The sequence below is a fragment of the Actinoplanes sp. NPDC048791 genome, assembly GCF_040650095.1.
Lineage (GTDB): Bacteria > Actinomycetota > Actinomycetes > Mycobacteriales > Micromonosporaceae > Actinoplanes.
This window is the reverse complement of the sequence record NZ_JBEZGQ010000002.1, coordinates 1-56,014: the sequence shown is the minus strand read 5'-3', so window position 1 is coordinate 56,014 and position 56,014 is coordinate 1. Positions and strand designations below refer to the sequence as shown.

Below are 56,014 nucleotides of genomic sequence, written 5' to 3'. Positions count from 1 at the left end.
CGATGGCCAGGGTGATCGCAGGTAGCTGGTATTTGATGCCCATCCGTTCCTCCATCCCGGGTGAAGGACAGTTGATGCTCGAGCGTTGGTCTGCCGCCGTCGGATGAACACCATGAACCTCAATCTTCGTGGCTCTGACTTCGGCGTCAGGCTCACAGCGCAGTTCCTCTCGCGCCTCCGCCGGCCGCTCCGCGTATGTTGCTTCTGGGCATCATCGTCGTCGCGAGTCTGTCGACGAAGCAGGTGGGCGAGGCACCAATCTGAACCCCCTTGGTTGCCGACGACGAGCAATCCCGCGCCATGCGGGTGTCGCCGGCGAGACAGATTCGAAGCCGCGTCCGATCGCTGCCGTCTTGCTTCGCCGCCGTGGCGTTGCTCGTGACCGGCAATTCAGGGCCGCCAACTTGTCCGCCGCGGACCCCTGTCAGCACACCGCATGAGAACCCAAAGTTGAGGAAGGCGGCTGCGCGGTGGACCGACCTCAGGCAACACCTCGGGCCGTCCTCGATCGCGAAAATGGTTCAACAGCGGAGTCCGGCGTTGGTGAACGAACCGCTTGGTGACCGTGCCGGACTGTCTCCGATGGGCCGGTGACAAGTGCTACGGCACTCACAGGGTCCTCGTTGATCGAGCAGGGTCGCGGTGCCACCGTGAACGCCATCTTGGCGAGGCTTGCGGGGACATCGCGCCGGTGCGGCGAATGGACAAGAAGCCAGACGGCTTCGAATCTACCAAGAAGGGATCATCATGCGTTCCTCCTCACAACGACCGGCACCGCTGCGGTCGACTGCGGCCGGCCATCCGCCTGTCGTCCCACTGACCGCGGCGAGAGGCCAGACCGGCCTGACGTTCACGTACACGGCCGATAGATCGGGCGGACGTTCGCTCGGCACCGATGTGGTTGTGAAGGTTTCGCGATGAGTGCGCCCCTGGTTGTCGCGCCTGTGGTTGTCGGATTCGACGGTTCGACGACAGCGCTGTCCGCCGTTCACTACGGTGCTCGGGAGGCGCAACGGCGCGGCAGCAGTCTCCGAATCGTGCACGCATTCGGCTGGCCGGTGATCCTGCCGCCGTTCCATGCTCCGTACGATCAACATGATCAAGGGCCTCGGGCGGCAATGCTTGAACTCCTGGCGCAGACCGCACACGAGGTTGGAGCCGATCACCCTCACGTGCCGGTGACCACCCGCCTGATCGACGGATCACCCGGCGCCGTACTGGTCGACGCCTCACGCGATGCTCAGCTGCTCGTCCTCGGCCATCGCGGCCTCGGCGGGTTCGCCGGCCTCCTGGTCGGTTCGGTGGCGGCCCAGCTCACAGGACATGCCCGCTGCCCGGTCGTGGTCGTACGCGGCGACCATCCGTCGGATGGCGCGCCGGTCGTGCTCGGCACCGACGGATCCCCCGGGGCCAACCGGGCGGCAGAAGTCGCGTTCGAGCAAGCGCAACTGCGCGACGTCGAGCTGATCCTGGCCCATCATCATCCAGCAGGAAAGGGTTCCGCGGGTGCGGCCGTTGCGGGCAACCCCGGGTTCTGGGCCACAGTAGGCGATCCTGCCGCGGGTGGGCTCGGTGCCGGCACACGGTATCCGGATGTCAAGTACCGCACAGAGGTCGTGCCGGGCGATTCAGTCGCGTCCGCATTGAGCGCCTTCGCTCGCCGCACCTCGGCCGGCGTGCTGGTCGTCGGCTCGCGGGGCCTGGGAGGATTCCGTGGGCTGGTGCTGGGCTCGACATCACGAAACCTGATCGAGCACGCCTCATGCCCGGTGATGGTGGTTCCCGCGGTACACGACGTGGATTGATGTCGTGTCCCGATACCGATGCGGCGGAATCCAGATCGGCCGTCCACCAGCAGACTGTTTGCTGAACTTCGGGCATGGAACGGTCTTCGTAGTTTACTGCTGCCGGCCCTATCAATGGAATCTAGTCAGTCGGATACTGCAATTGACAACGGCGATTCGACGGGCGGCGGAGCTTGCTGGCCGTCGCGCCGGTGCATCAAAGACCAACAGAACGGCTCCACAGTAGCGCGATGCGGACGGTCATCAGCCGGGAAAGGAGACAGGCGTGCTCAGCGACGCAGAACAGCGCAGATTGACGGAGATCGAAAACGAACTGCGGTCGGAGGATCCCGAGTTCGCCGAGCGGTTCGGTCATGTCATGCTGCGCTGCCCACAAGAGTGGCGTGGCATGACCGCACGCGGTTGGTTGCTGGCGGCCGCGCTGGTGATGGGTTTTGCGGTGCTGATGGGCAGCGTAGGAATGGCACTCATCGCGCTGAGCGTGGCGGGCGTGAGCGCCAGCATGTGGCTCACCCGCCACATTCGCTCCTCCGATAGTCGGCAACCGCCACGGCCATAGCCCTGCGGTCATACAGCAGACCGGCCCTGGCGGTGTCCACGTCCTCGGACGGTGCAACAGATTGCGGGCGTCAGCGCCGGCCGCACGATGAATGCCAGGCGGCACCTTACCTGCGCGCCCACCGGAGCAAGCCGGGCCGAGGGAACGTCGCGCGCATCGACTGAGTCCACCGCGACCGACATTGGGCAGCGGCGCCAACAAATACCCACCGTGCTCCAGGCTGATCAACAGGTTCGGCTTCGGCGGTCACCCGCAGCGAATCGTCTGGTCCGATTCCTGAAGTTGCCGGGCGTAGGAAGGTCAGCCGAGACAGTTCCACCCGTGACGGCTCCTGTCAGTACCCGAAGAGTCACGCATGCTCGGTATACAACGATCCTAGAGATGAGGGGCCGATGATGACGACAGGAACAGCGACTTCCAATGCCGCCACGGATTCCGCGTCTAGGTATCCGGGCCACGCGACCACGCCGCCGAGCCTCGGACGGTCGGACACACCGCCACGCAACTTCAACGATGCTGTCGCCCTCACGTGGGACCTGACGGTCCACCAGTTGCATCAGGCCTTCTCGCGGTGCATGGCAGCGCCGTCGACCGGCCTGCCCGATGTCGGCGCGTCGCAGGAGTTGGCCCGGACTCGGCTGGCCGCGGCTCGACATGCCGTTGACGACATCCAAGCCGCACTGAACCGCATGGCCTGCGGCACCTACGGCAGGTGTCAACGATGCGGCCGCATGATCGCCGCCGACCGTTTGCAGGCTTCACCGACAGCTCGCTGGTGCGCCCCCTGCCAGGTGTAGCAGGCCCACGGCCTTGCGCCCGCCGCCGGGCGGTCGGCGGGACAGGCGAATCCGACATTCGTAGAAATGAGTTCGGTATGTTCGTATCCACCACGGTGGTCCCCGACCGGCTGCCATTCAGCGGCCCGGCGGCCGAGCCGCCCATCGATACCCAGCCGAGCGCGACGACCCGGCCTACCGCGATAGCCGTCAACCTCGGCAGCGGCCAGACCCACGTGTGGGTGGCGGGCCGCGGGGCCCTCAGCTGCCCGAGCGGCGACACCGCCGGCACGTCACTCGCTCCAGTGCGCCGTGGGCGCGTCGCGGATAGATCCGGCTGTGTCGATGTGCTGGCAAAGTTGATCGGCCAGTACCACGACCCCGTCCCGGCCGGCCCGGTCGTAGTGGTCTGCCGGCCGGTGCTGGCGACCATGGCGGAGCAGTACGCGATGCGCCAGGTCGTCGCTGCCGTGTTCGGCTCCTCGCGGGTGCTGTTCATCGACACGGTACGAGCGGTGGCGATCGGATCCGGAGCCGCTGTGGGAAGCCTGCTCATCGCCGACATCGGTGCCGAACTCACTGAGGTGGCGGTCCTGGAGCACGGCAGGGTGAAGGCGGCCCGTCGCATGGACGTCGGTACCCGCGACCTCAAGCGAGGCGCCCCCGCCGAACTCCTCGCCCACACCACCACACGGATGATCAACGAGCTACGCCATGACCCCACTGCCCAGGCGCTGGTTTCCGCGGCGTCGATCCGGGGCCTCATGGTGGTGGGCGACGGTGCCACGGCGCCCAACCTGAGGTTGCGGATCGCCGCGAATCTGCGCATCCCGGTGCGGTCGGCGGTCGCGCCATGGACGGCCGCAATCAACGGCGCCGGCCTCGCCGCCATGTCCGCAGGACGCCATCCGGCCATCCCGTGACCACCAGTGGAACGTCGCCGGCAGCCACAAGCGACAGGTGATCGAGGTCGTGGCCGGGCTCCTCGTGACGCTGCTCGGCTCGGCCCGCTTGCTGGCGTTCTCGCACTGTGCCGGCTGGCCGACCGACCGGCAGACAGGCAGACCGCACAGATAGGTCCGTCCAACCGAAAAGGGTAGAACGATGAGCAAGATGGAACGTCTCTACACCGAGTACGGCCAGAGCCCGTGGCTCGACAACCTCACCCGCAGCCACCTACGTGACGGCACCCTGGTCCGCCTGGTCGCCGACGGCATCCGCGGGGTGACCGCCAACCCCACCATCTTCACCCACGCCATCGTCGGCTCCGTCGACTACGACGAGCAGTTCGCGGCGCTCACCGCGGCCGGATGGTCCCTCGACGACGCCTACTGGCAACTGGTCGTGGACGACATCGCCGCCGCGCTGGCCGTGCTGCGCCCCGTCTTCGACGCCGGCGATGGCGACGGGTTCGTGTCCGTCGAGGTCGACGCCGAACTGGCCCACGACACTCAGGCCACCATGACGGCCGCCCGCGCACTGCACAAGCGGCTTGCGGCACCCAACTTGTTCGTGAAGATCCCGGCGACTACCGAGGGAGTTCCTGCGATCCAGGCAATGACCGCTGAGGGCCGCAGCATCAACATCACCCTCATCTTCTCCCTCGCCCGGTACGAGCAAGTCATCGAAGCCTATATTTCCGGGCTCGAAGCGCTCGTCGAGCGCGGCGGCGACCCGTCGCGCGTGCACAGCGTCGCCTCGTTCTTCGTCAGCCGGGTCGACACCGAGGTCGACCGCCGCCTGGAGAGCAACGGCACACCGCAGGCGCTGGAGCTGCGCGGCCGAGCGGCGATCGCCCAGGCCAAGCTCGCCTACCGGCTGTTCCGCGAGAGCTTCGCCGGGCCGCGGTGGGAACGCCTGGCGGCGCTCGGTGCACACCCGCAACGGCCGCTCTGGGCCTCCACCTCCACCAAGAACCCTGCCTATCCGGACACCCGATACGTCGACGAGCTCATCGGCCCGGAGACGGTCAACACTCTGTCCGAGACCACCATCGCCGCGTTCGCCGACCACGGCACTCTGGCCCGCACCATCGACACCAGGGTCGACGAGGCCGCCGCGGTGGTGCGCCGGCTCGCCGCGGCGGGCGTCGACTTGGACCATGCCGGACTGGCCCTCGAAGAACAAGGCCTCGCCGGATTCCGCGCCTCCTACCAACAGGTACACGCCGCGCTCGCGGCGAAAGCCGACCAACTCAGTCGCCGCTGACATGGACTGGCCGGGTTGAGCGCTGTTCGGGCTGATCGGCACCGCGATGCTGACCGCGGCGATGATCGCTTTCCAAGTGGGCTGACCGGCCTCGACCCGCCCTGATACCCGACAGCCTCGAACCCGTCGGACCGGGCGCGGTCCCGGACACCCATGCAACGCGGCGTCCAATGCCGCCCGTGCCCGCATTCCGCTGCGCTTCGCCAGGAACCGGGCGATACACCTGGCAGTCGCACCATACGAGTTGAGTTGGCTGCAGGTCGCAAGGGAAAGTGGCCAATGTCCAGTTCGCGTCTCTGAGCGTCACCGTGGTGGGCTTGCCGGCTCACGTACGCGGATTTGTCGTTGTCTCACCCGTCGACTCGTCTCGGTCCCACAGCACCACCCCGTTGCCATCCAATCGTGCGCCCGCGGCGACGTGATGGTCGGATAGGCGTCCGTCCGGCATCATGTGCCGGACCGCGCAGGAGCGGGTCATCACTACGACGTCGGCGATCAGCCGCCGGTGGCAGCGCCACCACAGGGTTTCCGCGCACATGATCGCCACACGAGTCGAAGTTGTCTTCGTCACGACGTCGGTCAGGGCCGCCGTGAACTCGAGCGTGCGGGTGTGGGCCGCGTAGGCGCGAAAGGCGCGCACGGTCCACCACGGATCCAGACTCGTCTCACCGGCAGGCAGGTTGCGCCGGCCGCCAAGCCGCTGTTCCCACCGGTAGTCGATGCCGAGCTCCGGTAGCCAGCGGGACAACTCGTCGTGACGCGCATCCGGATTGGTCCGGCTTCCGGGGAATCGCCGTACGTCCACCAGCACGCGAACCCCCGCGCCGGTCAGTAGCTGGCCCAGGCTTTGGCGACTCAGGCTGCCGTGACCGACCGTGAGCAGCATGCCAGGCTTCTCCTTCCCACCATCCCCCGTAGTGACCATGCTTCGTCAGCCCACGCCTTACCGACGGGTAGGCACGTCGCCGCACCAGTGCGGGCCGCGTCGACCCAAGATTCGGGTTCCGCCTCGTTGTCCGCCGACCCGGGACGCTCGAGCTTAAGCGCGAGGCCGTTGGGCCTCCCTGGAACCACCTGTTCGCCCGGCACGCCGTGAGAGTTTGGCGGATTCGGCTCCTCCGTCGCGGCGCTGCATACCGGCGTCGTCGCCACCGGGCTGGCCCGAGGTCTCTCACCGTGGTGATACGCCCGATAGATCACAGGTAGCCCGGTCTTCTCCTTACTCAGCGGAGCCCTCGGTGTTGCCCGGGGCGACCGCGCTGATGTCATTCAGCCGGTAGAGCTCGATCGCCTTGGTGGGCGAGGTTTCGTCGATTTCTCCGCGGTCGGCGAGTTGGGTGAGTACCCGCAGCACGATGGAAGGTGCGTCGACGTGGAAGTGGCGGCGTAGTGCCCCGCGGGTGTCGGAGTGCCCGAAGCCGTCGGTGCCCAGGGAGGACCAGGTGCCGGGCACGAACGGTGCGATCTGGTCGGGGACGGCTCGCATCCAGTCGGACACGGCGGTGACCGGTCCCGGCGCAGCAGTCAGCCGGCGCGTGACGTACGGGATCCTGCGCGGCTGGTCGGGATGGCTGAGGTTCCAGGCGTCGGCGGCGAGGGCTTCGCGGCGCAGTTCGGTCCAGGAGGTCACCGACCAGACGTCGGCGGCGACGCCCCAGTCGTCGCGGAGCAGCCGTTGCGCCTGCAGCGCCCACTGCACGGCGATACCGGAGGCCAGGATCTGCGCTCGCGGGCCGTCCGCTGGCTCAGCGGAGCTGTAGCGGTGCATGCCGGCGAGGATGCCGTCGACGTCGGTGTCGGCCGGCTGGCCGGGCTGGGTGATGGGTTCGTTGTAGAGGGTCAGGTAGTAGAAGACGTTCGCGTCCTCACCGTTGCGGGTCTCGCCGTACATGCGGCGCAGGCCGTCGCGGACGATGTGGCCGAGTTCGAAGGCGAACGCGGCGTCGTAGGCGACGCAGGCGGGGTTGGTGGCGGCCAGCAGCAGCGAGTGGCCGTCTTGGTGTTGCAGGCCTTCGCCGTTGAGGGTGGTCCGGCCGGCGGTGGCGCCGAGCAGGAAGCCACGGGTCATCTGGTCGGCGGCCGCCCACAGGCCGTCGCCGGTGCGTTGGAACCCGAACATGGAGTAGAAGATGTAGATCGGGATCATGGGTTCTGCGTGGGTGGCGTAGGAGGTGCCGGCGGCGGTCCAGGACGCGGTGGCGCCGGCTTCGGTGATGCCCTCGTGGAGCAGGACGCCCTTGGTGTCTTCCTGGTAGCTGAGCAGGAGTTCCCGGTCCACGGACAGGTAGTGCTGTCCGTGCGGGGAGTAGATCTTCTTGGAGGGGAACAGGGCGTCCAGGCCGAAGGTGCGGGCCTCGTCCGGGATGATCGGCACGAATCGGTGGCCGATGTGCGGGTCCTTCATCAGGTCCTTGAGCAGCCGGACGAACGCCATGGTGGTGGCGACCTGTTGCCGGCCGGAGCCGCGGGCGGCGACCGCGTACGCGGCGGCGCCGGGCAGGGCGAGCCGCAGGCTTGGCGTAGGGCGGTCCGGCAGATAGCCGCCCAGGGCACGGCGGCGCTCGTGCAGGTACTCCAGCTCCGGCGAACCGTCGGACGGGCGGTAGTAGGGCGGTAGCGTCTCGTCGAGTGCCGCGTCGGGGATGTCGAGGTGCAGCCGGTCCCGGAAGCCCTTGAGGTCGTCAAGGGTGAGTTTCTTCATCTGGTGGGTGGCGTTGCGGCCCTCGAAGTGCGACCCGAGTGTCCATCCCTTGATGGTCTTGGCCAGGATCACGGTCGGCTGACCGGTGTGCGTCACGGCGGCCTGGTACGCCGCGTAGAGCTTGCGGTAGTCGTGGCCGCCGCGGGTGAGTCCCCAGATCTGGTCGTCGGACATGTCCGCGACCATGGCGGCGGTGCGTGGGTCGCGGCCGAAGAAGTGCTCCCGTACGAACGCCCCGGATTCGGCTTTGTAAGTCTGGTAGTCGCCGTCCGGGGTGACGTTCATCAGGTTGACCAGCGCACCGTCGCTGTCCGCGGCGAGCAGCGGGTCCCACTGCCGGCCCCAGACCACCTTGATGACGTTCCACCCGGCGCCGCGGAAGAATGCCTCCAGCTCCTGGATGATCTTGCCGTTGCCGCGGACCGGGCCGTCGAGGCGCTGCAGGTTGCAGTTGATGACGAAGGTGAGGTTGTCGAGGTTCTCGCGGGCCGCCACGCCGATCGCGCCGAGCGCTTCGATCTCGTCCATCTCGCCGTCGCCGAGGAACGCCCACACCCGCTGCCGGCTGGTGTCGGTGATACCGCGGTGGTGCAGGTAGCGGTTGAACCGAGCCTGATAGATGGCGTTGATCGCGCCGAGGCCCATCGAGACGGTCGGGAACTGCCAGAAGCCGGGCATCAGCCGGGGGTGCGGGTAGGACGGCAGGCCGCCGCCGGGATGCGACAGTTCCTGGCGGAACCCGTCGAGCTGGTGTTCGGTCAGTCGGCCTTCGAGGAAGGCTCGTGCGTAGATGCCCGGGGAGGCGTGGCCCTGGAAGTAGATCTGATCGCCACCGCCGTCAGCGGCGTGGCCGCGGAAGAAGTGGTTGAACCCGACCTCGTACAGCGACGCGGCGGAGGCGTAGGTGGAGATGTGCCCGCCGACTCCGATCCCGGGTCGCTGCGCCCGGTGCACCATGATCGCGGCGTTCCACCTGATGTAAGCGCGAATGCGTCGCTCAAGGTCTTCGTCGCCAGGGAACGTCGGCTCCAGTGCGGGCGGGATGGTGTTGAGGTAGTCACTGCTGTGCAGCTCTGGCACGCCGACGTGCTGTTCACGGGCCCGCCGCAGCAGACTCACCATCAGATACCGGGCGCGATTCGTTCCAGCGTGCTCTACGACCGCGTCGAGGGACTCGCGCCATTCCAGGGTCTCGGCGGGGTCCAGGTCGAGCAGTTGGCTGGGCAGCCCGCCGCTGATCAGCTGGTGCCGGTGGGTTTCTGCGGTCATGGCGTGGGCTCTTCTCAGGAGTGGTGGCGTGGCGTTGTATTGATTGCCTGATCGGAATAGGGAATCGCGCACGCCGGAAAGCCTCCAGCGTCCGGAACACATCGTCCGGCCGGCCGGGTCAGGCCTGCGGTCAGTAGCGCAGGATCGCGGCTACTGGGTTGGCGTCGGGCATGCGTGCGGCGGGCACGGCGTAGACGGTGCCGGCGTGGCGCAGGGTCGCTACGGCGGCGAGGTCGAGTTGATCGCTCGGGGTGGGTTCGTCCGCGAGCAGTACCAGCGGCTCGCGGTCCGCGCGGGTGCGCCATTCGGGGGTGTTGGTGCAGAGGAACAGTGTCTCGACCCGTCCCTGGCGCGCGGCCGCGAAGGCCTCCTCCGGTGTGTTGCTGGTGCCTCCGGTTCCCTGCAGTGCGCGGTATCTGGCGGCGGCGGCGGTCTCGTGACCGCGCAGGAGGGGTTCGACGAGCGCCCAGGCCCGACGGTGAAGTTGATCAGGGCTCGCGTAGGTTGGGCTGCCGTCGATGCCGGTGGGCAGGAGCTGGGGATGGGTGTTGGCCTGGTGGTAGATAGCCTGCAGGTAGCGCACACCGGCGAGGACAACCGGGGCTTGGTCGTCGGCGAGCAGCTCGCGCAGGGCATGGTCAACACGTCGGAAGTGCTGCGATATCAGCGGCTTGGCGTCGTAGTCGGTGCCGCCGTGGAACATTGCTCGGCCGCCGGTGCCGCCGCGGTCGGCGACGAACGCGTGCACCTGTGGCTGCCGGCGTGGCATGGTCAGCCACATCGCCAGCGGGAGCCCGTCGAGCTGGACCTGGTCGAGGCCGACCCGGGTGCCGTGGAACAGCCTGATCTCGTCCTGGCTGAGGGCCAGGACGTAGAAGTGGCCGCCGGCGTTCAGCAGCGGCAGCAGAGGTCGCACCACGAATCTGTCGCCGACGGTTACCAGTTCGGGCAACCGCAGCGGAACCCGCAGGTGACAGGGACCGTCCGGTCCGAGGAACACGGCCAGGCCATCGCTGGGCTGCTCCCACAGCCCGACCAGGTCGAGAAGCCGATATCCCGGTTCGAGCATCGCGTCGATCTGCCCTGTCGGCATACCGTCGGTGCGCAGCGCGTGGTGCGCGTACCGGAGCTGGTTCTTCAGCCGGATGCGGTTGCGCTCGGTTTGAGGACCACCGCGGTGGGTTGGCAGGAAGAGGGAGATCCGTGTGCCGCCGCGCCGGTCGGTCAGACGGAGCAGGTCCTGCGTGTTGATGATGTCCATCCAAACCTCTCGTCGAAAATCGCACGGCACTCCCGTGAGCCGATCGCACATCTGAGGCACTACCTGCGTTCTGCGCTACTGGACCGCCGTTAGCCGGGGCGTTCCAGGCTGGACCCGCGTGCGCCATCCCCGCCGGCTGCTGAACCCGCACAGTCGCCCTTGCTCGGGCTCGGCGCCGGTGACGTCGTCACCAGTTGCCTGGCGGGTCGCTGGCTGGAAATGACTGCCGGCCCCATTCGTCGACGATGTCACCGGTGAATCCACCGAGGTCATCGTCGGTGTCCGGCGGCAGTCGGGACACATCCGTTTCCCGGTCGTGCCGGTCGACGATCCGGCCAGGACGTTCGCCCTGCGGGCGCGACGGCACCGTCGCTGGTGGCAGGTCACCTGGCTGCCTGATCATCGCGGTGCCGCCGCTGTGGTCGCGGGCTGTACGTCGTGGTCGGTGACGCGGTCCCTGGAGGCCGGTTCGGCTGACCAGGTGGGAAAACGCCCGATCCGCCAGCCGAGCAGGGGATCGTGTTCGACCGACTGACGTGCGAGAGCAGCTGTGACAGTGTCGTCGAGCTCGAAGGTGAGCTGATCGACGACGTCGGTGACGCCCGGGACCGTTTCGGTCAGCCGGGCGGCGGCGACGGCGGTCGTCTTGCGCGCGGTATGCCCGGTGAGGGTGACGACACCGTCGTCGACAGTGGCCTGGACAACCCCGGGCGGGATTGTCAGCGTGCGACCAAGGACCTGGTGCAACACCTCGTCTCGGATGACGGCGTCGAGCCGGGCGTGGACCTTCAGCAGGTCCGACCGGGTGACGATGCCTCGCAGGCGGTTGTCGCCGTCGACGACCAGCAATCGGCCGACTTCGCTGCGGTACATCGTGCGGGCGGCTGCCGGCAGCGGCGCGTCGGCGCCGATGGTCAGCGCCGGTCCGCTCATCACCTCCGCGGCGGTGCCCTCCGGCCACTGCACCGACGGTGACGCCCACCGGCGCCACCAACTGACGTGCAGCTTGTCCTCCGGCGCCGCGATGTCGATCTTCTTGCGCAGGTCAGTCCAGGAGACCACGCCGAGCACCACATCGAACCTGTCGACGATCGGCACGGCGCTGATCTTTCGGTCGGTGAGCACGGCGACGATCTCCGCCACCGACGCGTCGTCGGGTGCGGTGATCACCTCGGGGGTCATCACATCGCGTACTCGCCAGGTCGTCATGCTGCTCCTCCCCTGTCGCCGACGATCGTGCGGGATGCGCGGCGGCGCACCCATCGGCGACAAATTCGTTGGCGTGACGTGAATGGTGTCGTCGGTGATGGGTTGACGAGTTCGTCGCGAGCACGCATAGGTTTCTGCATGCGGGCCGGCGGGACCGGTGTCCGGTTTCCATCGTCGTCTCAGCGGACCTGGCTTCGGCAGGGTCATGGTGCACAGACACGGCGGGTCTAGACTGCCGACTGTCGGCAACAATGGCTGACGCAACCGATGGCGTCGCGGGGCGTAGGTGACCTGCCCGTGGGTAGTTTCGGGGCCCCGCGAGTTATGGCCTGAGCCGGACACCATCACGGATGGGCGTGCCATGGTCGGTTCGGGAAGGCACGGCAGGGGTGACCGGCCGTACCGACGGCGCCGGCTTCCCCGAGGAGAGGCCATGGCTCACGGGGCGCGGCGGGAGGAGCGTCGGACCTGTTCGGACTCGCCTCGCGCACCGGTACGTCACAGCCAAGGGCGGTACATCACAACGCGCTGACAACGATGCACCCCCTCCGGACTCGCGGGGGAAAGGCCGACGGATGGGCATCCTGGCGTTCGATGTCTCGGCGTGCTCACCGGTACTGCACTAGCGATCGATCAGGTCCGACGCTTGGTCCCATGATGACGCGACATGGATCACGCGAACATGCGCACCGGATACAGCAATGGCCGTCCTAATTCTGCCGTTCGTCGGCAACCGGGTCAGGTTGTCGGTGCGGGCGGACTGCGTGGTCAGCCCTCGCTCTCAACGTTTGAGGTCGCGCTCTCCGGTGCCACGCAACGGCTTGGCAAGAACCGGGCCCGCTACGAATATCCGGATCTGACGATGCGCCCCGCGTGTATGACCATCACCGCCGCGGTCGGCCGGCTCCGGCGTTTGCTCATATGGCCGGACTGCGCACCGGACGTCTTCCGGTGCATCGACGGCCACCGCCTGTGCGCCCCTGATGGTGTCAGCTCCGTGGGCTGAGCAGGATTCGGCAGACATCGGGTTCGGCGAACGGGATGAGCTCATCCACAGACACCGCGCCGGCACGATTGACAGCGCCCTGCATGAAGCCGAGATGCAAGTCGCACACCAGCTGATCGTGCGGCTGGACGGTCTCGAGGAAAGGACAATTGCGAAGATCGATCTGCCCGGCTCCGGCTCCAGGCTCAGGCGCGAAGCCGATCCGGTCGAGTAGCCCGATCAGCCAGGACGTCGCTTCGACAGCAGTCAACGGGCCGGCAGGTGGTTCGACGTCGCGCACAGCCCAGCGCCGGCCGATCTCGACTGCTCGTGCCGCGGGATTCCGCGCGGCGTGCAGCTCAGCGATCAGCATCTCGACCAGGAACCGATAGTTGCGGGGACCGGCCGGATCCATCCGGCGGGACGCCCGGAACATCAGCGGAGGCCGGCCTGGACCGGACCGCTCGGCCTGCACGCGCTCGACCTGACCGGCGTCCGTGAGACTCTCGAGGTGCAAGCGGACTGTGTTCGGGTGTACCTCCAGCTGCCGGGCGAGTTCGCCGATGCTCAGTGCTCGTTGTGAGGATCTGAGCAGGCGCAGCACCTCATGGCGTCGCCCCGCCGACGGCATGGCGTCCCTGGCCCCGCTCATCTTCGTGAAGGTACTCGGTGGATCACCGCTCATGTCGTCACTGCGCCGATGACAAGGGCACGACGGCGCCGGTGCACGGTCAGGTACCGCAGGCCCGCCGGGCCGGCGGTGATGCTCCTGCGGGAGGCCCGGGGCAGCCAGACGAGCTGACCGCCGGTGAGATCGAAATCGTCGAGTTCGGTCGTCAGTGCGCCCGAACCTTCGAGGACCACGACCAGGACGTCGAGATCCGGCCCGGCATGCGGTTCGATGTTCCCGTACGGGGGCAGCTGAATGATGTTGGAGTCGAGGTCGCGTTCGCTCATCTGCAGCTTCCAGATCGCGCCGGCGGCGTCCGGTGCCGCATGGAGTGCAGTGACATCGCCGAGCACCCGCGGCAGTGGGGTGCCGACGAGCTTGGTGATCTGGATCCGCCAGATTTGCGGGCCGTCCTCCAGATACGTCCACTCGAAGCCGCGGGGGCGTTCCCGCGCGAACTCCTCTCGCAGATGACGCGGATCGTGGCCGTTGATCAAGATCACCGCATCGCCGACCGGCAAGGCGTCGAACGCGTCGAACGCCGCAGGGTGCTTGTCGGGCTTGCGCAACGGACGGACGTCAACGGTGTGCCCGGTCATGGTTTGAGTTTATACATCTCTCGCCTGTATAAACTCCATCCATGGACTCCTGGACAGCGGCGCTCTGGGCCGCGGCGACATTCGTCTGGTTCGGCATGGTGCTGGCCATCTCGTTTCTCGAGACGCCGCTGAAGTTCCGCGCTCCTGGCGTGACCGTACCCATCGGCCTGGCAATTGGACGGCTTGTCTTTCGCGCGCTGAACGCCGCCGAGGTCGTGCTGGGCCTCATCGTTGTCGTCGCGATGACCACCGGCGACCATCGCCGGGCGGCCGAGGTCCTGTCAGTGGTGGCGCTGACGGCGTTGACGGTGCAGCTGACGGTCGTTCGCCCACAGCTGCGTCGCCGCACCGAGCGGGTCCTTGCCGGCCGATCGCAGCAGCGTTCCGCCGCTCACCTCTTGTACGTGGCCCTGGAAGTCGTCAAAGCACCCGCGTTGCTCGCCGCCGGTGTGCTACTGCTTGCCGGCTGATTCGAGCATGAGGATCAGGACTCAACGATCGCGCTCGGGCGGTCGTGGGGTCAGATGTTGGAACCGTCAGGCGGTAGGTCGGCGGGTGGCTGCGGGGATCCGCCTTCGCCGGCGGCGTCCGGGCAGGGCAGGCCGAGGGTGTACGCCGTCATCGACAAGGAGCCGTAGGCGTAGCCGTCGACCAGAACCGACGTGTCCGCCTCCTTGGTGGCTGAGGCCAGACCGGCCAGATACAACGCGGGAATGAAGTGGTCCGGTGTCGGTACCGCGTGGCGGAAGTCGCGGTGGGCGTCGAGTGTCGCGAACTCGGTCGGGTTGGTCAGCATGCGCACCTTGGCGTCTTCGTCGAAGCGCTGAGCCCAGTCGTAGCCGTCGTCGGTCAGCTTCCAGTCCATCCCGCCCAGGTTGTGCACAACGTTGCCGCTGGCGACGATGAGTACTCCGCGCCGCCGCAGCGCGGCGAGCTTCGCGCCCAGCTCGAGGTGGTAGTCCAAGGGCTTGCTGGCGTTGATGCTCAGCTGCACGACCGGGATCGACGCGTCGGGGAAGGCGTGCACCAGCACCGACCAGGTGCCGTGATCGATGCCCCAGCTGTCGGCGTCGGCGCCCACCCAGGTCGGGTGGACGATGTCACTGACCTCGGCGGCGAGCTCGGGCAGCCCGGGCGCCGGATATTGAACTTCGAACAGCGCCGGGGGAAAGCCGTAGAAATCGTGGATCGTCCGTGGTCTGGGCATCGCAGTGACGGCAGTGGCGTTGATGTACCAGTGCGCGCTGATCACCAGGATGGCGCGAGGGCGGGGTGTCGCCGCGCCGAACGCCTTCCATGCGGTGGTGTAGCGGTTGACCTCGAGGGCGTTCATCGGGTTGCCGTGGCCGATGAACGCGGCGGGCATCAGTACGTCCTGGGTGTTGTGGATGTCTGCGTGCACGTCCGGCCCTCCTCGTTCGCGGTCCGGTCGGACGGCGTGGCGCCGCTTGCCCGGCAGTTGTCAGCGTAATGCTTGACGGCCTGTCAAGGCTCAGGCAGGAGTGGGCAGGGGCTCCTGCGGCCAGTTGAGGACCTTGGCGCCGAGCACCGCGGCCTGCAGGGTAAAGCGGTGCGCGGGGTCAGCCGGGTCGTAGCCGGTCAACGTCTTGACCCGGGCCAGCCGGTAGGTGACGGTCCGTACGGACACGTGCAGTCGTTTCGCCGATTCGGTGGCCACCGCACCGGTGGCGAAATATGCCTCCAAGGTGTCGAGCAGCGGCCCGGCACCCCCGCGAGCTCGCGTCAGTGGGGTGAGTACCGCCTGGACCAGGTCCACGATGGCGGGTTGGTCGCGCAGCAGGACCCGGTAGATGAGCAGGTCATGGGCATTGATGACGGGAGTGTCTGTGTGCAGCCGGCCGGCCATGGTCAGTGCCTCGCGGGCCTCCTCGTAGGAGCGGGCGATGCCGTATACGCCGGGATGGGCGCGGCCGACCGCGACCCGCCACGGACGCCCGCGGCGCAGCCGGCTCAACTCCCCGTGCATCAGCCGGCCGAGCTCGTTGCTCGCGTCCAGCCCGGTCGACGCCCGGCCCGCCGCCCCGGCGTCCGCGGGTGCCAGCACGACAAGCAGGCCGTCCTTGGTCGCGACGAGGACGTCCCGGTCGCCGAGGCGGTCGAACATGACCGCTTCCAGGGCGCTGATCGCCGCGTCGGCGTCGGGTAGCCGCCGGCTCGGTGCGGCCAGTGCCACCTGGTGGACCCGGGCGAGGTCGAGTCCGAACGGTTCGGCGCGCTCCACCAGCGTGCCCAGGTCGGAGTCGCCGCGCAGCAGGTCGTCGATCAGCTCCCGGCGCAGCGACTCCTCCCGGCGCACCAGGTCGCGGCGTGCGAGCGCATAGCCCTCGGCCAGCGTCGCGACCGCATCGTCGACCACCTGCAGCACGGCCGTCGCGGCCGCGCGCACCGCCTCCCGGTCGCGGGAACGCACCACCATCGGCAGGTCCTGCCACAGCCGCCGGGCCGCGGACAGGTACAGCTGCACCACCTTCCCCGCGGAGATGCCCTGCTCGGCCGCGCGCCGCCCGAGCAGGCCGACAGCGTCCAGCTCTCGACGCTTGGCCCGGCGCCCGTGCGTGGCGGCGTCGGCGAGCAGCGGCAGATAGCCGCCGAGCAGCTCCACCGGTACGCCACCGGCGTCTCGGCTGGCGCCTTCGGCGACGTCGAGAAGCCACGCGTCCCCAGCTGCCGGTGTCGCGGGCCGGCGCCCGCCGCGCCGCTGAACACTGTCGGTCATGTCCGCCTCACCTCGGGCCACTGGCGCCACGGCACCCGTCGGCTCGGTAGCCGTCCGCTGTGGCGGGTCGGGCGGCAGAACCAAGGGCTCCATCAGCCATGGTTGCCGACCCTCGGCAGTCTAGACCCGCTCGATCTGTGGACCATGACCCTGCCGAGGCCAGGCCCGTCGCCGCGATGATGGAGGCAACCCGCAGGGCAGCCCTCCGCCACTCAGCGCGTGGATGCGGCACCCGGGCCTCGACGGAACTACCGGCAGCCGTAAGTCCGTGGGTTCCGCACGAAAGGAGAAGAAACGCCATGCAGGCTCGCAAGTTCCCTCTCGTACCGGCCGTCGCCATCACGGCTGTCCTCATCCTGGCCGTCACCTTACTTCTGACGCGCGGTCTCGGCGACGCGTTGTTGATGATCGCTGCCGTCGCGTTGCTGGCCGGCATGTACCTGCTGCGTCGCTACGCCCGCGCTCAGACGATCTACCACCGCGCCGGCGACCCGGCCGCGTCAGGCCACCGGGAGGCACCACCACCCGACCCACACGACCGCGGGGTCCGCACGAGCATCGGCAACAGGGAAGGAGCAGCATGACGACCTGGCGAGTACAAGACGTGATGACCCCCGAGGTGATCACCGCACCCCACGACGCGTCGGTGGCGGAGATCGTCGCCCTGCTGACCGAACGGCAGATCACTGCCGTGCCGATCGTCGACCGGTTCGACGTTGTGATCGGCGTGGTCTCCTGGACCGACCTGCGCCGGAAGGTCGACATCGCCGCACCGGACCGCGAATCGTCCGTCGGGTGGTGGCGCCGGCGGCTACCGACGCTGATGGAATGGCCGCAGGGCACCGCCGTGGAAGTGATGAGCGCGCCGGCACTGACCATCGGCGCCCACGCGTCGTTGCCGGCCGCCGCCCGGGTCATGTACCGGCGCAGCGTCGGCAGGCTCCTGGTCGTCGACCGCGACAGCAGGCTGCGCGGCATCGTCACCAGATCGGATCTCCTGAAGGTCCACGCCCGCCTGGACGCCGTCATCCGGCAAGAGGTGCTACGGCAGGTGGTCGGCCGCACCCCGCAGATCCGGCCCGGGACGGTCCAGGCCACCGTCGAAGACGGCGTTGTCACCCTCACCGCACGCACCGCCCACAAGACGACCGCCGAAGCCGTGGCGAGGCTGACCGCGACGGTCCCGGGCGTCACCGACGTCGTCGACCTGGTCACGTTCGACGTCGACGACACGGTGACGACCGCACCCCAGACGACCGAGCGTCGCCCGTTCCGCGGTTTGCGGACCGCCCGCCCACCAGCCCGGTCGGCCCACGTGCACCAGGTCAACCGACCGCTGACCACGACCACACTGTGACCGGTACGGACCTGGGCGAGAGCGCGGACATCGAGCCGCGCATCGGCCCGTTGCCGACACTCGGCAAGCAATGACCGGATACATCGCTGTCGCTGACCGTAGTCGGACCCCCACCCTCGCAGTGATAATTGACGTAGCAAACAACAACTGTTGAACAGGACTGCGGTACGGGCGCCCGCCCGGCCCTGGACAGTCCGGGGAGGTGTCGAGATGCAATGGCAGGTCGATGACGTGATGACACGCGAAGTGATCACCGTGGGGGTGGACACCCCGGTCGGTCAGATCGCAAGTCTGCTCGATCGCGAGGGCATCAGCGCCGTACCGGTGACCGCCCCGACGGGTGACGTAGTCGGTGTCGTCTCCCAGACCGACCTGCTCGTCGGCGTCGCCGACGGCGAGCGGGACAACCCGCGCGGGGGCCGGCCGAAGGGAAGAGCCACGGCTCTGCAAGCCGGGGACCTGATGACCACCCCGGCAGTGTCCATCGACGCAGCCGCGTCGCTGACCCAGGCCGCCAGGACCATGCAGGGCCGCAACGTCCGCCGACTGCTGGTCACCGGCCCGCAGGGGCGCCTGCTCGGCGTGGTGTCCCGCGGCGATCTGCTGCGCCCGTACGCGCGGAACGACGCGGAGATCCGGCGCGAGATCGAGGCGGAGTTGCGCCGCCGGCTGTGGATCCACCCGCAACAGGTCGGGGTGCGTGTCCACGAGGGCACGGCGACGCTCACCGGCGCGGTGGGCCGGCGCTCCACCGCCGACATCGTCACCCGCGTGGTCACGGCGGTGCCCGGCGTCACCAAGGTGGACAACCACATCCGGTACGACTTCGACGACGCCGAGCTGGTCCGCTCCACCGTCAACCGCACCCACCCGTTCAGCGCCGAACCGTTCCACCCCGGCAAGCAGCGTCGGCGCGGCCGTATCCGGCTCACCAGGGGCAGCAGGCGCAGACAGCACCAAGACGCCTGAGCCCACCTGAATCCACCATCGGCTCGTCCCGTGCACCGGGACGGGCCGCGTACGCCGGTCCCAACCCGGAGAGCCCGAACCCTTGAGGTGCCAGGACGAAGCCATTCGGCTTCGCCCTTTTCGCTGTCCGGCTCCGCAATCACAGGATGGATCATGAGCATCGATACCGACGTCCCCGACCACGGCCGCTTCGCGCAGGTGCGCGCGTCGCTGAGTGAGGAGTTCACGGTGCAATCGGCACGACTGAAGGAGTTCACGCAGCTCGACGCCGACACCGGTGACCCCGGCGAGGCGTACCAGCGGGCGGCACTGCGAGCTGTCACCCGGCGCACGTTGGAGCAGATCACCGGCGCGCTGACCCGGATCACCGACGGCACCTACGGTCGCTGCGAGAAATGCGGCACCTCGATCCCGGCCGAGCGCCTGCAGGTGCTGCCACACGCCCGGCTCTGCGTGCCCTGCCAGCAGCGACACAACGGGTAGGCGAGTCCCGAGGACTTGGCTGCCGATCGCCGGCAACCAAAACTAGCTGTTCTTCGTCGGTCACTCATCCGGCACGCTTGCCGCTGATCGAGAACGATGGATGCTCTTACCACCTGAGACCGCGGCAGCAAGCCGCGGCTCACCCTTCGAAAGGAGTCGGCGTGACCGTGCCCACCAGACCGGCGTCCCCTCCCCCGTCGGCCAGCCGGAACAGAGCCGCCGGCCCGCTGACGGCGCTCGCCGTGGACCTCGGCAGCGACACCGTCGGTGTGTGGGCGGCCCACCACGGCACGGTCAATGGCTCCTGGAATGACGCATCGAACTCCACCGGCACGCCGGTGCGCCGGGGTCGCGTCGTCGACGTCGACGGCTGCACGAGTCTGCTGACGCGACTCGTTCACCGGTATCCGCAACCCGTGCCCCAAGGCGGCGTGGTCGTGGCCTGCCGGCCGGTGCTGGCATCCGAAGCCGACCAGGAGACCACCCGCCGCGTGCTCGACGCCGTCTTCGCCCCCGAGCGGCTGGTATTCATCGACACCGTCCGCGCCGCCGCCGTCGGCTCCGGCGCGGCCGCGGGAAGGTTGCTGGTCGTCGACATCGGCGCTGAGCTGACCGAGGTTGCCCTGCTGCAGGACGGCCGCGTCCGCGCCGCCCGTCGCACTGAGATCGGCACCCGGGACCTGACTCGCGGCGCCACCGTGGATCTGATCGGGGAAAACGTCCTGCGCCACATCGACGACCTGCGCGCGGGCCCCGACGCGTCGGCTCTGGTCACGGCGCTGGCGCGGGGAATCCTGCTGGTGGGCGACGGTGCCGTGCATCCCGGGCTGGCCACCGCCGTCTCCGGCCTGCTGAGGGTACGCGTCCACCGAGCGGCCGCACCCCGCACCGCCGCACTCAACGGCGCCGGCCTCGCCGCGATGTCACTCCTGCGCCACCCCTGACCACCCGTCCCCGTGGAACTCGTGCTTCTGGAGGCATCATGACCGCTGTGCTGCACGACGCGACCCATCCGTCCGCGGAGCCGATGGAGCTGCTCCGCGCGATGCTGGAGGAGCAGTTCGCCGTCCACACCGCCCGCATGACGCAGTTGACGGTGTACGCCCACCTGCCCCGGCACGCGGGCTACGACCCCCAGACCTTGGATCTGCTCACCTCATCGTGCCGTCAGCGAATCGCCCAGACGGCTCAAGCCCTCAAGCGCATGTCCGAGTAGGTCCGACGATCTCAGCAATTTCGGGACGCTGCGCTGACTCGCGGTCGCGGTTGCCCGGCGAGGTGAGCCGGATCAGGCGACCGCGCTCGACCCGCGCCGCAGAGCGGGGCCCGGATCCTGACGGCGGTCGCCGGCGCCACCGGCACAATGACGCGCCGGTACGTCACCGCGGGCCGGGTCCTCCGTTCGCGTGGTCGTCGGCCAGCTCGTCGACCACCAGAAGGTCGGTGCGGACCTGCCGGGCCCGGTAGACGGCCCGGCCGATCATGTGCGCGGCGACCGGTGCGGTGGCGAGCTGGAAGATTCCGACCAGGACCAGGCTGGTGATGTCGATGGTGTTCTGCAGCCGTAACGCCGTACCGGCGAGGCTGAGCAGGAGACCCAGGACCTGGGGTTTGGTCGCCGCGTGCATGCGGGAGAGCAGGTCGGGAAAGCGCAGCAGGCCGACGCCGGCAGCGAGGCTGAGCAGCGCGCCGGAGATCAGGCAGGTGCCGGCGAGGATGTCCGCGACGGTCTGCGCGGTCATCGCCGGCTCCTCGGCGCGAACCGGGCAACGCTGACCGAGCCGATGAACGTGCCGCAGAGCAGCGTTGCCCGTCCGCAGCAGCGAATCTGACGCAGCAAGACCGACCACCGGCCGGCCACCACCACCCGAATGCCCCTTTCCGGCACGCCGACCGGTACGGGCTCCGGGCCGACGGCCTCCTCATGACACGCCGCGGCGAACGAGCGGTTGCTGGGGCTCGGCAACCAACCACGACCAAGCTCGGCCGAACGCGGCCATCGCATTCGAAGACCCGCCGGCGCAACCTGGTATCACCAGGTCAACGGATGTGCCGGGCTGCCCGACGCCGATCCGCGCCTCATCTCCTCCCCTTTCTGGGAGCAGATCTGACACCCCAAGGAGGAGTTGTGTTCAGGACCATTGCCTGGGCCACCGACGGATCCGCGTCCGCGTCCGACGCGCTGGAAATCGCGGAAGATCTCACCCGGGCCATCGGCGGCAAACTGGCGATCATCCATGTCCAAGAGGTCACCATCAGTCGGTCGGGGTTCCTGACCGAGGACAACAGAGCCGTGCTGGCGTCACTTCACCGCACGGCTCGGCGGTTGCAGGACGACGGCGTCCACGCCACCGTACTGTCGTCCAGGACCACCACTCGCAACGTTCCACGCAAGATCCTGGATCTTGTTGCTACCGCGCATGCCGACGTTCTGATCATCGGGAACCGCGGGCATGGATCAGTGATCAACTTTTTGCTCGGCAGTGTCGCCACCCGGCTGCTGAAGGCCGCGCCCTTGCCGATCATCACGGTGCCGTCCCGGTCGACGGCGGCAACACCGCTCACGGACGCCGGCATCGCGTCGGACTCCGCGCGGTCCGGGACACAGCCGGCACAGCCCGGTCAACCACTCAGCCACCTTCGCGCCGACTCCGCAAGCCACGTGGACACCAGAACATCCGGACACCCGAACCCGGGCAGCGGACATCACCGCCCGCACCCGGCTCGCCGCTGATCAGTCACCGTCGCTACTGGAGGTCGCCTTACCCTCATGCCCCATCCGCGGCGGGTTTCGGGCGTCCAGGCCGAAGCACGGACCGACCACGTGGATCAGGAAGCTCACCGTGGCCGCGCACAGCGCCGCCGGTACACCGAGCACGCGGTCGCGTCCGCCGGTGGCGGCAGTCACGAACAGCGCACCGTCGACGACTGCTGGTATGGCGCATAGTCCGCTGCTGAGCACACCCAGCACCGCCGACCGCCTGGGTACCGGGCTGTACCGGGAGACAAACAGGAGCTGCGCATCTGGCTCGATCGGCGTAGCGTCGATCCCGGCCGCCGAGCTGTCCACAGCCCATCGGAGGACGCCATGACCTCGGTCGTACCGAAGCCGATCGTCACCCGCCCCTGGCCCGTCAGGCACCCAGTACGAGGTTCCGCATTGGCGCGGGTGCTGCGGACCACGGACGCGAAGCAGATCGGGATCATGTACATGGTCACCGCCTTCGTGTTCTTCATGATCGGCGGGTTCATGGCCATGCTCATGCGGGCCGAGCTGGCCCGCCCGGGCATGCAGTTCCTCTCGCCGGAGCAGTACAACCAGCTGTTCACGATGCACGGCACGATCATGCTGCTGTTCTTCGCGACGCCGATCGTGTTCGCCTTCGCCAACTTCGTGGTGCCGATCCAGATCGGCGCGCCGGATGTGGCTTTCCCTCGACTAAATTCCTTCGCGTACTGGCTGTACCTGTTCGGCGGGCTGATCGCGGTGGGCGGGTTCTTCACTCCGGGCGGCGCGGCCGATTTCGGCTGGACGGGGTACACCCCGTTGAGCACCGCCACGCACTCGCCGGGCGTGGGCGGCAACATGTGGGTGGTCGGCCTGGCGCTTTCCGGTCTGGGCACGATCCTCGGCGGCGTCAACATGATCACGACGATCGTCACCCTGCGGGCGCCGGGCATGACGATGTTCCGGATGCCGGTGTTCACGTGGAACATCCTGGTCACCAGCCTGCTGGTGATCATGGTCTTCCCGTTCCTGGCCGCGGCGCTGTTCGCGCTGGCCGCCGACCGCATCCTCGGCGCGCACGTCTTCGACGTCGACACCAACGGTCCGATGCTCTGGCAGCACCTCTTCTGGTTCTTCGGACACCCCGAGGTCTACATCGTGGCGCTGCCGTTCTTCGGAATCGTCACCGAGGTCATCCCGGTCTTCAGCCGCAAGCCGGTCTTCGGCTACAAGGGCCTGGTCGGCGCGACCCTGCTGATCGCAGTGCTGTCGATGAGCGTGTGGGCCCACCACATGTTCGCCACCGGGCAAGTACTTCTGCCGTTCTTCAGCTTCATGAGTTTCGCGATCGCCGTCCCGACCGGCATGAAGTTCTTCGTGTGGATCGGCACGATGTGGCGCGGCCAGATCAGCCTCGAGACGCCCATGCTGTTCGCGCTCGGCTTCCTGGTGACCTTCCTGCTCGGCGGGCTGACCGGCGTGCTGCTGGCCTCCCCGCCGATCGACTTCCACGTGCACGACAGCTACTTCGTGGTGGCCCACTTCCACTACGTGCTGTTCGGCACGATCGTGTTCGCGGTGTTCTCCGGCATCTACTTCTGGTTCCCGAAGATGTTCGGCCGAATGCTCGACGACCGCCTCGGAAAAATCCACTTCTGGCTGACCTTCCTCGGCTTCCACACCACCTTCCTGGTGCAGCACTGGCTGGGCGCGGAAGGCATGCCCCGCCGGTACGCCGACTACCTCGCCGACGACGGCTTCACCGCCCTCAACACGTTCTCCACCATCGGCTCGTTCATCCTCGGCGCCTCCACCCTGCCGTTCCTGTACAACGTCTGGCATTCGTACAAGGCCGGCGTGCTGGTCACGGTCGACGACCCGTGGGGTCACGGCAATTCCCTGGAATGGGCGACCTCCAGCCCGCCGCCACTGCGCAACTTCGACCGGATGCCCCGGATCCGCTCGGAACGCCCGGCCTTCGACGCCAAGTTCCCGCAGTTGGCCGCCGGCGAGCAGTCCGAGGCGGGGCCGCCGGAGGGCGGTGCCCGGCCGCTCACCGGCGAATCCGACAGCGGCGCCAGCTATCAGGAAGACACCAGCAGCGACATCAACCGGTAGCCGGCCAACGGCCGGCGCCTCCTGGACAGGTGGCTCCCGGTGGGGCACGGCCCGATGTACTCGCGCTCGCCGACACAGCAGAAGGGGGTGCTCCGGTGAACGTAACCCTCACGCCGTTTACCGGCTATTCGGCGGGTACCGGGCGACGAAACCTGGAGAAAGACAGTGAACGCCGGTTGCCGTGGCGTTGGCAGCGGGTCGAAGAGACGGGATGACCTCGTGGGCGAGCGGAACGTCGAGGACGTGGACCTGCTGGTGGTCGGCGGCGGTAAAGCCGGCAAGTCGCTGGCGATGGATCGCGCGAAGGCGGACTGGAACGTTGTCATGGTGGAACGAGACAAGATCGGCGGGACGTGCATCAACGTCGCGTGCATCCCCACCAAGGCACTCGTCGGCTCCGCCCGCACGCTGATCACTGCGCGCCGCGCCGCCGAGTTCGGCGTGGACGTCGACGGCGAACCGTCGATCTCGCTGGATCGGCTGCGCCGGCACAAGGAGTCTGTGGTCGACGCAATGGTCACCGCACACGGGAAGATGTTCGCCGATTCCGGGATGGATTTTGTGCTGGGCAGCGCACGATTCGTCGCCGAGCGCACGGTAGGGATCCAGACCCGCACCGGCGGCACCCGGATGGTCCGCGGCCGTGAAGTCGTCATCAACACCGGAACCATGCCGGCCCAGCCCAGACTCGACGGCATCACCGAGACGCGGGTATGGAACTCCGAGACCATCCTGCATCTGGAGCGCCTTCCCGACACGATGCTGGTGCTGGGCGGCGGTTACGTCGGTTGTGAGTTCGCTTCGATGTTCGCCACCTTCGGCACCCGGGTGACCCTGCTCCAGGGCCCCGGGCAGCTGTTACCGCGTGAGGACCCGGACGTCGCCGAGCAAGTGGCGCAGATCCTTTCGGATCAGGGCGTCGCCGTGCGGCTCGGGGTACGCGCGCAGGCGGTGCGTCGCGAGTCCGGGTACGGGGACATCGTGGTCACCCTGGACGACGGTCGCGAGGTTCGCGGCCAGGAGCTGCTGGTGGCCACCGGCCGAACCCCGGTCACCGCTGATCTCGAACTCGACACTGCCGGGGTGGCGGTCACGGATCGCGGATTCGTGGTCGTGGACGACCATCTGCGCACCACCGCCGAACATGTGTGGGCCGCCGGTGACGCTGCCGGCAGCCCACAGTTCACCCACGCTTCCTGGCATGACTTCCGCATCCTGCGGGCGAACCTGACCGGCGGCGATGCGGTCACCACCGGCCGGCTCGTGCCCTACACCGTGTTCCTCACTCCCGAGCTCGCCCGCGTCGGGCTGACCGAAGGTGAGGCGCGCGCCCAGGGCCGGTCGGTCAAGATCGCCAGAATTCCCGTGGCGGCGATTCCGCGCGCCAAGACCCTGCATGACACGGTGGGGACGTGGAAAGCGGTGGTCGATGCCGACACCGATCAGATCCTCGGTGCCGCCTTGTTGGGGCACGGTTCCGGTGAGGTGGTCGCCGCCGTTCAGGTCGCCATGCTCGGTCGCCTGCCCTACCAACGGATCCGCGACGCCGCGCTGGCGCACCCGACCATGGCCGAGGGTCTCAACCTGCTGTTCGACACCCTCGATGACCAACCACAGCAGCGGCGTACCGCACCCGCGGCCGGCGATATCCCCAGCGGATAGTGGCACCTGCCGCGCCGGCCAACCGACTCATATCTGGAGGGGAGAACGTTCATGACACACGTCAGCATCATCGGAAACGGCAATATGGGTCAGGCCATCTCCGGCGTCGTCACCGCCGGCGGCAACAGCGTCGAGGCGTTCGGCAAGGCCGACGCCGACAAACCGGTCACTGGCGACATTGTCGTGCTGGCCGTGCCCCACTCCGCCGTGGCTGCCATCATTGCTCAGCGCGTCGACCAACTTACCGGCAAGGTCGTTGTCGACATCACTAACCCGCTGGACTTCGAGACGTTCGACTCCCTGACCGTCCCGGCCGACGGCTCAGCCGCGTCGCAGATCGCGACCGCGCTGCCTCAGTCGCACGTGGTGAAGGCGTTCAACACCACCTTCGCAGCGACCCTGGCCGCCGGCCAGGTCGGGCCGCTACCGACGACGGTCCTCATCGCCGGCGACGACCCGGACGCCAAGGCACTGCTGGCAGGTGTGGTCACCGCCGGTGGTGTGCGCGCCGTCGACGCCGGCGCCCTGCGCCGGGCACGGGAACTCGAAGCCCTCGGTTTCCTGCAGCTCACGCTCGCCGCCAGCGACAAGGTTCCCTGGACCGGCGGCTTCGGCGTCGTCGCCTGAGCGGCCGTCGCCGGTTCAGCTACCGCTTTGGCCGGTCCGCACGCTCACGCCCTCTGTCGCAAGACATGACCAGCGGCATCGGCATCATCACCCGCTCGCAGTCCTGGATCCTGAGCAGAACGAGCCGCTCGACAAACCTCGACTGGGCCACCGGGAGCGGCGCGGACGCCGAGTGAACGCCGCGAAGTCCTCGAGGAGGAATCAGCCGGCGGCGGTAATGGTGGCGCTGCGTTGCGTGCCAAGAACCCCGGAGACGTCGTGGCTGCCACCGTCCGCGGGCATAACGGTGCCCAGCGTGCGGCCATGATCACTGTGGTTGATCGTCCCGCAGTCGGACGGTAGCGACATTCGGTGCGACGTGCTCCAGGGGCAGGTCGGCGGCGAGCCCGCGCAGGGAGGTATAGGCCGGCCCGAGGGCGCCGTACAACTCGGCGAAGAGCGGCAGCAGGGTGGCGTAGACGGCGGCGTCCTCAGGATCCGGGCGAACCGTCTCGGCGATGTACACCCGATCGGCGGCGACGTCGACGGATTCGATGAGGCCCAGAGCCTGCATGCCGAGCAGGGCCGCACCGTAACTTGATCCTTCGTGGCCGGCTGGGAACCGCACCTCCATGCCGAGAGCGTCGGCGAGCATCTGCCGCCAGAGCGGACTGCGGGCGAAGCCGCCGCTGGCCCGGACCTCGCGAATCTCGATACCGGCGGCGCGCATCGACCGCAGCACCAGGGCGAGCTGCTGACAGACGCCTTCCAGAGCGGCCCGGACCAGGTGCGGGCGCCGGTGGGCGTTCGTCAGTCCGATGTAGGCCCCGCGTGGCAGCGAGTCCCAGTGCGGGGCGCGCTCACCGAGCAGGTACGGCAGCATGACGAGTCCACCACTGCCTGCCGGCACGGACGCGGCCAGGTCGAGCAACTCCTCCTGCGGCTTGTCGCCGAGGTCCGGCGCCAGGGCCGCGCCGGTCCAGTCCAGGACGATGCCGCCGTTGTTGATGGCGCCCCCCACGACCCAGCGGTCCGCGGTGAGCGCATAACAGAACACACCGCCGAGCGGGTCGACCGCCGGGCGCTCCACCATGACCCGCAGAGCACCGCTGGTGCCGATCGAGCATGCAGCGACGCCGGGCGCGACGGCGCCGAGCCCGAGATTGGCCAGCGGGCCGTCACCGGCGCCGACGACGACCGGCGTGGAAGCCGGCAGACCGGTGGCTTCGGCGGCGGCCGCTGTCAGAGCGGGCAGCACGGTCGTCGTCGGCACAAGCCGCGGCAGATGGTCCGCCCTGATACCGGCCACCTGCAACGCCTCGGCGTCCCACTCGAGGCGGTGGATGTCCATCAGCCCACTGGCGGAGGCCACCGAGTGGTCGGTCATCAGGGCCCCACAAAGCCGCAGCAGGACGTAGTCCTTGATGCCGACCCAGCACGCGACCCGTTCGCAGATCTCGGGTTCCTGCTCACGGAACCACAGCAGTTTCGGCAGAGGCGCCATCGGGTGTACCGGGGTCCCCGTACGCCGGTGCAGGGCGAGCCCACCGGCCGACGCCCGGATCCGTGCGGCCTGCGCCGCGGACCGCGAATCGGCCCAGGTCACTAACGGGGTGATCGGCTTGCCGGCGACGTCGAGTCCGAGCAGGCTGTGCATCGCGCTGCTGAACGACAGGCCGGCGACCGGGCGGCTGATGCCGGCAACGACCGTGCGGACGGTTTCGACCACGGCAGCGTAGATCAGCGCAGGGTCCTGTTCGGCCCAGCCCGGGTGCGGCTCGCTGAGCGGGTAGCCCACCGCATGCGAGGCGACAGCCACGCCGCCGGTGTCGTACGCGACCGAAATCGTACTCGTGGTGCCGATGTCAACGCCGATCACGACGGCGTCCGTGCCCGTTGACGACCGGATCGTAGTCAACGGTCATCGCCTCCCAAACGGCCCCTGAACGATCCGCGTTGCGGCGCCGGCCACCGCGATCACACCATGACCATAACGGAACGACCGCCGGTATGGTGCCGACCGCGTGCCGGTGGCCGAGCTGACGCGAGGCGCTTACGCTGCGAGCGATGGACGTACTCGAGGGATTCAATCCCTTGCTCATCCTCGTCCTCAACCTGGCGGGGACGTCCTGATCGGCACGCGTCCGACGACCTTCCGGGACTGGCGGTACCTGGCCGCCGCGGCCGCCGCCGGGGTGGTGTGTTTCTTCGCGGGGCGCGCCCTGGAACGGGCCGAACGAAGCATCATGGTCTTCGATGCTTGGGCCTGGGGCTCTTTTCAGTGACGGGCGCGACCAAAGCGCTGCAGTTCGGGCTCGGCCCGGTGCAGGCGATCCTGCTTGGCGTGATCACCGGAGTCGGCGGCAGCATGTTGCGCGACGTGTTGCTGCGCCAGATCCCGACCGTCCTCCGCGAAGGGCTGTACGCGATACCGGCACTGCTCGGGGCCACCGTGCTGGTCGTCGCGCAGCATGCCGGCAGCACGAACCCGGTGTTCCCCGTGCTGGGCGCCGGGGTGTGCATCGTGGCGCGGCTCTCCAGCTGGCGGTACGGGATCAACATGCCGACCGCGCTCCCCGGCGAGCAGGACACCCGCCCACGGTGACAGCCGGCAGCACGCGGGAGCCGGATCGGGTTGCCAACTGTGCCCGGCAGTGCTGTGATCGTTGTCCCAGCACGGATTCGATCGCGGCGACGCGATCCGGACCGAGAGGGCGTGCACGTGGCCGTTACCGGAGTGGTGGTCGGCGTCGACGGCTCGCCGGAGTCCGACGAGGCTCTGATCTGGGCCCTGCAGGAGGGCAGGCTGCGCGATCTGCCGGTACGGGCGATCAACGTATGGCATCCCGACGGCACGCCGGCGCAGGTCGAGCGGCTCTCCGCGATGCAGTCGGTGGCCGAGCTCCGCACGCGCCTGCAGGAAGACTTCGCCTTGGCCGTACGCGCGGTGGCCGAACGCGTGCAGGCGCCGGACCTGGCGGTGACCTCCGAAGTCCGGTACGGCCATCCGGTCCCGGAACTGATCCGCGCGGCCGGCCCCGATGCGCTGCTGGTCGTGGGTTCTCGCGGACGCGGCAGCATCACCGGCTCGATGCTGGGCTCGGTCAGCCAGAGCTGCGTGCAGTACGCGGACAGCACGGTGGTCGTCGTACGCGGACACCGGCGAGCTGCCCCGGCGCGGCGGGTCGTAGTCGGCGTCGACGGGTCGGACGCCTCGGTGCGCGCCTTGCGTTTCGCCGCTCACGCCGCCGCCGCCCGGCACGCTTCCCTGCAGGTGGTGCACGCGTGGACCGCACCGTACCTCGGGTTCGCGGGGCGCTCGGGCGCTCTGCCGCAGGAAGCGCTCGACGAGATTGCCGTACGAGCAGGCGACATCTTGCGGGAGAGCATGCGGCGCGCGTCGGTCGACTCCACACGCAGCGATGTCGAGATGTGGCTGGCCGAGGGCGCGTCGAACCTGATGTTGCTGCAGGCCGCCGCCCAGGCCGACCTGCTGGTGGTCGGTTCCCGAGGGTACGGCGGCTGGAAGGGCCTGCTCCTGGGATCGGTGTCGACTCAGAGCGTCACACAGTCCCCCTGCCCCGTGGCCGTGATCCGCGACCGGGACGCCGACGAGTAGGTCGCTCAGCCGTCGGGCCTGGCCGAGAAGGTGTCCTGGAACGCCTGTTCGGCGTCGACGCCGGCGTACACCATGACGTCGGCCGCGACCATCCGGATGCCGGCGTACGCGGCGGCGAGCGCCGACCCGGCCGGCACGCGCCCGCCGTGCTGGGCCAGCCACCGGGTCAGCTCGACGGCCCGCTCGGCGACGTTCTGCCGGATGGCCTTGTCTCCGGGGTCCACCGCGAGATCGTTCAGCTCCGCCGCCAGCTGCCGGATGACGGTAGCGAGCGGGACGCGCAGCGGTCCCTGGACCGCGGTGGCCGTACGGGTGAGCATGAGGCAGCTGCCCACCAGCAGGTCCAGATGGTCCGCACGCTCGCGTTCGGCCACGACCGGTCCGGCCCGGCGCCGCCAAGTGAAGGCGTGCCGGATGATCCGTCCGCTTGCCGTGCGGGTGGTGTCGAGCTCGGCGAGATCGTCGCGCAGGTTCCGCAGTTTCGTGGTGGCGTCCCGCGCCCGCTTCGGGTCTCGGTGCTCCACCGCGTCGGCGGTCATCCGCAGACCGTCAGCCAGACTCGACAGCACTGTGGCCTGGGCGCGCCTCAGCAGCCGCAGCGGTTCCGGCGGAAACAACAGCTGGCTGAAGGTCAGCGCTACCAGGCCGCCGATGGCCGCGTCCACCAACCGGTTCCATCCCTGCTCGGGGCGGCCGAGAACGGTCACCAGAATAGCGCTGACCGCGGCCTGGGCCTGCAGGACCCGGGCCCCGCTCACCGCCCGCGCCACCAGCATGGCCAGGAAGATCGACACGGTCAGGGTTCCGACGCCGCCGCCGGCCAGCCAGTAGGCGGCCTCGGCGACCAGCACGCCGATGAGCACGCCGGATGCCATCTGCACCACGTTCGCCCCGCGGCGTCCCAGCGTGACGTTCAGCCCGATGACCGCCGCGATCGGCGCGAAGAACGGATCCGCGTGATCCACCACCCGCACAGCAATAAGCCACGCCACGGCCGCCGCCGCACTCTGCTGCGCGATCGGCCAGACAACCCCCGTCCACCGGCGGCCACGCGTCGGCGACGCGAGGTCGCTCAGTCGGCTGACCATCGGGGTTCAGCCGGGCCAGGTCCAGTCGGCCACCTCCGGGATATCCGCGCCGTGCTCGCGGGTGTACGTGCGGGCGGCGAGTCTGGCGTCGATCATCTCCTGCCGTAGCCCGGCCGCGCGGGCGCCGAGGGAGGGCACCCGGTCGATGACGTCGATGACCAGGTGGTAGCGGTCGAGGTCGTTGAGCATCACCATGTCGAACGGGGTGGTCGTGGTGCCCTTCTCCTTGTATCCGCGTACGTGCAGCCCGGCGTGGTTGGTGCGCCGGTAGGTCAGGCGGTGGATCAGCCACGGGTAACCGTGGAACGCGAAGATCACCGGCCGGTCGGCGGTGAACAGCGTGTCGAACTCGCGGTCCGGCAGCCCGTGCGGATGCTCGGTCTCCGGTTGCAGCCGCATCAGGTCCACCACATTGATGACGCGGACCCTCAGGTCAGGCAGCCGTTCGCGCAGAATCGCCGCGGCCGCGAGGGTCTCCAGGGTCGGCACCTCACCGGCGCAGGTCAGCACGACATCCGGCAGGGTGCCGGGGTCGTCGCGGTTGCCAGCCCATTGCCAGATGCCGAGTCCGCGGGCGCAGTGCAACGCCGCGTCCTGCACGGACAGCCAGTCAGCCTGCGGCTGCTTGCCGGCCACCACGACGTTGACGTAGTGCCGCGAGCGCAGGCAGTGGTCATAGGTGGACAGCAGGGTGTTGGCGTCCGGCGGCAGGTAGACCCGCACGATGCTGGGATTCTTGTTCATCACCACGTCCAGGAAGCCCGGGTCCTGGTGGGTGAAGCCGTTGTGGTCCTGCCGCCAGACGTGTGACGACAACAGGTAGTTCAAGCTGGCGATCGGGCGCCGCCAGGACACCGCGGAGCAAGCCTGTAGCCATTTGGCGTGCTGGTTGAACATGGCGTCGATGATGTGGATGAATGCCTCGTAGCAGGTGAACACGCCGTGCCGGCCGGTGAGCAGGTAGCCCTCCAGCAGGCCCTGGCACATGTGTTCGGAGAGCACCTCGATGACGCGGCCCTGCGGGTCGAGCTTCTCGTCGAACTTGTCGATCTCGGCCTGCCAGTTGCGGCCAGCTCCCACTGGAGGATGTCGATGTTAGGCGATAGTGCGAGCACCTGCCGGGCTGCGGTCCACGCGTCAACGCCCGGTACGGGTTTGCGGTGCACCTCGAACTGCAGCATCGTGCCCCAGCAGGCGACCGGCCGGGCGTCCCATCGCTCGTGCCATTGACGCAGCACGGCGGCCATTTCCTCCTCGTGACCGAGCGCGCCGTAGAAGCCGAGCGGCGCCACCGCGAGCCACGGCGAGGTGGTCGGCGCCAGCATCAGTGATGCATCGTCCGGCTGATACCAGTAGTCGATGCTGACGACATCCCGGGTGCGTTCCAGCACCTGAGCGGTCAGGCGCGGATCGGCTGAGACATGGTTGTAGGCCGCTCGCAGCAACTGCTGAGTGCTGACGTTCTGTGGCAGAGCTGGCAGGACGTCAGCGGTGACGTCGACGCCGTGGAGGCCGCCTGTGTAGAAGGAAAGCTCGACTTCGGGAGGTCCGTCGTCGCCCTGCTGGAAGAACGGCCACGGGTCGACCGTGCGCGCCGCCCGATCGAGGGCAGTCAGTTCCGCTTCCGCTCGCGCATCGAAGGGGCCCGCCTCGATGGATTCGTCGTCTATCAATACGGGCCATCGGCCGGTCTCCGGAAGCAGTGCGTACGCCGCGCGCCAAGCGGCGAGTAGGCCTGCTGCGTCGTCGGCGTCGAGCCCGGACACGATCAGCGCGCCCGCGGGCCCTTCCTGGATCGGCAAACCCGCGAGCACAGTGCCTTGCAGGGCGCAAACTGTCTCTGATAACCCCAGCACAGTCCCATCATCTTCGCTAGGCCGGCCAGACGACGACAAACCCGCGATTGCTCACAGAGTTACCAGGCCCGCGACGTCGGCCAAGGACGACCCCGGCCATGTTGCCTGGCTGATCCGAATCGCTCGTCCGTGCCGGCGAGGCCAGGACGGCGAGGTTGGGGGCGGCCAGTTCAGGGACGATAACAATCGTCGCTCTCGCCACCGCGCCGGGTCGAGGACCTCCGACGGCAGTCTCCGGCATCCGGGCCGGGCCGTTGTGGTCGAGCATCGGTGCGAACGTTGTCTGGCGGCGATCTATTGGCAGCATGAGAGTGCACCTTCATTCGGCGCCGAAACGGGCGGGCAGCGGTTCAGCTAGGTGCCGGACTCCGCGGAGGGGTGTCGTTGTCACGACAGTTGCAGGAGCGTCACGCAGGGGCACCATTGAGGTCGAGCGACGTGGAGGTGCAGTAGTGGAGCTCGGCGGCAGACATGAGCGTTCTTCTCTTCCTGGCAATGGCAAGAGCGGCGGAGAGGGATACAACGACAGGCGGATTGATGCTGGCCTCCATCCACAAAAGGTCCCACGGCTCAGGCGACTGATCCGCGACGCAATGGAGCAAGACCCGAGTTACAGCGTCCAGGACGCTTCGGCGCGTCCGCTGCGTCCGCCACCCGACCGGCCAATCACCAGCAAATCGTCCCTCGGCCGGGCTGTTGGTGAGCTGGCGAAGGTGGTCAAGGACGTGCCCGAGGCCGTGGCGGCCGTGGAGCAGGTCGACGTCGCGGCGCGCAAGCTGCGGCCGGGCGCTCCGCCGGAGGCGTTCGGCGCCGCGGTACAGGCGGTGGGTGCGCTCGGGCGAACCCTCGCCGACCCGGTCAGGCTCCTGCGCGAATTGCCAGCGGCGCGGTCCCGGATCGAAGCCGGCTTTCAAAAGCTGGTGGATCAGATCGGGCCTCGGCTCGACGGCCTCGACGAGGCGCTGAAGCTGCGCGACCTGCCGCCGCTGCGGCTGCAGGTGGTGGCGCCCTCACACGACCGGCTGGTCATCTGGGAGGCGTGGGGCCGCGCCGAGCCGCGCCGAGTGACCACGACGAACACCGGGGTGGTTGTCCAAGCCAACAACTGCCGGCTGAAGGCGATGGAGCACTACCGCGTGCGCCGGATCTCCCTCGATTGTGAGCCGCTGTATCGGGATTCCGCGGTGCTGGACGCGTTCACCGCGATGATGGCCGACCCGAGCCGGGTGCATTACGCGGCTTTCCGGTCCCTGGTGGCGGCGGGGCGCTCGGATCCCGCAGCTGGTGATGCGCGCACCTACGGGCGCGATCTTGCGCCCACCACCGCTCTGATTGCCGACAAGGCGGGCGTGGTGGCGCAGGGGGACGACAGCCGCCTCACGACCACGACGTGTTATCACGTCGAGGAGGCGGCGATCCCACTGACCGACCTGCTGGTGGACAACCGGGATCTCGTCATAGCGATGGCCGCGCAGTTCGCCGGGCAGTCGTCCGGCGCCGGCGACCCGCTGCGGATTATCCGAGGCATGGTGGCCGGGCTTGACGACAGCGACCTACTGACCTACGCCGACGAGCTACAGCGGGGCGCCGAGGTCACCCGCAACGTCTTCGATGTCGGAGTGAACCTCGCCGGCGCGGTGATGGTCGGCTACGGCAACAAGCTCAGCCACACGTCGCGGCTCGACGTGTCGTGGTCCGCGGGCCGCGCGCTGAAAACCTCGATCAGCACGAACCTGACCGGGCTGCGGCGAGCGGTCGACGACGCCCGCCCGCGCATCACCCGACAGCCCAGACCGGCCCAGTCGCCACGTGCGCCGGTTACGCCGATCGCCTTCCGGCCACCGACCGCCTTCCGGCCACCGACCGCAGCGCAGCCGCCGGCTTCCAGTCCATCGACTGACCCGCCGAGGATCCCGGCCCGACCGATCGCGAAGCCCGCGCCGGGCTCCCCGGACTGGCCGACGCGGCCCGCATCCCGGCCGGATCCGGATCTCGACCCGGACATTCCAACGCCAGGCGGGTTTGGACTATGACGCCGAAGCGGGTGGTGCTGGCCGGGCTCTGCGGAGCAATGATCGCCGCGGGTATGGTCTTCGCGATCGTCAACCTGAGCGCCGCCGATCAGGTGGCCAGCGTCGCCAGTTTCGTGCTGGCCGCCGTCCTCGCTGGTGTGGCGGTCGCCGATCGCCACGCCGGTCGGCACGCAGACCGCTCGGAAAATCCGCCGGTCGCCGCATCGCCACCGACTCCAGTGCCCGGCGGACCCGGCGACGATCCAGGGGCTGCCGGGCAGGGCGACGAGCGAAACGTCGGCGCACGCGGCGATCCAGGGGCCAGCGGTGGGATCGTCAACGTCGGGCCTGGGGCCCGGGCGGCGTTCGATTCGGGGATGGTGATCAACGGCGATAAGACGATAGCCAAGGCGACCATCAATTACGGGACCAGGCGGCGCTGGTGGCATCGCCGCGCGGGGCATCCGTGACCCGCAGTGGCTGATGACTCGCCCTTGCCCCGCTCCGCGCCAGCGGGCCGTTCCCCTCATTTGGCCCTGTTGCAGCCGCACGCCCGGCGTCGCTGCCATTACCGCCCAAATCGAGCGTGGGCGAGACAAAGGACCAACAGTAAAGGTGATTGACCATCGGGCAGTGACCGTTCTGCCGGACCACCGCCTCGCGCCTTGTCGGCGGCATGAGAGTACGACCACAACCTGTAATTGGCGAGTGTGAACGTTCGACTAGGGACGATCGGAGCCGCTCCCCGGATCTGTTTCGCGGTCGTTTGACCGCGGGACGACGCGGTCGAGTTCACGACGCAGGGCCTCGCCGACGAACAAGTTAAGTCGATTGAGAGAAGCGACGTCCGATTGGCTAGGTGGGCCAGCATGTAGATAGGACCCACGCCCCTGGGTCCACGACCTGATCTCATCTTCAGTCACTCCGCCGGCTAAATCACCGGTTCCGTCGGGAATTAGCCTGTTCAGGTAAAGCGCGAGCCTAGGTGCAGCGCCAAATGCTTGCGTATCCAAGAGGCGTTGCAGAAGGCGGTCAATGTCGCTGCTTGTCAGCTCTTCATAAGACCTCAATGTCGCCTCAAGGGACCGCCGCAGTGCCTTCCGGCGAGCATTAGGCAGCCGGATGGCAAGTAGCTTCTCGGAATTCCTTTCGGCGAGAACTTCGAGCGCTGCCACTCCAAGAACAAACCGGACTTGGTGGTCCACACTGCATTGCGCAGCCCAGTATAGGGAAAGTCCGGCTCGTAGACGAGGTGACCAATGCTCCCTTCCGCTGAACCTTTGGGCGTCTACGGTGACTGGATGTGTGACGAAGCCAGCAGCCCGGATGCGGATGACTTTTCCCGCACGGCGCGCGTCGCCTTCTGGGTCCAGCCATTGGAGGCCCTCTTCCGAGACGGCGCCTTCAGCGACATCGGCCTCTGGTACGGGGCCGCCTTGGACATAGACGGCGTCGGTACGGGTGATTTGGTCGCGTTCGTCGTGTAAGTCAATGATGTATGCGGAATGACTTGCTCCGAGTACTCGGAAGAAGTCTTCAGCTATAGCGCGTCCCGTTGACAGGGCCGCAGCGCCGTTAGATGCCTGGACGGGAACGTGCAGCAGAACCTTTTCTTCGTCAAGATCCAGCTTGATTCCCAGGTGAAGAACGTCCGGCGAGCCACTCAGCCTGTTGCCCTCGATGGCCTTGCCAACAACAGTAACCATATATCCACGCAACTCAGTCTGCATCGTTCATCACATCCTTTACGTCCGCAGTCTTGGCAGCGTCACGTCGCAAGATGGCTTTACACCGGCCGCCGCTCGCTGTCGTCGGCAGATGACGGAGCTTTTCTGTGGCGACGCTCTTATCGGTCCGCTGCTTGCCGAGTCGGAAGGTCTACCGACACTAGTGCGCCGAACCGTGCCCGCCTTATGCGGCATTGCTGCAGCAGCGACTCAGTATCCCAGGCCACGATAGCCGGATCGCCGATGAAGCAATCAATCGCATTAACGAAGAAATCATCCAAGCGCTTTGTGCCAAGTTCAATACGCGCAGATCTTTCCGGCCGAGCATATAGCTCAAATACCGGTTTTGCTGACACGACTGCAACAGGATGATTCCCGTAGACCCAAACGTATGATGCGGGGGTGACCTGAAGCATGTCTCTGCATTGGGTAGCCAAAAGCTCCGACGGGTTTCCAAGAGTGATAATTCCACTCTTCTCCATCATGGCATCCGGACGCCATAGCCAGTGACCGTAGTCTTGGGCGATCTCGTTTGGATGTTTATATGCCAGGCCCGAGCCCTTTGACCTCTTCGCCTGGACGAGAAAGCCTTTGCGAACGCGAATCAATGGCGCAACCTCAATATCTAGGACTACGCAGAGGTCGGCACCTAACAGCGACTCCGAAGACCTTTGGCCCGCTGAATCCAACACGCGTACCTTCAGATTAACGTTCTCCGGCGTCGTGTCGTCGACGAGCGTTTCGAGCTGATTTGAGAGCGTTGAGGACATCGCGGGCTCCTCTGAGTCGCGACCGTCTCTTATTCTTTGCATGAGCCTTTGCTCGGCGGCGGCTACGGCAGTGGCCATAGAACCTATTGCAGCCCGTGACAGCATGCAAGATTTGTATCATGAAATCGAGATGTAGTGCGATGCGACAAGATCTCGGTTCAGCATGTGTGCACGATTCGTTGGTCGCGTGAACTCATCTCGGCTTACTTGTTGACTGGTGGCACGACCGCTGCCCGGCCAGGCATGGTCGAGGTGACCGGCGGAGTCGCTCTCATTTCGGCTGCCGACCGAAGGTTGGTGTGGCTCTCATTTGGCGTGCGCCCTGCCGGTCACCGCGGCGCGGAGAGGCTCCAGAGGGGTATGCCCGGCTCAAAGTAGCGATGCCCTCCTCGCCGACAACGACTGTCGCAGCGAGGAACAGGAGTCAGGATGGCTCAGGTCATCATCGGCGTGGATCCCACAAGCGTTCCGCGACCATCGAGATCATCAACGACCGGGAACAGGCCGTAGGGCAAGGCCGGTTCGGCACCGACCGCGACGGCTACAAGGCCATGCTCGCCGCCGGCCGTAAGCACACCGACCGCGTCTGGGCCGTCGAAGGCTGCTCCGGGATCGGCCGGCACGTCGCCCAGCGCCTGGTCGCCGACGGCGAAACCGTGCTGGACGTGCCCGCGAAACTGTCCGCCCGGGCGAGGGTGTTCGCCACTGGCCAGGGCCGCAAGACCGACCCGGTCGATGCCCGCAGCGTCGCCGTGGTCGCTCTGCGCACTACCGGCCTGCGCCAGGTTGTCGTCGACGACATCACGGTGGCGCTGCGGCTGCTGGTCGACCGCCGCGATCAGCTTGGCCGGACCCGCACCGAAGTGGTCAGCCGCCTGCATCACCTGCTGCTCGAGCTGGTGCCGGGCGGGGCGAAGAAGGTCCTGTCCGCGACCCAGGCCCGCGCGCTGCTCAACACCGTCCGCCCGCGTGACGTCGTCGGCAGAACCCGTCGCTGGCTGGCCTCGGAGCTGATCCACGAACTTGCTGTCATCGACAAGAAGATCAAGGTCGCCAACGCCGAGCTGACTGAGCTGGTCGACACCACCGGCAGCCGGCTGCAGGAGCTCACCGGTATCGGCCCGTCCGGCGCCGCCCGGCTGCTGGGACATCGGTGACATCAGCCGATTCGCCAGCCGGGCGCATTTCGCGTCGTGGAACGGCACCGCGCCCATCGACGCGTCGTCCGGCGACCAGAACCGGCACCGGCTTTCGCGGGCCGGGAACCGGCGCATCAACCGGGCACTGCACATCATGGCCATCGTCCAGCTTCGTCGCGACACCGAAGGCCGCGCCTACTACCGGCGCAAACTCGCCGCCGGCAAGACACCGATGGAAGCGCTGCGCGCCCTGAAACGACGCCTGTCCGACATCGTCTACAAACGCATGGTCGCCGACGCTAAAACGGTAGCGACGGGCCCGAGAGGACAAGCGGGGGCGACTCTGCAATCCAGCGCGGCCGACCTGAACCCCCCGATCGACACTTCGGAGAAGTCACTTCCCGGACCCGCCGAGCACCAGCCTAGAACACCCTCCCTCGCCGCCTCTTGACATAGAGGGGTGCCAGATGAAAGCGCCGGCGAAGCAAGCGCTCTGATCGCCGGACGGATCGAGGCTTCGTGCCCGCCTGCCGGGCGAGCGTCCGGCCGGCCCCTGGCGTGATCGATGCGTGATCGACCGTCCGATGCGTAACCCATACGGGCCGGCGGTCGCAGGGTTCGATACCAGGTGATGGCGTGCTGCTGCTGATCCCGCGCTGCCGACTACGTGATCCATGCGTGATCGACGGTCCTGGCGTGGGTCAACCCTGCATGGCACTGGCCGACAGAAGCCCGGGCCTGGCAACGCCACGAAGCCGCAAATTCCGGCACAGAACGACACAGCAACGTATCAGGCGGCACGGCCATCAGTGGACTCTTAATCCGCTGGTCGCGAGCACAAGGTCGGATGCTCCTTGGACCGTTGGTAGCCGCGTGTCGGCAGCGCGGTCCATGTCAGCTGTGGCCTGCCTGACGCCGCGTCGAGGATCGACGCCGAGCTGGCCGCGACACTTGACTGGCATTCGCGACGGTTCTGCAACCCGCCAGATGACGCGCTGCGTGGCACCCGGAGGTCAATCTCTCGGCTAGGGCGCCGGCCCGCCCGGCAAGGCGTCGGCAAGCGACGCAGACGCACCACGACCGTCTCTCCACCGAATCGACCTGAGGCTGAGCCACTAGCCGGGCCCGGAGACAATGATCGCCGAGGTAGTCACCCCGGCGAACGATCGTGTCTTTGATTGGTGTCCGAGGGGGGACTTGAACCCCCACGTCCGATAAAGGACACTAGCACCTCAAGCTAGCGCGTCTGCCATTCCGCCACCCGGACAAGGTGAGCACAGCGTAACCGGTTCGACCTGCGGTTCGCATCCGCAAGTGGCCGCCCGGCGGGCTGCACAGGAGAGAAATATACACGCCCCTCCGGCACCCCCACAGGCCACCCCCGGACCGGACATATCGGGACAGCGGGCCCGCTCGTACTGGCGTCGCCGGACGGCAAAGGGCAGCATGGCCTGCGTGTCTCAGCCGTCCCCGCTCTTCGCCGCCCGCCAGCGTGCGCAGGCCTTCGCCGATTCCGGTGACCTTGGCCAGGCGCGCGCTGTACTCGAGCATGCCGTTGATCTGGGGCGGGCCAATCTTGGCGAGGACGACCCTGACGTCCTGCTGACCGCTCAGCAGCTCGCCACCGTGCATCAGCGCGCCGATGATCCTTCGGGCGCGCGGCGGGTGCTGGAGGAGGCGTACGCGGCTGGTCAGTGGCGGCTCGGGGACACCGACCCGGTGATGTTGGGGATTTCCTTCGATCTCGGCGTGGTCGCTGAGGAGATGGAGAACCGGCACGAGGCCCGGCGCGCGTTCGGCCGGGTGGCCGCGCACGGCCCGGCCGCGCTCGGCGCGGACCATTGGGCCGTCGTCCGCGCGCGCTCCTACCTGGGGGAAGACCCGCCGACGGTACGCATGGAGCTGCCGGCCGAGCAGCTGCAGCGCTTCCAGGTCCCGCCGCAGCGGGAGGCACCCCAGGACCAGCAGGCACTGGTACGCCCTCAGCAGAGCCCCGTGCCGCAGCAGCCCGTGGCGGAACCCCAGCCCCGCTACTTCCCCGAACCCGCACCCGAGCCAAACCCGCAGCCAGCACCGCCTAGCTACGAGCGGCCCTCCGCCGGCGGTTCTGCGGCCACCGGCCTCTCCCCGCACAGCTATGACCCGGCTCCCCCGAGCTACGACCAGGCAGCGGTCCCCCAGTCAGCTCCGCCGAGGTTCGACCAGACAGTCGCCTCGCAACCGGCACCGCCGAGCTACGACCAGAGCACCGCGTCACAGCCGGCACCGCCAAGCTACGACCAGAGCACCGCGTCACAATCGGCGCCGCCCAGCTACGGCCAGACGGCCGGGTCACAGTCGGCGCCGCCCGCCTACGGGCAGCCGATGCCGCCTCCCGTCCCGCCGAGCCGCGCTCACGGCGTACCCCCGGACTTTGCGCAGCCTGGACCACCGCCTGCCGCGACCGAATTCCCTGGCCAGGGTTATCAGCCCGAGCCCGGCTACTTCCAGCAGAGCCGCTACGACCAGCAGCCCATGCCGCAGATCATCTCCGCGCCACCGATCACCTCAGCCGTCCCGGCGAGCACCGGCGAATCGTCGTACTCCCGGAAGGCCCCGGCCCTTTTCGCGGCGATTGCCGCGGTCCTCGGGGTGATCATCGCCGTGGTCGCGCTGGTTGTCGTTCTTGCCAACCGGGGTGACGATCCGGCCTCTGATGTGCCAACTCTCGCCGGCCCCGCTCCTAGCGATGTGCGCATGCGTGACTACGGATCGTCGGTCAAGCTGTTCTGGGCTGATCCGGCCAACGGGCGGGCCTCGTTCGTCGTCACCGGGGGCAAGCCCGGGGAACAGCTTCGGCCGATGGGTCAGGTCGGCCCTACCACGACCACGTTCGATCTCAATGGACTGAACGCTGACCTGGACTATTGCTTCGCTGTGGTGGCTGTTTACACCACCAGCCAGTTCTCGACCTCGCCGCAGATCTGCACCAGCCGCGTCCCTCGCTCGACCAAGCCTTCGCCCGGCAAATGATGATCACTCTCGGCGATCATCACTATCCACAACCGTGACTCGCCGGGTGTCCACACCGACCCCCATCCCCCTATGATGGCCTGCGTCCTGAACGGGCGCCGCCGGCAAACGGGGAGGTAGGCAGGCTGTGGCCAGTGCAGATGTCGTGATCGGCCAGCGTAAGCGCCGGTGGCGCAGTCGTGGTGGGCTCGTCACCATGGGCACTGTCCTGAGCCTTGTCGCCGGCCTGGGACTCACCGTCCTCGGCCTGGGCGCCGCCGATCAGGCCGTCGCCAGCTACGACGCCGCCTCCTGGGTGTGGAGCAAGACCAAGAGCGAGGCCGCCCGGATCAACGGCGTCACCGCCCGGGTCGACACCCGCGTCAACGTGCCCCAGGCCCGCGGCCACCAGGTCCAGATCTCGCAGAACGACCGCTTCGTCCTGCTCCGCGACATGCAGACCGGCGTCATCAGCTCGATGGATCTCACCTCCCTGCAGATCTTCGTCGGGCCCGCCATGACCGCCGGCATCGGCGTCAGCGTCGCCCTGCACGAGGACTCCGCGTTCGTCATCGACGCCGTCCAGGGTGAGGTGCGCCAGCTCGACCCGCGCTCGCTCACCCCCATCGGCGAGTCCCTGCGCTACCCGCCCGGCATCACCGGCGGCGTTTTCGACGGTGAGGGCCGGCTGTGGATCGCCGTGCCCAGCGAGGGCACTGTGTCCGCCATCACCGCCGCTCCCCTGCCCGACGGCGACGCCACCGGCGGTGCGGGCGGGCAGGCCGGCCCGGTGCAGATCCGCACCGAGAGCGTCGCCACGCCCAGCCACGACCTGGCCCTGTCCACCCTGGAGACCGGCGTCGCGGTCCTCGACCGCACCACCAACACCCTCACGACCTTCCGCGGCGACGCCCGCACCAGCCAGGTCCTGCCGCTCAGCGGCCCGGGCACGCTGCCCGAGCACACCGACGGCCTGGTCGTGCCGGTCACCGTCCCCGACGCCCGCCACGTGTACGCGGTGCCGTCGACCGGTGGCGTCGCCGACTTCGTGGTGCCCGGTGACGGCGGCGAACTTCAACCGGCCGTCGCCTGGGAGGGCTTCTTCTACGTCGCCGACGAGTCCACCGGCACCGTGCACGTGTTCGACACCGCCGGCCGCGAGCAGAAGAGCATCGCCTTCAAGCAGGCCGGTGGCCCCCTCGAGCTTGAGGTCCGCGAGAACTACCTGTTCATCAACGCCCCCGGTTCCTCCACCGCGCGCGTCGTCGACAACGCCCACCAGGTCCGCGTCGTCGACAAGTACGCCGACGACGTGCTCGGGGGCGACCCGCCGCCCACCCCGCCGGACCCGCCGCCGCCCCCGCAGAAGCCGAAGAAGCCCCCGGTCGCCAAGCCGGGCGCCCCGCGCAACGTGCGCGCCGCCGCCGGCAACGCCGAGGCCCGCGTCTCCTGGCAGGCCGCGCCGGCCAACGGCGCCGAGATCACCAAGTACGTCGTCGAGGGCGCCGACAAGACCTTCCAGGTCGGCGCCAACCAGCGCTCGCTCAACGTCACCGGCCTGACCAACGGCGAGACCTACCGGTTCGCCGTGCACGCGGTCAACAAGAAGGGCGACGGCCCGGCCCGCACCAGTAACCCGGTGCGCCCGACCTCCGAGGTTCCCGACGCGCCCACGGCCGCGACGGCCGAGGCCAAACCGGACGGCACGGTCGCGGTCACCTGGCCGGCCGCCAACGGCCAGGGCCTGGAGATCGAGCGGTACGCGGTGACCGCCGTCAGCGACGGCACCTCCGCCCCGCTCGGTGAGGTCAAGGGCGAGACGTCCATGATCATCAAGGACGGCGAGCTGGAGTACGGCAAGCAGTACGCGTTCACGGTCGTCGCCATCAACGAGCGTGGCGCCGGCTCCAAAGCCTCACCGATCAGCAACAGCGTCGTGCCGTTCGCCAAGCCGAACCGGCCGGAGAACATCGACGCGGCCACCGTCAGCGACAAGGCCGGGAGCATCCAGGTCACCTGGACCGCACCGGCCGAGAACGGCCGCCCGATCACCAAGTACGTGGTCGCCGCCGGCGGGAAGACCACCGAGGTCACCGACGGCACCGGCGCGACGCTCAACGGCTTCGGCACCGGCGAGAACGTCTCGGTCGAGGTGCGTGCGGTCAACGAGGCCGGCGAGAGCGAGGCGGCGACCGCCACCGCCAAGACGCTGCCCAAGCCCGTCGTCACGATCACCGGGTCTTCCGCGACGTTCAACACGGCAACTGTCACGTTCAGCGTGAACGCCGGCGGGGCGCAGGCCACCTGCACGGTCAAGTCGTCCAACGGCGGCGGGTCCGCCTCCGGCAGCTGCTCAAGCCTCAAGGTCACCGGCCTGAAGCCCAGCACCAGCTACACGTTCACGGTGACCGCCAAGACCGCTGCCGGCACCAGCGACGCCCGCACCCGCAACCAGGCGACCGACGCACTGTTCGGCACCGCCACCTGTAACAACGGCGAGAACGGCGAGACCGCGACCTACTGCGACAAGGACCGCGACGGCCGTAACGGCAACGAGATCTTCGCCAGCACGTCTCAGCAGAGCACGCAGGTCGGCTGGGCCAAGCCCGGCACCCGGCTGGAGGCGTACTGCAAGAAGAAGGGCACCAGCATCGACTCCTACATCTACAACGGCCACAAGGAGTCGAACTGGTGGGTCCAGGTCAAGTACGAGGGTAAGAACTACATCCCGTTCGCCTGGCTCAACCTCGACGGCGGCGACGACATCAACGACCTGCCCACCTGCTGAGGAACCCTTGTGAGCAACGAACCCCTGCCGCCCCAGCACATCCAGGGCTTCGCCGCCGTCGCGGCCCAGCTCGCCGACCGCATCGGCACGGTGGTGCTGGGCAAGCCCGAGGTCGTCCGGCTCGCACTCACGGCGTTCTTCGCCCAGGGGCACGTGCTGCTCGAGGATGTGCCCGGCGTCGGCAAGACCACGCTGGCCCGGGCGATCGCGGCGGCCGTGCGCGGTCAGTGGCGGCGCATTCAGTTCACGCCCGACCTGCTGCCCTCCGACGTCTCCGGTGTGACGATCTTCAACCAGGCCAGCCGCGGGTTCGAGTTCCACCCGGGCCCGGTGTTCGCCAACATCGTCATCGCCGACGAGATCAACCGTGCGTCGCCGAAGACCCAGTCGGCGCTGCTGGAGGTCATGGAGGAGCGCCGGGTCACCGTTGACGGCGTGCCGCACCCGGTGCCGCAGCCGTTCCTGGTCGTGGCGACGCAGAACCCGGTCGAGATGGACGGCACGTACCGGCTGCCGGAGGCGCAGCTCGACCGGTTCCTGGTCAAGCTGTCGGTCGGGTATCCCGCTGAGGACGTCGAGGTCGAGGTGCTACGCGGGGCGGCGATGCGCTCGCCTGATGCGCTGGAGCCGGTCACCGACACGGCCACCGTCGGGGAGATGGTGCGGATGGCGTTGCGGGTGCATATCGCTGACCCGCTTTACACGTACGCGGTGCGTCTGGCCGCCGCGACTCGTGATCACCCGCAGGTTCGGGTCGGGGTGAGTCCGCGTGGGGTGATCGCGCTGACGCGGGCGGCGTCGGCTTACGCGCTGATCAACGGGCGGGGGTATGTGCTGCCGGAGGATTTCAAGGCGTTGATCGGGTCGGTGTTCGCGCATCGGGTGCTGTTGTCGCCGGATGCTCAGTTGCGTGGGGTTACGGCGGTTGAGGTGCTGGAGGACGCGGTGCGGTCGGTGCCGGTGCCGCTGCCGGACAATCAGCGCGTCGGTGCATGAGCGCCTGTACTGAACGCAGGTCGGGTCGGCACGGCGGTGACATCGGCCGGCGGGCGACGAGTCTGAGCGGGCGGAGCGGCGACGGTCATCGATACCCGGCACGCGCTGCTCGGCAGCCCGAGGACGGTTACCAGTACCCGGCAGGTCCCGGTCGGCAGCATGGCGAGGGCTACCGGCACCCGGCAGGCAACGGCTGGCTCCGATGGGTGGTGGCTTCGGCGCTTCAGGAGTCGGCAATCGAGGCGGCGGTTTCGGGCAGTCGGGGGCCGACGGTAGCGGCGGCGTCAGCGTGAGGCGGCTCGGCGGTGTTACGGCGCGCGGGGCCGGCGTTCTTGTTGCTGCGCTGGCTCTGCTTGCTGCCGGGTTCAGGTTCGGGTATCCGGATCTGGCGTTGCTGGGGACCGCTGCTGCTGTCGCGGTGCTGTGCGGGGTCGTCTTCGCCGTGTGGCGGCCGGGGCTTGGCGTCGACCGGGTGGCCAGCCCGGACCGGGTGGCTCGGGGCGAGCCGGCCACCATGACCCTGACCGTGCACAACACCAGCAAGCTGCGGGCCGCGAATCTGGTTGCCGCGGATCGGTGTGGTTCGGCGAGTGTGCCCGTTCCCCTGCTGCGGTTGCGGCCCGGGCGGGACACCACCGTGCAGTATCCCGTTCCTACGCAGCGGCGGGGTGTGGTGCCGGTTGGGCCTTTGCGGGTCACGCGGACCGATCCGCTCGGGCTCATGACGTTGTCGCGGACCTACGGCGGGGTCACCAGCGTGTGGGTGCATCCGCGGATTCATCTGCTGCGGGCCGTTCCGGCCGGTATGGCGCGCAGTTTGGACGGGCGGATCGACAAGGTGCCGCAGGGCAGCATCACGTTCGACTCGTTGCGGGAGTACGTCATCGGGGACGAGCTGCGGCGGGTGCACTGGCGGAGTTCGGCCAAGGTCGGTGAGCTCATGGTTCGCGAGCAGCTCGATACCAGTGAGCCGACGATCATTGTGCTGTTGGATGACCGGGCCGGGGCGCATCCGGACGTTCGGGACGGGACTGCTGACTCGTTCGAGTCTTGTTGTGAAGCTGCGGCTTCGATCGTGGCGGCTGCGGTGCGGGAGGATCTTCCGGTTGCGTTGCATCTGGTGTCGGGGATCGCCGAGGGACCGTTCCTGGATGTGCTCACCGAGGCTGAGTTGCGGGCGGGTGATCTCAGCCAGACGTTGCGCAGCCTGCGGCAGAACCGGCTCGGGGACACGCTGGTCTATCTGACCGGGCCGGGTGGGCGGACAGATCTGGGTGCGGTGACCGCGTTGCGGGGGGCGTATCCCGTCGTCATCGCTGGGTTGTTCGGTGATCGGGACGCTGCGCCGGTGTCGGCCGGGGGTGGGCTCATCGTCATCGAGGCCGAGGACGGCGTGCAGTTCGCCGGTGCCTGGGACGGGGTGCGCGGATGGTGAGGTGGGTGCGGGCCGCGGTCGTACCCGTGGCCTTGGTGATTTTGATCGGGCTTTCCGGGGTGGTGCTCGGGCGGATCTATGCCGACGCGTTGCTGGTGCAGCTCGTCGCCGGCGCGGCGCTCGGGTCCGTCGGGGTCAGTGTGGCGGCGCGGCGGCTGCCGTCGTGGACGATCGCGCCGATGTCCGTGCTGCTGCTCGCCGGGTACACGCTCGGGGCGTTGCGGGTGGCCGCGAACCGGGCCGAGATGACCGGGGCGCTCGGCGGCATCGTCACCGATGCGCTGGTCAACGGGATTCCGCGGCTGCTCACCGCCATGATTCCGGTGGAGTCGACGCCGGACACCGTCGTCGTTCCGGTGGTGGCGGCGTGGCTGGCCGGGCTGGCCGGGGCCGAGGTGGCGGTGCGGTCGGGGCGGGTGCTGCTCGGGTGTGTGCCGGCGGCTGCGCTCTACGGGGGCGCGCTCTACGTCGTCGGGCCCAATGCGGGGACGGCCGGGTGGCCGACGGTGCTGTTCGCCGGACTGGTCGCCGTCGCGCTGGCGGTCAGTGCTCGGCCGGCGAGCGGGCCGGCGCTGTCCGACGTACCGGCGAAGACCCGCGCGGCCGTGCGCGGCCGGGCGCTGGCCGGAGCGGCCGCCGGGCTGGTGGTCCTCATCGGGCTGATCGTCGTGGTCGGGCCGTGGGTCGGCGGCCGGGTCTCCGCGACCCCGGTCGACCCCCGGCGGTACGTCGAACCGCCGCAGGTGGACAGCCTGGACGAGAGTCCGTTGAACCGGATCTCCGGCTGGGCGCTGACGCCGAAACAGAAGCTGCTCGAAGTCGCCCCGGACGCCGCCGGCAAGGGGCGGATGCGGTTGCGGCTCGCGGTGCTGCCCGACTACGACGGGGTGACTTGGCGGGTCGGCGCGACCTACCGCAACGCCGGGCGGGTGCTGCCGGCCGCGGCCGCGCTGCCCGACGTGCCGTCGCGGCAGGTCACGCAGGACATCACGGTGGATGAGCTGACCGGGCGGCTCCTGCCGGTGGTCCCGACGCCGACCGGCGTGGACGGGGTACGCGTCGCGTACGACCCGGCGAGTGGCACCTTGATCAGCCCGGAGGGACTGAAGCCGGGGCTGCGGTACACGGTGACGTCCCAAGCTCAAGAACCTGATTTCAACCTGCTCCCCGCGGCGGACTCCCCCACCGGTGATGCGGTGGCGCGTTTCCTGACCGTGGGCGCGGGAGTGCCCGATTCGATCACGCGGCTGGCCGAGCAGCTGTCCGACGGCAACGCCGGATCGTTCGACCGGGCGGCGGCCATCGAGGAGTTCCTGGCCGAGCACTACCGCAAGGTTGCGGACTCGCCGAGCGGGCATGCGTACCCGAATCTGCAGTTCTTCCTGTTCGGGCCGCGGAACCAGGGCGGGCAGCGGGGAACGTCGGAGCAGTTCGCGGCGTCGTTCGCGTTGCTGGCGCGGTTGACCGGGTTGCCGGCGCGGGTGGTGGTCGGGTTCGACGTGCCCGCGGGCGGGGGCACGGTCACCGGTGGTGACGCTGTTGCTTGGCCGGAGGTGTTGTTCGACGAGCTGGGGTGGGTGGCGTTTGATCCGTCGCCCAAGAGTGACCAGCCTCGGCCGGTCGAGGAGGACTTCACGCCCAAGCCGTCGCCGCCGCCTACTTCTGAGCCGCCGCCGGCGTCCGAGGCGCCTAGTGCTTCGGCGCCGCCGGTGGTTGCTCAGGCGCCGGTGGTTGGGGGCGGTGGAGCGTCCGGGGTGTTGGTGGCTACCGGGGCTTCGGGGTCGGTGCTGCTGGTGTTGATCGCGGCGGCGGCGACTGTGGTGGTGATGCGGCGGGGGTTGCGGCAGCGGCGGCTCGGGGTGGGGGCGCCGGCTGAGCGGATCACTGGGGCTTGGTTGGAGTTCACGGACGCTTTGCGGTTGGCGGGGCGGCCGGTTCCTGGGCATTTGGCGGCTACTGAGGCGGCGGCTTTCGCGGCGTTGCCGCCGGTGCCGCGGGAGCGGAAGGCTCGGCGGTTTGGTAGGTCGCGCACCGCGTCGGATCCGGCAGGATCAGGGCCGGGCGGATCGGATGTAGGCCTGGGCGGGTTGGGCCTGAGCGGGTCAGCTCGGCGGGACGCCGTCGCGGGTCCGAGCGGGAGCGAAGCGGGGCAGGCCGGCGTGGCCGATGGGGCTGGGCCGAGCGACGGCGCCGGTCGAGGCGTCGGCGCGGGGTCCGCGTCGGAGGCACGGGGCGGCGCTGTCGCGGTGGATGCTGCGTCTGTGGGGTGGCGGCCGGAGGATGCGCCGGATCGTGGCGGGCTCGGTGCCGTGCGGGCGGCTGCGCCGCCCGCGGGCTATGAGATGCCGCCGTTGGATGAGCTTGTGGCCGCCGTCAATACGGTGGGGTTCGCGCCCGGGGCGGCTGATGGGCAGCAGGCTGAGCGGGCCGGGCAGCAGGCGGTCGCGTATGCCGAGGCGCTGCGGGCCAAGAGGTCCTGGTGGCGGCGGCTCTGGTGGAGCCTGCACCCGGGTCCGCTGCGCTGGCACCGCGACTGACGGGCTCTCGGCGGCGGGACTGGGGTTCGGGGGCGGCTGCGGCGCCGTAGGGTTCGGTGGTGACGAGCTTGCGGGACTGGCTTATCGGGCTCGGTGTCGCCGTGGCCTGTCTTGTGTTCAGCTGGGCGTTGCTGCTGGTCCTTGCTCGGCGGTTGCCGCCAGGGATTTTGCGGGATCTGGCCGCGTTCATTCCGGACTGTGTCACCACTGTGCGGCGGTTGCGGAAGGATCCTCGGGTGCCGCGGCGAGCTCGGATCGCCATCGTCATTGCCGGGATCTGGGTTGCCAGTCCGATCGATCTGATTCCCGAGTTCGTTCCGGTGATCGGGCCGCTGGATGACATCGTCGTGGTGGCGCTGGCCTTGCGGTATGCGGGGCGGCAGGTGCCCCGGGAGGTGCTGATGGCCGCCTGGCCCGGCGAACCGCGGCTGCTGGAACGGCTGCTCGGCCCGCGCCGTGACCGAGACTGAACAGCTGCCGGTCGCGGCATGTCTGCGGGCCGCAGTCGCGGACTTTCTGTCGGATGGTCATGCCAGAATCCCGAGCCATGCCTGAGATCGTTGTCGCGGCGCTGGTTCGCGAAGGTCGAGTCCTGCTCGTCCACCGAAGTCCGGACCGCCATGTCTACCCGGACGTGTGGGATCTGCCCGGCGGACACATCGATGCGGGCGAGACCGAGTTGGCCGCGCTCGCCAGGGAGATGCACGAGGAGCTCGGCGTGCAGATAGCACCAGGCTCGGCGATCCATCTGTGTCGACTGGAGAAGGGCCACGGGGAGCAATCCGTGCGCTTCAGCGCCTGGCTCGTCGGTGACTGGCAGGGGACACCGACAAACGTCGCTCCTGATGAACATGACGAGATCCGTTGGTTCCGGCCTGAGGAGTTGCCGCCGCTCATTCATGAACCCGTGCGCACGGCGGTGGTGGAAGCCATGCGGGGTGCCCGCGCCTGAACGTCCACGCCCTCTTCGCGGTGCCCCCGCCACCAGCCTTGCCCTGCTCTGCCTCATTCAGGGCATCCATCTACATCGACACGACGGCGGCGATCGACACTCGGACGCCCTACGACACCTGCTCGACCGATTCTTGGGCCAGGTCCGCCACTGCCTGAATACCAGCCGGCTCTTCAACGAGAGGCCGTCACCTGAGGACACATGTGTCGGGGTCAATAGGCGTACTCGTCGACGTCCAGCTCGGCGTGGGTCAGCTGGAGGAACGTCAAGGTGCGGGCATCGAGATGCCAGCCCAGCAGGGAGGGCTGCTCCAGCGGCTTTGCCGTGGCTTCACCGGAGTGGCCGGGTTCCTCCGCTTCATCTGCCGAATGTTCGAATACCCGCATGACCTGCATGACCGCTGCGCCCGGCATGCCATCGATCCGGTCGAGCTCGGCCGCGACGTCGCCGATCTTCGAGGCGTGTGCGAACAGCCGATCAACGATGCTGGTGATCTGCTCCTCCACCGTCAGCCCTGGCTTACGGCAGACGATCTTCCAGCTGTGAGAAGCCGGTCGCGCCGGTTCCGCGTGACGGCTGCCCCGGATCACGACCTCATCAGGATCAACCAGCAATCGCGCCGTGATCTCTGCCGCCGACACCTGGTTCGAGGAGAGCGCGAAGTAGGCGTACTGGTGCACGAGCATGCGTCGGACACTACTGGCGGCAACAAGCAGGTCAGTGCTCCCTGAGGTGGAACTCGTTGCCGTCCGGGTCGGCCAGTAGACCGTTCTTCAGGTGAGTGGCGCCCAAGGAGATCAGGTCGTCGGGTGCTGCGGCGGTGAGTTCGAAGCGTTGCCTGTTGGGTTCGGTTTTCGGGGGTACAGGTGGGCCGGCCCAGGCGATTTTGGTTCCGCCTTGTGGGGACTGGATTGCGGTTTCCTCGTTCTGGTCCCACACCAGCGGCCAGCCCAGCGCCTCGCTCCAGAACACGCCCACCTCGCGGCTGCCCTCGCACGTGAGCTCGCCGAGCGGGCCGCAACCCTCCAGGTAAGCGTTGCCGGGCTCGATCACGCATAACGGGTAGCCCGCGGGGTCGGCCAGGACGACGTGTTCCTCGTCCGGCTTCTGCCCGACGTCGAGGTGGCGGGCGCCGAGCTTCAGCGCCGTCGTCACCGTCTGCCTCTGCTCATGAAGGTCAGCGCTGGTCAGGTGCAGGTGCATGCGGCTGGCTCCGAGCAGGCCCGGGCGGCCTGGGACGAAGCGGAGGCCGAGCTGGGCGTCCTCGCCCGGCAGGAGCAGACCGCCGGCGTCCTGGATGACCTCGCGGCGCAACAGACCAGCCCAGAACTGGGCCGCCCGAGGCGGGTCGGGTGCTTCCATGGTCATGGCGAGCAGGTGCATCACCAGACCCTAGGCAGCGGCGCGACGCGGCACCAACGGGTAATTCACATCACCTGGTGAGGCACCGGCAGTGCAGTCGCCGGCCGGGTCGGGGAGGCTGCCCGCTGGGAGGTCTGACTGTCATGTGTGCCGCCTGCGGAGTACCCGCGCACGCGCCGGCGGCTGCCGTCGTACCCCGGAAGTTTGCTGCTCTTCGGAACAAGGACTGTCGTCCTTATCTTTTCGGGGCGGCGCTCGCGATGATGGCCGACAACATCGAGCACGTCATCACGTACTGGGTGCTCTGGGAGAAGTTCCACTCCCCCGCCCTGGCCGGCTTTCAGGTCATCAGCCATTGGCTGCCTTTTCTGTTCTTCTCCGTGTACTTCGGCGGGCTGGCCGACCGGTTCGACTGCCGCAAGGTCATCCAGGTCGCGCAGACGCTGTTCGCGCTGGTCTCGGTGGCCTGGGGTGTACTTTTCCTGACCGATTCACTCCAGGTGTGGTCGGCGTGTGTGCTGCTGGTGCTGCACGGGCTGGCCGGGTCGTTGTGGGGCCCGGCCGAGCAGCTGATGCTGCACGATTTCGTCGGCGATGACGAGGTGCCCAGCGCCGTACGGCTCAATGCCACCTTCAAGAGCCTGGGTGTGCTGTTCGGGCCGGTCATCGGGTCGGCGTTGCTGCTCGGGCTCGGTCCCACGGCCGGGATTTTCGTCAATGTGGCGTTCTATCTGCCGCTGACGTTGTTCCTCTTCCGGACGAAGTTCACCGGGCACACCCGCGACGATCGGGGGCCGCGCCGGCGGATGGGGATTGTCGATTCGGTGCGGGTGCTGCGGGCGGTCAGCGCCAATCGGACGCTGGTCAGCATGATCATTCTGGGTGGGCTGGGGTCGTTCTTCGTCGGGGCCTCGATGCAGTCGTCGATGCCGATCTTCGCGCAGGATCTGGGGGCGGGCAGCGCCGGGACCGCGTACGGGATCCTGCTTTTTGCCAATGGCGCCGGTGGGGTGATCGGCGGCATTCTGCTCGAGGCCACCGGGCGGCTGCGGCCGACCGTGGCCGCGGCCGTTTTCAGTACGGGCGTCTACGGGCTGAGCACCGTGCTGTTCGCTGTCTCGACCAGCTATCCGCTTTCCGTTCTTCTGCTGGTCGTGGGTGGGGTGGCCAACCTGGCGTCGATGTCGATCGGGCAGACCCTGGTGCAGTTGCTCGCGCCGCCCGCCGACCGCGGGCGGGTCATCGGGGTCTACGGGATGTCGGCCAACGGGCTGCGGTTCGGCAGCGGGGTCACGGTCGGGTTGTTCGGCGCGGTTGTCGGTATCCACTGGTCGCTGGGGCTCAGCGCAGCCGCCCTCTGTGTGGGGACGGTGCTGGCGGGCATCTCGGCACGCCGAGCCCCATAACCGTGCCGGCCCAGGCAGCGCGGGGCCGGTCGAGCCGGTGACCTGGATCCGCTCAGGCGGCGAGCAGCCGGCCGACCTCCCCGGCACGGTCGCCCAGAGCGGTGCGCAGCGAGGCCGCGATCTCCTCGTCGGAGCGCTTCGGATCAGCCAGCGCGCCGATCACCGCGTCCGCGACGGCTTCGTCCTCCATCCCGGCCACCACCAGCTCCCCCACCGCCTGCGGGTCCTGCCCGGCAGCCTGCTGCAGCAACTGCAGCATGTCGGTGAACACGATTTCGTGCGCGCTGCGCCCGGTGCGGCCCACGTTCTGCTGCCACGGCGCCACCCGCAGGGCGGCGCGCTGCGGGTTCTCGCGGGCGTTCGGGCTCATCCGGGCGTTCCACCACGCGTCCATGCGGGCGTTGAAGTCGGACTGGGTGATCGTGGCCATGTCGTCGTCCTCGGCTTCCAGTAGGCCCCAGGGCCGGGTGTCGCGTTCCTGGGCGGTCGTGTAGCGGGCGGAGAAGTGCGCATGCTGGGTGTGGGCGTTGGCCCCGGTGTACGTGCGGGTCGTCCACCCCCACGAGCGGGACCAGATCCGGCGGTTGTAGATCACGTTCTGCAGGCGGTTGTCGCGACCCTCGCGGTGCCGCATGACGATGATCTCCACCGCCTTCTGCATGCTCCAGCCGGCTTTGCGCAGGTCCTTGTCCACATCGATGGCGTGGACCTCGTTGATCGAGTCGGCGTCCTCGTACGGGGTGCTGCCCGTCTCGTCCGGGTTGTGATCCGACGAGCTCTGCGAGTGTGCGGTGTCGCCGATGGACCCGTCGGTCGACTTGTCCCGGCCGGGTGACAGCGTGTTGAACTCAGTTCTGAGAGTCACCAGGCACGGCACCAGGGTCCAGCTCGCCATCGGACGCCTCCTCCCACGGGTCGGGGACGGCCACGCCCGCGTACTGTTCGCCGGGGCCCGGATCGTGCAGGTCGGCGTACTTGTCGCCGGCTGCGATCTCCTCGGGAGTCAATTGCGGCTCCTGCGGGGCCCGTCTTATCGGGGACGGCTCGGTCATCGCGTCTCGCTCCTGTGTCGAGGGACCGGTCCGGGGTGGACCGATGTGCGGGGATGCGAGCGGCGTGAGTACCCCCGGCCTGCGATGACCATCCCGGTTCAATCCCGAATCACCGGGATGTGCGATTCCCGGGGCGCGACGGTACGGCCGGTAGCCGGCCCGGTCCCGCAGGTCACCGCGCTGTTGCTCCTTGAAGGGCACCCGCCACGCAGAGTCCTCCACCGGACCGGGGACAGCCGCGAGGTCAGTCGGTCGCGGCGAAGATCCGCGCGTAGATGGCGTCTATGACGTCGTTCTTCGCGAGGTTGTAGTCGCCGGGGTGAGCGACGGTGTCACGGGCGATGCGGCGTTTCGCCGAGGCGTACAGGTTCCGGTCGTCGGGATGCGCGCGGAGCCAGTCACGGAACAGGCGGTGCCGTATCGGCTCGGGCGCGTCCTGGGGCCAGACGTGCAGGTTGATGTCCTCGGCGGCGCTGACCAGCATGCGGTGCCCGTACCACCACGGCTCCCGGAGGACCAGCCGGTAGCCGAGTCCTTCCAGGGCCGGGAGATAGCCGGACTCCTGCTCGGTGCCGGGCAGCAGGAGGTCGATGTCGACGATGGGCTTGGCGTCGAGACCCGGCACCGAGGTGGACCCGACGTGCGCGATGTCGACGACAAGATCACCCAGAGCTTCGTGGAGGCCGGCGCGGGCAGCGGCGAACCGCTGCGCCCAGGCCGGGTCGTAAGGCTCGATGACGATCGAGTCCCACCTCGCCGGCGGTGCACCCACCCGGCCGGCGGCCAACTGCTCGGGGGTGCCGTGGAAGCGCTGGGTGACCTGCGGCGGATACTTCGGCATCGCGACCTCCTGGAGAAGCAAAGTCGGCCAGCCTACGACATGTCAGTGCGACAGCGCCTGGCTCGGGGGCAGCCGCGCCGCGCGGGCCGCCGGATACAGACCGGCCACCATCCCGACCAGCATCGTCGCCGCGACACCACCGGCAAGCGCCCACCCCGGCACGACCGGCGACCATGACCGGTACCCGGCATAGCCCGCGGTGACCGCAGCACCGATCAGCACCCCCGCGACACCACCGAGCGTGGCCAGCAGCAGCGACTCGCACAGGAACTGCAACCGGATCTGCCCGCGGGTCGCCCCCAGCGCCCGGCGCAGGCCGATCTCCGCCCGCCGCTCCAGCACCGAGATGACCATGGTGTTCGCCACCCCGACCCCGCCGACGACCAGGGCCACCGCGCCGAGGCCCAGCAGCAGGCCGTTGAGGGCGCTGTCGGCCGCCCGGGCCGCCGCGAGCGCGTCGGAGGGCCGTGACACCTTCACCTCGTTCGGGGCCTCGGGGTTGGCCGTCGCCGCCAGCACCTGGCGGACCTGTTCCACCGCCTCCTCGGCCGAGCGGGTGTAGACAGTGGTCGGTGAGCCGTCGAAGGCGAGCAACCGTTGCGCGGCCGACCAGCCGACCAGGGCGCCCGAGTCGAGTTCCGGGGCCAGCGGCACCGGCGCCAGGACGCCGACCACGCTGAACCACTGCCCGCCCAGCCACACCCGCGGGCCGGGCGCTTCGATGCCGAGGCGCCGGGCGGC

At 68.5% G+C, this 56,014-nt stretch carries 53 protein-coding genes, 1 tRNA gene and 2 pseudogenes (1 of these 56 cut by a window edge); 32 read left to right on the top strand and 24 right to left on the bottom strand.

The window, feature by feature from the left end; all coding sequences use genetic code 11:
- Positions 1–43, bottom strand: the 5' end (the start) of a protein-coding gene (locus AB0C29_RS00660; protein WP_360813616.1) for a hypothetical protein. 161 nt of this gene lie to the left of the window's left edge; only the first 43 of its 204 coding nucleotides appear in the window; the start codon lies at positions 41–43; the stop codon falls past the left edge of the window.
- An 874-nt stretch (positions 44–917) separates the two neighbouring features.
- Between AB0C29_RS00660 and AB0C29_RS00655 the strand changes: the two genes are divergently transcribed.
- The 5 genes from AB0C29_RS00655 (at position 918) to tal (ending at position 5,348) form a co-directional block, all read left to right on the top strand.
- Positions 918–1,805, top strand: a complete 888-nt coding sequence (locus AB0C29_RS00655) for a universal stress protein (protein ID WP_360813614.1) — start codon at positions 918–920, stop codon at positions 1,803–1,805.
- Positions 1,806–2,070: 265 nt separating this feature from the next.
- On the top strand, positions 2,071–2,364 hold the full coding sequence (locus AB0C29_RS00650; protein ID WP_360813612.1) for a DUF3040 domain-containing protein: 294 nt from the start codon (positions 2,071–2,073) through the stop codon (positions 2,362–2,364).
- Between the two features lie 392 nt (positions 2,365–2,756).
- Positions 2,757–3,161 (top strand): TraR/DksA family transcriptional regulator, encoded by a 405-nt coding sequence (locus tag AB0C29_RS00645; protein WP_360813610.1) that lies wholly within the window; start codon positions 2,757–2,759, stop codon positions 3,159–3,161.
- A gap of 77 nt (positions 3,162–3,238) precedes the next feature.
- Entirely contained in the window at positions 3,239–4,063 is an 825-nt protein-coding gene (locus tag AB0C29_RS00640; RefSeq protein WP_360813608.1) for a rod shape-determining protein, read from the top strand.
- Positions 4,064–4,244: 181 nt separating this feature from the next.
- Positions 4,245–5,348, top strand: coding sequence for a transaldolase (tal, locus tag AB0C29_RS00635; RefSeq protein WP_360813606.1), 1,104 nt, complete (start codon positions 4,245–4,247; stop codon positions 5,346–5,348).
- Positions 5,349–5,673: 325 nt separating this feature from the next.
- Here tal and AB0C29_RS00630 read toward each other — a convergent pair whose 3' ends face one another.
- The 6 genes from AB0C29_RS00630 to AB0C29_RS00605 all read right to left on the bottom strand — a co-directional run bounded on the left by AB0C29_RS00630 (position 5,674) and on the right by AB0C29_RS00605 (position 14,042).
- Entirely contained in the window at positions 5,674–6,234 is a 561-nt protein-coding gene (locus AB0C29_RS00630) for a DUF488 domain-containing protein (protein ID WP_360813604.1), read from the bottom strand.
- Positions 6,235–6,567: 333 nt separating this feature from the next.
- Positions 6,568–9,318, bottom strand: a complete 2,751-nt coding sequence (gene aceE, locus AB0C29_RS00625; protein WP_360813602.1) for a pyruvate dehydrogenase (acetyl-transferring), homodimeric type — start codon at positions 9,316–9,318, stop codon at positions 6,568–6,570.
- Positions 9,319–9,448: 130 nt separating this feature from the next.
- Complete coding sequence (locus tag AB0C29_RS00620) at positions 9,449–10,579, bottom strand: hypothetical protein (RefSeq protein WP_360813600.1); 1,131 nt, start codon at positions 10,577–10,579, stop codon at positions 9,449–9,451.
- Positions 10,580–10,978: 399 nt separating this feature from the next.
- Positions 10,979–12,133, bottom strand: a complete 1,155-nt coding sequence (locus AB0C29_RS00615; protein WP_360813649.1) for a CBS domain-containing protein — start codon at positions 12,131–12,133, stop codon at positions 10,979–10,981.
- Between the two features lie 644 nt (positions 12,134–12,777).
- Positions 12,778–13,458 carry a helix-turn-helix domain-containing protein gene (locus AB0C29_RS00610; protein WP_360813598.1) on the bottom strand — a complete coding sequence of 227 codons (681 nt, stop codon included), beginning with the start codon at positions 13,456–13,458 and terminating at the stop codon, positions 12,778–12,780.
- Positions 13,455–14,042: a DUF2249 domain-containing protein gene (locus AB0C29_RS00605; RefSeq protein WP_360813596.1), complete on the bottom strand. Its 588-nt coding sequence runs from the start codon at positions 14,040–14,042 to the stop codon at positions 13,455–13,457. The genes AB0C29_RS00610 and AB0C29_RS00605 overlap by 4 nt, the downstream gene beginning before the upstream one ends.
- 41 nt (positions 14,043–14,083) lie before the next feature.
- Between AB0C29_RS00605 and AB0C29_RS00600 the strand changes: the two genes are divergently transcribed.
- Positions 14,084–14,512 carry a hypothetical protein gene (locus AB0C29_RS00600; RefSeq protein WP_360813594.1) on the top strand — a complete coding sequence of 143 codons (429 nt, stop codon included), beginning with the start codon at positions 14,084–14,086 and terminating at the stop codon, positions 14,510–14,512.
- Positions 14,513–14,562: 50 nt separating this feature from the next.
- Here AB0C29_RS00600 and ygiD read toward each other — a convergent pair whose 3' ends face one another.
- Positions 14,563–15,444 (bottom strand): 4,5-DOPA dioxygenase extradiol, encoded by an 882-nt coding sequence (gene ygiD, locus AB0C29_RS00595; RefSeq protein WP_360813592.1) that lies wholly within the window; start codon positions 15,442–15,444, stop codon positions 14,563–14,565.
- A gap of 90 nt (positions 15,445–15,534) precedes the next feature.
- Positions 15,535–16,779, bottom strand: a complete 1,245-nt coding sequence (locus AB0C29_RS00590) for a helix-turn-helix domain-containing protein (protein ID WP_360813591.1) — start codon at positions 16,777–16,779, stop codon at positions 15,535–15,537.
- A gap of 299 nt (positions 16,780–17,078) precedes the next feature.
- Here AB0C29_RS00590 and AB0C29_RS00585 point away from each other — a divergent pair, with 299 nt between their 5' ends.
- From AB0C29_RS00585 to AB0C29_RS00560, 6 genes are all read left to right on the top strand, one after another.
- Positions 17,079–17,363 carry a hypothetical protein gene (locus AB0C29_RS00585; RefSeq protein WP_360813589.1) on the top strand — a complete coding sequence of 95 codons (285 nt, stop codon included), beginning with the start codon at positions 17,079–17,081 and terminating at the stop codon, positions 17,361–17,363.
- Complete coding sequence (locus AB0C29_RS00580) at positions 17,360–18,136, top strand: CBS domain-containing protein (protein WP_360813587.1); 777 nt, start codon at positions 17,360–17,362, stop codon at positions 18,134–18,136. The genes AB0C29_RS00585 and AB0C29_RS00580 overlap by 4 nt, the downstream gene beginning before the upstream one ends.
- 234 nt (positions 18,137–18,370) lie before the next feature.
- Entirely contained in the window at positions 18,371–19,105 is a 735-nt protein-coding gene (locus tag AB0C29_RS00575; RefSeq protein WP_360813585.1) for a CBS domain-containing protein, read from the top strand.
- A gap of 153 nt (positions 19,106–19,258) precedes the next feature.
- The gene (locus AB0C29_RS00570; RefSeq protein WP_360813584.1) at positions 19,259–19,588 is read left to right on the top strand and encodes a TraR/DksA C4-type zinc finger protein; all 330 of its coding nucleotides are present in this window, start codon (positions 19,259–19,261) and stop codon (positions 19,586–19,588) included.
- A gap of 161 nt (positions 19,589–19,749) precedes the next feature.
- The gene (locus AB0C29_RS00565; protein WP_360813582.1) at positions 19,750–20,532 is read left to right on the top strand and encodes a rod shape-determining protein; all 783 of its coding nucleotides are present in this window, start codon (positions 19,750–19,752) and stop codon (positions 20,530–20,532) included.
- A gap of 38 nt (positions 20,533–20,570) precedes the next feature.
- Positions 20,571–20,804 carry a hypothetical protein gene (locus AB0C29_RS00560; protein ID WP_360813580.1) on the top strand — a complete coding sequence of 78 codons (234 nt, stop codon included), beginning with the start codon at positions 20,571–20,573 and terminating at the stop codon, positions 20,802–20,804.
- Positions 20,805–20,967: 163 nt separating this feature from the next.
- On the opposite strand, the gene mnhG is transcribed toward AB0C29_RS00560, so the two are convergent.
- Positions 20,968–21,330, bottom strand: a complete 363-nt coding sequence (gene mnhG, locus AB0C29_RS00555) for a monovalent cation/H(+) antiporter subunit G (protein ID WP_360813578.1) — start codon at positions 21,328–21,330, stop codon at positions 20,968–20,970.
- Between the two features lie 386 nt (positions 21,331–21,716).
- Between mnhG and AB0C29_RS00550 the strand changes: the two genes are divergently transcribed.
- Complete coding sequence (locus AB0C29_RS00550) at positions 21,717–22,322, top strand: universal stress protein (RefSeq protein ID WP_360813576.1); 606 nt, start codon at positions 21,717–21,719, stop codon at positions 22,320–22,322.
- Here AB0C29_RS00550 and AB0C29_RS00545 read toward each other — a convergent pair whose 3' ends face one another.
- On the bottom strand, positions 22,323–22,658 hold the full coding sequence (locus tag AB0C29_RS00545) for a hypothetical protein (RefSeq protein WP_360813574.1): 336 nt from the start codon (positions 22,656–22,658) through the stop codon (positions 22,323–22,325).
- Positions 22,659–22,676: 18 nt separating this feature from the next.
- Between AB0C29_RS00545 and ctaD the strand changes: the two genes are divergently transcribed.
- The 3 genes from ctaD to AB0C29_RS00530 all read left to right on the top strand — a co-directional run bounded on the left by ctaD (position 22,677) and on the right by AB0C29_RS00530 (position 26,723).
- Positions 22,677–24,434: a cytochrome c oxidase subunit I gene (gene ctaD / locus AB0C29_RS00540; RefSeq protein WP_360813572.1), complete on the top strand. Its 1,758-nt coding sequence runs from the start codon at positions 22,677–22,679 to the stop codon at positions 24,432–24,434.
- Between the two features lie 219 nt (positions 24,435–24,653).
- Positions 24,654–26,096 carry an FAD-dependent oxidoreductase gene (locus AB0C29_RS00535; protein WP_360813570.1) on the top strand — a complete coding sequence of 481 codons (1,443 nt, stop codon included), beginning with the start codon at positions 24,654–24,656 and terminating at the stop codon, positions 26,094–26,096.
- Positions 26,097–26,147: 51 nt separating this feature from the next.
- Positions 26,148–26,723, top strand: coding sequence for an NADPH-dependent F420 reductase (locus tag AB0C29_RS00530; protein WP_360813568.1), 576 nt, complete (start codon positions 26,148–26,150; stop codon positions 26,721–26,723).
- A gap of 307 nt (positions 26,724–27,030) precedes the next feature.
- On the opposite strand, the gene AB0C29_RS00525 is transcribed toward AB0C29_RS00530, so the two are convergent.
- The gene (locus AB0C29_RS00525) at positions 27,031–28,581 is read right to left on the bottom strand and encodes a gluconokinase (RefSeq protein ID WP_360813566.1); all 1,551 of its coding nucleotides are present in this window, start codon (positions 28,579–28,581) and stop codon (positions 27,031–27,033) included.
- Positions 28,582–28,962: 381 nt separating this feature from the next.
- Between AB0C29_RS00525 and AB0C29_RS00520 the strand changes: the two genes are divergently transcribed.
- Both AB0C29_RS00520 and AB0C29_RS00515 read left to right on the top strand, forming a co-directional pair.
- Positions 28,963–29,307: a TRIC cation channel family protein gene (locus AB0C29_RS00520; RefSeq protein ID WP_360813564.1), complete on the top strand. Its 345-nt coding sequence runs from the start codon at positions 28,963–28,965 to the stop codon at positions 29,305–29,307.
- 117 nt (positions 29,308–29,424) lie between these two features.
- The gene (locus AB0C29_RS00515; protein WP_360813562.1) at positions 29,425–30,321 is read left to right on the top strand and encodes a universal stress protein; all 897 of its coding nucleotides are present in this window, start codon (positions 29,425–29,427) and stop codon (positions 30,319–30,321) included.
- A 5-nt stretch (positions 30,322–30,326) separates the two neighbouring features.
- Here AB0C29_RS00515 and AB0C29_RS00510 read toward each other — a convergent pair whose 3' ends face one another.
- The 3 genes and pseudogenes from AB0C29_RS00510 to AB0C29_RS00500 all read right to left on the bottom strand — a co-directional run.
- A complete protein-coding gene (locus AB0C29_RS00510) occupies positions 30,327–31,409 on the bottom strand; it encodes an FUSC family protein (RefSeq protein ID WP_360813560.1) in 1,083 nt (360 codons plus the stop codon).
- A gap of 6 nt (positions 31,410–31,415) precedes the next feature.
- Positions 31,416–32,489, bottom strand: a complete 1,074-nt coding sequence (locus AB0C29_RS00505) for a phosphoketolase family protein (protein WP_360813558.1) — start codon at positions 32,487–32,489, stop codon at positions 31,416–31,418.
- Positions 32,490–32,512: 23 nt separating this feature from the next.
- A pseudogene (locus tag AB0C29_RS00500) lies at positions 32,513–32,734 on the bottom strand (DUF4253 domain-containing protein); the annotation flags it as partial.
- A 96-nt stretch (positions 32,735–32,830) separates the two neighbouring features.
- Here AB0C29_RS00500 and AB0C29_RS00495 point away from each other — a divergent pair.
- The 3 genes from AB0C29_RS00495 (at position 32,831) to AB0C29_RS00485 (ending at position 35,747) form a co-directional block, all read left to right on the top strand.
- Complete coding sequence (locus tag AB0C29_RS00495; protein ID WP_360813653.1) at positions 32,831–33,142, top strand: hypothetical protein; 312 nt, start codon at positions 32,831–32,833, stop codon at positions 33,140–33,142.
- Positions 33,143–33,717: 575 nt separating this feature from the next.
- Positions 33,718–35,298, top strand: coding sequence for a hypothetical protein (locus AB0C29_RS00490; protein WP_360813556.1), 1,581 nt, complete (start codon positions 33,718–33,720; stop codon positions 35,296–35,298).
- Positions 35,295–35,747: a hypothetical protein gene (locus tag AB0C29_RS00485; RefSeq protein WP_360813554.1), complete on the top strand. Its 453-nt coding sequence runs from the start codon at positions 35,295–35,297 to the stop codon at positions 35,745–35,747. Before AB0C29_RS00490 ends, AB0C29_RS00485 begins: the two co-directional genes overlap by 4 nt.
- Positions 35,748–35,999: 252 nt before the next feature.
- Here AB0C29_RS00485 and AB0C29_RS00480 read toward each other — a convergent pair whose 3' ends face one another.
- Both AB0C29_RS00480 and AB0C29_RS00475 read right to left on the bottom strand, forming a co-directional pair.
- Positions 36,000–37,007: a hypothetical protein gene (locus AB0C29_RS00480; protein WP_360813552.1), complete on the bottom strand. Its 1,008-nt coding sequence runs from the start codon at positions 37,005–37,007 to the stop codon at positions 36,000–36,002.
- A 116-nt stretch (positions 37,008–37,123) separates the two neighbouring features.
- Positions 37,124–37,774, bottom strand: coding sequence for a hypothetical protein (locus AB0C29_RS00475; RefSeq protein ID WP_360813550.1), 651 nt, complete (start codon positions 37,772–37,774; stop codon positions 37,124–37,126).
- Between the two features lie 380 nt (positions 37,775–38,154).
- On the opposite strand from AB0C29_RS00475, the gene AB0C29_RS00470 reads away from it, so the two are divergent.
- The 3 genes and pseudogenes from AB0C29_RS00470 to AB0C29_RS00460 all read left to right on the top strand — a co-directional run bounded on the left by AB0C29_RS00470 (position 38,155) and on the right by AB0C29_RS00460 (position 39,364).
- Entirely contained in the window at positions 38,155–38,931 is a 777-nt protein-coding gene (locus AB0C29_RS00470; RefSeq protein ID WP_360813548.1) for a transposase, read from the top strand.
- Positions 38,843–39,058: pseudogene (locus tag AB0C29_RS00465) on the top strand (transposase); the annotation flags it as partial. The gene AB0C29_RS00470 and the pseudogene AB0C29_RS00465, both read left to right, overlap by 89 nt.
- Before the next feature lie 9 nt (positions 39,059–39,067).
- A complete protein-coding gene (locus AB0C29_RS00460) occupies positions 39,068–39,364 on the top strand; it encodes a hypothetical protein (protein WP_360813546.1) in 297 nt (98 codons plus the stop codon).
- Positions 39,365–40,092: 728 nt separating this feature from the next.
- Here the strand turns inward: AB0C29_RS00460 and AB0C29_RS00455 are convergent.
- Positions 40,093–40,180 (bottom strand) — tRNA-Leu (locus AB0C29_RS00455).
- Between the two features lie 188 nt (positions 40,181–40,368).
- Between AB0C29_RS00455 and AB0C29_RS00450 the strand changes: the two genes are divergently transcribed.
- The 7 genes from AB0C29_RS00450 (at position 40,369) to AB0C29_RS00420 (ending at position 50,612) form a co-directional block, all read left to right on the top strand.
- Positions 40,369–41,925 carry a tetratricopeptide repeat protein gene (locus AB0C29_RS00450; protein ID WP_360813544.1) on the top strand — a complete coding sequence of 519 codons (1,557 nt, stop codon included), beginning with the start codon at positions 40,369–40,371 and terminating at the stop codon, positions 41,923–41,925.
- Positions 41,926–42,121: 196 nt separating this feature from the next.
- Complete coding sequence (locus AB0C29_RS00445; RefSeq protein WP_360813543.1) at positions 42,122–44,692, top strand: fibronectin type III domain-containing protein; 2,571 nt, start codon at positions 42,122–42,124, stop codon at positions 44,690–44,692.
- A gap of 9 nt (positions 44,693–44,701) precedes the next feature.
- Entirely contained in the window at positions 44,702–45,688 is a 987-nt protein-coding gene (locus tag AB0C29_RS00440) for a MoxR family ATPase (protein WP_360813541.1), read from the top strand.
- A gap of 289 nt (positions 45,689–45,977) precedes the next feature.
- Positions 45,978–47,123, top strand: a complete 1,146-nt coding sequence (locus tag AB0C29_RS00435) for a DUF58 domain-containing protein (RefSeq protein WP_360813539.1) — start codon at positions 45,978–45,980, stop codon at positions 47,121–47,123.
- Positions 47,117–49,660 (top strand): DUF3488 and transglutaminase-like domain-containing protein, encoded by a 2,544-nt coding sequence (locus AB0C29_RS00430; protein WP_360813537.1) that lies wholly within the window; start codon positions 47,117–47,119, stop codon positions 49,658–49,660. Before AB0C29_RS00435 ends, AB0C29_RS00430 begins: the two co-directional genes overlap by 7 nt.
- Before the next feature lie 68 nt (positions 49,661–49,728).
- On the top strand, positions 49,729–50,130 hold the full coding sequence (locus AB0C29_RS00425) for a DUF1232 domain-containing protein (RefSeq protein ID WP_360813647.1): 402 nt from the start codon (positions 49,729–49,731) through the stop codon (positions 50,128–50,130).
- 77 nt (positions 50,131–50,207) lie between these two features.
- Positions 50,208–50,612 (top strand): NUDIX domain-containing protein, encoded by a 405-nt coding sequence (locus AB0C29_RS00420; RefSeq protein WP_360813535.1) that lies wholly within the window; start codon positions 50,208–50,210, stop codon positions 50,610–50,612.
- Between the two features lie 212 nt (positions 50,613–50,824).
- On the opposite strand, the gene AB0C29_RS00415 is transcribed toward AB0C29_RS00420, so the two are convergent.
- The gene (locus AB0C29_RS00415) at positions 50,825–51,298 is read right to left on the bottom strand and encodes a DUF4279 domain-containing protein (protein WP_360813533.1); all 474 of its coding nucleotides are present in this window, start codon (positions 51,296–51,298) and stop codon (positions 50,825–50,827) included.
- 31 nt (positions 51,299–51,329) lie between these two features.
- Positions 51,330–51,995 carry a VOC family protein gene (locus AB0C29_RS00410; protein ID WP_360813531.1) on the bottom strand — a complete coding sequence of 222 codons (666 nt, stop codon included), beginning with the start codon at positions 51,993–51,995 and terminating at the stop codon, positions 51,330–51,332.
- Positions 51,996–52,117: 122 nt separating this feature from the next.
- Between AB0C29_RS00410 and AB0C29_RS00405 the strand changes: the two genes are divergently transcribed.
- Positions 52,118–53,380, top strand: coding sequence for an MFS transporter (locus tag AB0C29_RS00405; RefSeq protein WP_360813529.1), 1,263 nt, complete (start codon positions 52,118–52,120; stop codon positions 53,378–53,380).
- Positions 53,381–53,432: 52 nt separating this feature from the next.
- Here the strand turns inward: AB0C29_RS00405 and AB0C29_RS00400 are convergent, their stop codons facing one another.
- The 4 genes from AB0C29_RS00400 to AB0C29_RS00385 all read right to left on the bottom strand — a co-directional run.
- Entirely contained in the window at positions 53,433–54,275 is an 843-nt protein-coding gene (locus tag AB0C29_RS00400) for a hypothetical protein (protein ID WP_360813527.1), read from the bottom strand.
- Positions 54,229–54,432 carry a hypothetical protein gene (locus AB0C29_RS00395; RefSeq protein ID WP_360813525.1) on the bottom strand — a complete coding sequence of 68 codons (204 nt, stop codon included), beginning with the start codon at positions 54,430–54,432 and terminating at the stop codon, positions 54,229–54,231. The genes AB0C29_RS00400 and AB0C29_RS00395 overlap by 47 nt, the downstream gene beginning before the upstream one ends.
- Before the next feature lie 244 nt (positions 54,433–54,676).
- Positions 54,677–55,273: a GrpB family protein gene (locus AB0C29_RS00390; RefSeq protein WP_360813523.1), complete on the bottom strand. Its 597-nt coding sequence runs from the start codon at positions 55,271–55,273 to the stop codon at positions 54,677–54,679.
- A 42-nt stretch (positions 55,274–55,315) separates the two neighbouring features.
- Positions 55,316–56,014, bottom strand: a 699-nt coding sequence (locus tag AB0C29_RS00385) for an ABC transporter permease (protein ID WP_360813521.1), incomplete at its 5' end; no start/stop codon positions are given.

Excerpts from the sequence above, each read along its gene's own strand:
- AB0C29_RS00655 (WP_360813614.1), top strand. The coding sequence starts at position 918 with ATGAGTGCGCCCCTGGTTGTCGCGCCTGTGGTTGTCGGATTCGACGGT.
- AB0C29_RS00645 (WP_360813610.1), top strand. The coding sequence starts at position 2,757 with ATGATGACGACAGGAACAGCGACTTCCAATGCCGCCACGGATTCCGCG.
- AB0C29_RS00640 (WP_360813608.1), top strand. The coding sequence starts at position 3,239 with ATGTTCGTATCCACCACGGTGGTCCCCGACCGGCTGCCATTCAGCGGC.
- tal (WP_360813606.1), top strand. The coding sequence starts at position 4,245 with ATGAGCAAGATGGAACGTCTCTACACCGAGTACGGCCAGAGCCCGTGG.
- AB0C29_RS00630 (WP_360813604.1), bottom strand. The coding sequence starts at position 6,234 with ATGCTGCTCACGGTCGGTCACGGCAGCCTGAGTCGCCAAAGCCTGGGC.
- aceE (WP_360813602.1), bottom strand. The coding sequence starts at position 9,318 with ATGACCGCAGAAACCCACCGGCACCAGCTGATCAGCGGCGGGCTGCCC.
- AB0C29_RS00620 (WP_360813600.1), bottom strand. The coding sequence starts at position 10,579 with ATGGACATCATCAACACGCAGGACCTGCTCCGTCTGACCGACCGGCGC.
- AB0C29_RS00615 (WP_360813649.1), bottom strand. The coding sequence starts at position 12,133 with ATGGTGTCCGGCTCAGGCCATAACTCGCGGGGCCCCGAAACTACCCAC.
- AB0C29_RS00610 (WP_360813598.1), bottom strand. The coding sequence starts at position 13,458 with ATGAGCGGTGATCCACCGAGTACCTTCACGAAGATGAGCGGGGCCAGG.
- AB0C29_RS00605 (WP_360813596.1), bottom strand. The coding sequence starts at position 14,042 with ATGACCGGGCACACCGTTGACGTCCGTCCGTTGCGCAAGCCCGACAAG.
- AB0C29_RS00600 (WP_360813594.1), top strand. The coding sequence starts at position 14,084 with ATGGACTCCTGGACAGCGGCGCTCTGGGCCGCGGCGACATTCGTCTGG.
- AB0C29_RS00590 (WP_360813591.1), bottom strand. The coding sequence starts at position 16,779 with ATGACCGACAGTGTTCAGCGGCGCGGCGGGCGCCGGCCCGCGACACCG.
- AB0C29_RS00585 (WP_360813589.1), top strand. The coding sequence starts at position 17,079 with ATGCAGGCTCGCAAGTTCCCTCTCGTACCGGCCGTCGCCATCACGGCT.
- AB0C29_RS00580 (WP_360813587.1), top strand. The coding sequence starts at position 17,360 with ATGACGACCTGGCGAGTACAAGACGTGATGACCCCCGAGGTGATCACC.
- AB0C29_RS00575 (WP_360813585.1), top strand. The coding sequence starts at position 18,371 with ATGACACGCGAAGTGATCACCGTGGGGGTGGACACCCCGGTCGGTCAG.
- AB0C29_RS00570 (WP_360813584.1), top strand. The coding sequence starts at position 19,259 with ATGAGCATCGATACCGACGTCCCCGACCACGGCCGCTTCGCGCAGGTG.
- AB0C29_RS00560 (WP_360813580.1), top strand. The coding sequence starts at position 20,571 with ATGACCGCTGTGCTGCACGACGCGACCCATCCGTCCGCGGAGCCGATG.
- mnhG (WP_360813578.1), bottom strand. The coding sequence starts at position 21,330 with ATGACCGCGCAGACCGTCGCGGACATCCTCGCCGGCACCTGCCTGATC.
- ctaD (WP_360813572.1), top strand. The coding sequence starts at position 22,677 with ATGACCTCGGTCGTACCGAAGCCGATCGTCACCCGCCCCTGGCCCGTC.
- AB0C29_RS00530 (WP_360813568.1), top strand. The coding sequence starts at position 26,148 with ATGACACACGTCAGCATCATCGGAAACGGCAATATGGGTCAGGCCATC.
- AB0C29_RS00510 (WP_360813560.1), bottom strand. The coding sequence starts at position 31,409 with ATGGTCAGCCGACTGAGCGACCTCGCGTCGCCGACGCGTGGCCGCCGG.
- AB0C29_RS00495 (WP_360813653.1), top strand. The coding sequence starts at position 32,831 with ATGGTTGTAGGCCGCTCGCAGCAACTGCTGAGTGCTGACGTTCTGTGG.
- AB0C29_RS00485 (WP_360813554.1), top strand. The coding sequence starts at position 35,295 with ATGACGCCGAAGCGGGTGGTGCTGGCCGGGCTCTGCGGAGCAATGATC.
- AB0C29_RS00480 (WP_360813552.1), bottom strand. The coding sequence starts at position 37,007 with ATGCAGACTGAGTTGCGTGGATATATGGTTACTGTTGTTGGCAAGGCC.
- AB0C29_RS00475 (WP_360813550.1), bottom strand. The coding sequence starts at position 37,774 with ATGTCCTCAACGCTCTCAAATCAGCTCGAAACGCTCGTCGACGACACG.
- AB0C29_RS00470 (WP_360813548.1), top strand. The coding sequence starts at position 38,155 with ATGCCCTCCTCGCCGACAACGACTGTCGCAGCGAGGAACAGGAGTCAG.
- AB0C29_RS00460 (WP_360813546.1), top strand. The coding sequence starts at position 39,068 with ATGGCCATCGTCCAGCTTCGTCGCGACACCGAAGGCCGCGCCTACTAC.
- AB0C29_RS00445 (WP_360813543.1), top strand. The coding sequence starts at position 42,122 with ATGGGCACTGTCCTGAGCCTTGTCGCCGGCCTGGGACTCACCGTCCTC.
- AB0C29_RS00430 (WP_360813537.1), top strand. The coding sequence starts at position 47,117 with ATGGTGAGGTGGGTGCGGGCCGCGGTCGTACCCGTGGCCTTGGTGATT.
- AB0C29_RS00420 (WP_360813535.1), top strand. The coding sequence starts at position 50,208 with ATGCCTGAGATCGTTGTCGCGGCGCTGGTTCGCGAAGGTCGAGTCCTG.
- AB0C29_RS00415 (WP_360813533.1), bottom strand. The coding sequence starts at position 51,298 with ATGCTCGTGCACCAGTACGCCTACTTCGCGCTCTCCTCGAACCAGGTG.
- AB0C29_RS00410 (WP_360813531.1), bottom strand. The coding sequence starts at position 51,995 with ATGCACCTGCTCGCCATGACCATGGAAGCACCCGACCCGCCTCGGGCG.
- AB0C29_RS00405 (WP_360813529.1), top strand. The coding sequence starts at position 52,118 with ATGTGTGCCGCCTGCGGAGTACCCGCGCACGCGCCGGCGGCTGCCGTC.
- AB0C29_RS00400 (WP_360813527.1), bottom strand. The coding sequence starts at position 54,275 with ATGGCGAGCTGGACCCTGGTGCCGTGCCTGGTGACTCTCAGAACTGAG.
- AB0C29_RS00395 (WP_360813525.1), bottom strand. The coding sequence starts at position 54,432 with ATGACCGAGCCGTCCCCGATAAGACGGGCCCCGCAGGAGCCGCAATTG.
- AB0C29_RS00390 (WP_360813523.1), bottom strand. The coding sequence starts at position 55,273 with ATGCCGAAGTATCCGCCGCAGGTCACCCAGCGCTTCCACGGCACCCCC.